Below are 57,671 nucleotides of genomic sequence, written 5' to 3' on the forward strand. Positions count from 1 at the left end.
TGCGCGATTGTCGCTCATCGTGCCTCCGGTATCCGACAGAACGGGGCGAGCACTCGCCCGAACAACTCACGCTGTATTGAACACCACCGGATCGGGCGCGACCGGCGACACACGCGCGGATCCCGCGCACTACTGTCGTCAACATGGTTGTCGGAAAGCGTGGCCCGGATTCGGTCGACGGTCCCGGGTTCGAACTGCCACTGCTGCTGTTCGCCGGCTTTCGCTCGTTGATCGACGAACTGCACGCCGAACTGGCCGAGCGGGGACATCCCGACGTCCGCCCGGCCTACGGCTTCGCCATGCAGGCAATCGGCACCCAGGGCGCGACAGCCAGTGAGATCGGCCGCAGATTGGGCGTTTCCAAACAGGCCGCGGGTAAGACCGTGGAGAAGCTGACCGCGCTGGGCTACGCCGAGCGCGTCGACGATCCCGATGACGCCCGGCGCAAGATCGTGCGCTTGACGCCGCGCGGCATCGACTCGCTCCGGCAAGCAGCCGAGATCTTCGACCGCCTGCGGCGACGCTGGGTCCGGGAGCTGGGCGCGCAACAGGTGCGAGATATGGAGTCCGCCCTGCGAAAGATGGTGGCGCCGGAGTCGTTCCGGCTCGACGTCGCCGGGTGGTTCGGCGGCTGAACTCGAGGTTCGACCGCTACCGTCGACCTTGCATCATTGGACAACCGGGTTTACTATTTAGACAACCTGGTTGTCTAATTGAAGGAATCGACCGTGCATTTCCCCGCCCATACCCTCGACTCCGCCCCCGCCGATGCCCGCCGAGCGATGGCGGCGAGCAGCGCCCGGCTCGGTTACCTTCCCGCGGCCGTGGCGAAGATGGCCACCGCGCCGCGCCTGCTCGACGGCTTCCTGAAGCTCAGCGCCCTCTTCGAAGCGAGCACGCTGGACCAACTGTCCCGAGAAGTACTGATCATGACGATGGCGACGCGCAACGAATGCCACCTGTGCGTCGCCATGCATACCGCGAAACTGACCGCGATCGGCGCGGCTCCCGAACTGATCACCGCCCTCCGCGACCGGCTTCCCCTGCCCGACCATCGCCTCGCCGCCTGCCAGGCGTTCGTCCGCACCGTCGTCGACACCGCGGGCAACGTCTCCGACGAAGACCTCGGCGCCTTCCTGAGCCACGGCTACACCACCGAGCAAGCGCTCGAGGTGGTCCTGGGCATCGGCGCCTATACCCTCTCCACCCTCGGCAATCGCCTGACCCGCGCACCCCTGGACCCCGCACTGTCGGAATTCGCCTGGTCGAACGGTGACGACAGCCGACGCGGCGAAAGCCCCGCCCCGATCGACACCGCGGCCGTCGGCGCGGCCACCACCGACTCTTGACCTCGAGTGCGGTTCAGCTCTTAGCGTGGACGCATGATCTTCTCCGCTGCCGAACGCAGGTATCTGGCCACACAGTCGCTGGGTCGGCTCGCCACCGTGACCGGCGACGGTCGCCCGCAACTGGTGCCGGTGGGGTTCCGAGTCAACGACGACGGCACCATCGACATCGGCGGTCCCACTCCCGCGGCGCAGCGTTACCGCAATGTGCGGGCCAACCCGAATGTCAGCCTCGTCGTCGACGATATGACTCCGGACGATCCGGCCGAGGTGAAGCCCGGCTGGGGTCGGGGGGTCGAGATCCGGGGCGTGGGCGAGATCCTCGACATCGACACGCCGCCCGTCGCGCCGGACTGGTTCTCGCACACCGTCATTCGGATCCATCCGCGGCGGATCCGGAGCTGGCACATCGACCCCGCGAACCCCGAGGGCGACGCCCGCGACGTCGGCTGAGCCGCCTTCTCACCCCTGGGCGTATCGCGGCCGTGACGTGCGCGTCCGAATCGGACACAGTTGCGGGGCAAGCGAGTTGAAAGGGGTTGGACGTGTCCTCGATTGCCACGCCCACGAGGTTGCGCCGGGCGTCGGCGACGGTCGCCGCAACCGTGATGATCGCGCTGGCCGGCGCGGCCGGGTCCGGCACCACGGCCGGCGCCGAGACCACCACGAACACACCGCCCGCGGCCGCGCAGGCACAGTGGTCGTATCTGCAGGTCGTTCCGGTCGAACCGTGGCCGCTCGGCTGGTACTACGGCTACTACCCGTGGCGGTTGTACTACTGGCCGGGCATGTTCGGCAGTTGCTGATTCGCGTCTCACTCCGGGCCATCCCCCACTCGGGGTGGTCCTCGAGGACGATTCACCCCTGAATCTCGTGCCAGCACCCGTGACGCCATGTCCGATTTGCGTCAGACTGCGTAGGGTGTAACCGGATTGGAAGGATTCACCGTGAGCACAAGCGAACATCGCACCAAACGCACCGTAGCGCGTATCGCCGTCGCCGGCGCCATCGTCGCCGCACCCCTTGCCGCACTTGCCGTTCCGGCCCAGGCCGACGTCGTGAGCGACCAGGTCGCCACCGAGGTTGCCCACCCGGGCCACGGGCACGGCCACGGCGGCTGGGACGGCCGTCGCGACTGGGACCGCGGCTGGGATCGTGGTTGGGACCGCGGCTGGGACCACCGCGGCGACTGCAACCCGTTCGACCGGCACGGCCACGGCTGGAACGGTTTCCGCCAGATCGTGCCGCCGGGTTGGTTCGGCAGCAGCTGATCTCGGTCGAACGAGCGGCCCGGCACCTCACGAAGGTGCCGGGCCGCTCGTCGTTACCGACCGTTTCCGACGCACGGTCGATGTGTCACTCGACTGTCGACGACAGTTCCCCACTCGGCCAACACCGCTGATTACCTTTCGCTTCGTCAACCGAGCAAACCGCCCTCCGGGGCTGTCGAAAAGGGTGAATCCGGTGGTAACCGTCCTCGTCGCGACCCGTCCGCAACTCGTCGCTCCCTACCTCCCCCGCATCGACGGCCCGGTCCACTGCCTGATTCCCGCCGGCACCGAGCATCTTTGGCGCGCCGCCGGCGTCACGGCGCCGCTGCACACCGTGGGTTCCTGGTCGGATTACACCGCATTGGCCGCGGCCGTCGCGCCGCTGCCCGTCACCCGGATCATCAGCACGGACGAAATCACCATCGCCGCCGCCGGTTTCCTCCGCACGCGGTTCGGTGTTGCCGGACAGGGATGGGAACAAGCGCTCGCCTTCACCGACAAGGCGACGATGAAGCGTCGCCTCGCCGAGGCCGGTATTTCGGTCACCGGATGGGGGGTGGCGCGCTCGTTCGACGAGGCGAGCGCCGTAGCCGACCGGCTCGGCTGGCCCGTGGTCGTCAAGCCACGCCGGGGTTTCGGCGCCCTGGGCACGACGAAAGTCGAGACCGCACAGCAGATGTCGGAGTTCGCGGCCGCCGGGCGTTTCACCCCGCAGGTGGGCGACGGTGACGATTACGCCGCAATGCTGCGCGCCTCCGGGGTCTACGACGCACTCGACGCGGCGCCGGACGGATTTCTGGTGGAGCGCTGTGTGGACGCGGCCGCGGAATACAGCTGCGATATGGTCGTGGTCGACGGCGAACGCCGGTTCGCGCTGACAACCCGTTATCCGACAACCATTTTGGATGCCGTCGGCAGCGGGCGTATCGCGGAATTCATCGGGCTCCCCGCCGATGATCCGGAAGCGGAGTCGGTGGAGGCGTTGACCACCCGCGCGATCGCCGTGCTCGGCCTGCGCACCGGACAGGTGCACTGCGAGATCTTCCGCACCCGCTCCGGTGATTACCTTCTGGGCGAGATCGCCTGCCGCGCCGGGGGCGCCGGGTTGCCGATGATGGCCCAGATCCTGTTCGGCATCAACACGATTGCCGCCGGCGTGGAGATCGCCGTGGGCCGCGACCCGGGCCGGCCCACGCCGCGCGCCTACCGGTCGCTGGTGGCGGTCGGCGTTCCGCTGGCCAACGGTCTCGTCATCGCGGTACCGACCGTCGATCAGCTGCGAGCCATACCGGGGGTGGCGCATGCCGACCTCCGGGTGCGCGTCGGTGAGACCTACGGCGGCAGCATGGGCTCGTGCGCCGCGGCGGCCTATCTGTACTTCGAACCGCAGCCCGGCGAGCTGGTCGATCTGCGGATGGACGACATCCGCGCCGCAGCGGCCGCGCTGTTCACCGTCGTGCCGGAGCATACGGCGGCGCTCGACGCTGTCGGTTGACGACGGCTACGCGTCTCGGCCCGCCGGCGGGAAACCCGACTCGGCCGCCGACACCGCTGTCGCGACGCCGTCGAGGACGAGATCGAGGCCGAAGGCGAAGTCGAGGTCCGGATCGGCGTCGGTGGGCTCAATGGTGTCGAACAGCCCGGAGGCCAGTAGCGCGGCCATATCCGGAAGCTCTTCCGGGTCCACCAGTCCGCGCAAGTGGCGACTGTAGTCGTGCAGGGCGGTCGCCGGGTCGAGATCGACTGCCGCCCTGGCCTGTTCGAGTTGCCGTGCGGTGACGAATGCTTCGCGGACATAGCCGCTGACCACCATGAGGGCGCCGACCTTCGCCGGCCAATCCAGCGCGGTCTCGCGCAGTGCGCGCAGTCCGGCGTCCATCCAGGCGACATTGTGCGGTCCGCTGGGCGGGCCGGTGATCGGAAGCTGGGTCAGCCAGGGCCGGGCGCGATGCACCTGCAGTTGCGCACGTGCCCAGTCGCGCACCATCGACCGCCATGGGCCGGCCGAAAGATGCGGTGGCGCGCCCAGCCCGGCATCGGCCATCAGACCCAGCAGCTCCTGCTTCGAGCCGATGTGCCGGTACAGCGACATCGGCGTAACGCCGAGCACCGCAGCGATTTTCGGTAACGTCGCACCGGCGAGGCCGTCGCGGTCGGCCAGCTCCACCGCTGTCGCCACCACCCGCTCGACGTCGAGCGCGGCCGGGCGGCCCAGTTTGTTGTCCACCGGCAGCCGCCACAGCCTGGCCAAGGGGCCGGGAACCTCCCGAGTCATCCAGTTCATCCCGTCGTCGACAATCACCCCTCGGAAGCTTAGTATGGCCGATATAGTTTAAGACATATATTAATGTGTTCTGCTTCGGAAGGACGAGCCGTGACCACCGAAACCCTTCGCCGCATCGCGGGAATCGCCGCGATCTGCGGCGCCACGCTGATGCTCGTCGAAATCCCCCTCTACTTCGTCTACGACGGGCCGCCGTCGGACGGGAACATCCTCGGTCGAGGCCTGATCGGATTGGTCGGACTGATCGGCCTGGTGGTGTTCATGTCCGCCTTCGGCCATCTGGTGAAGGCCGCCGACCGCAGCTGGGAATGGCTGGGCACGCTGGCCGGCACCGCCGGATTACTCTGGACCACTATCGCTTTCGTCGGCATGGGCCTCGAGATCGGCGCCGCGATCCAGGCCCCGGACCCCATCGATCCCACCATCGCCGTATCCGGAACGTATGTGCTCTACGGAACGGTCACCCGGCTGCTGACCGCCCTGTTCATGACCGCCGCCGCGATCTCGATCCGGCGGACACACATCCTGCCGCGCTGGGTGGGACGATGCGCCGCCGCACTGGCCGTGGTGAACGTGGCGTTCGCGCCGTCCCTGTTCTTCGGGAACGCTCCCGCCGACTTCTACGCGGCCAACGGATGGGGCACTACGGCAACGGTTTCCGGGCTCACCGTCATCTGGTTGCTGGCGGTCGGCATCGCCTTGGTCGCAACGTCGACTTCGCCGCGAACGGGCGTCGGCGCCGATGGACTTCGCCCGCCGACATCTCGGACGGCCTCCCGGCTGCCTCCGAGCACATCGACCGTGGCCTGACGGACCCCCGGCGGCGGATTGCTCGGTCGGCCCGCGCACATTCCCTCAGTGCCGCAAGAACTCTGCGGCCGCGGACCCTATCGTCTCCGCCACCACGGCCAGCGCCGGCACGTCCAATTTCCACTGTTGCCAATAGAGGGGCACGTCCACCCATTGTCCCGGTGCGAAGTGCCGCAGGGCGCCCGATCGCAGCAGCGGCTCGGCGTCCGTTTCGGGCACCAGCCCCCAGCCCAGCCCGGCCGCGATCGTGTCGCGGAACCCTTCCGAGGTGGGAACACAGTGCCGGAGCCGGCTCGCTCCCGAACGACCCGACGTCACCGCGCGCACGTAGCGGTCCTGTAGCTCGTCGCGGCGATCGAACACGATCACCGGGGCCTCGGGCAAGCGCTGTGGCAATGGCCCGGCAGCGAGATGGCGCTCCACGAATTCCGGACTCGCGACGGGCAGATACCGCGCCGACCCCAGCAGCCGCGCGGTGCAGCCGGTGATCGGATCGGCCAGCGACGTCACCGCGGCCATGACCCGCCCCTCCCGCAGCAACGTGGCGGTATGGGATTCGTCCTCGCGATGCAGGTCGAAGTAGACCGGCGGGTCCTGCGGCACCCGGGTGAGCGCGGGCAGGAACCAGGTGGCGAGCGAATCCGCGTTGACCGCGATGGACAGCGAGATCGGTTCGGATTCTCCGGCCATTCCCAGTTCGCGCTGCGTCGCGGCCTGCAAGGCGGCCAGCTGGCGGGCGAAACGCACGACGGCCTGTCCGGATTCGGTGGGCCGCACCGGTTTCGTGCGCATCAACAGCACCCGTCCCGTGCGCTGTTCGAGCGCCTTGATCCGTTGACTCACCGCCGACGGTGTCAGATGCAGCGCGGCCGCGGCGGCGTCGAACGTTCCTTCGTCGACGACCGCGAGCAATGTGCGGACCTGGTCAACCGGAAGCTCTGACATCACGATCGCTAATGATAGTTAAGAACCTTTAGCTGTACTGATCCCGTAGAGGTCCCTAGCGTCGGCTGCGTGAACAGCGGTATCTTCTCGGCGGCGCTCGCCGGATTCGGTGCCGGCTTGTCCCTGATCGTCGCCATCGGCGCGCAGAACGCGTTCGTCCTGCGCCAGGGCGTACGCAGGCAAGCCGTGGCGGCCGTGGTCGCCATCTGCGTCGCCTCCGACGCCATTCTGATCATGTGCGGCGTCGGCGGTCTCGGCGCGCTGGTCGGCGCCTATCCGGCGACACTGACCGTCGCCGGCCTCGCCGGCGGGTGCTTCCTGATCGCATGTGGCGGTGTCGCGGCCCGGCGCGCAGTCCGCCCCGCCACCGCGGCGCTCGCGACCACCGGCGACTCCACCGCGTCCATCCGCACCGCGGTCCTGGTCTGCCTGGCGATGACGTGGCTCAACCCGCACGTCTACCTCGACACCGTGCTACTGCTCGGCTCGGTCGCCGCCGGACACGGGTCGTTGCGCTGGGCCTTCGGCGTCGGCGCGATGGTCGCGAGCGGAGTGTGGTTCGCCGGGTTGGGATACGGGGCTCGACTGCTCGCGCCGGTGCTGTCGCTGCCCATGGCGTGGCGAGTGCTCGATGTCTTCGTGGCGGGGACGATGGTCGTGCTCGGGGTAGTGCTGTTGACGCAGGTTGCTTGAGCGTCCGCCTCGCTTCGCGGAGCGCTGCGCTACGTGCGCTCGGTACGTGAATTCCAAGGTGGAGCCGGATGAGCTCGGGCGGGTGATCGCCGGGTACGAACTCGTCCAGCTCAGCATCGGCGACAATTCCCTTCCCGGTTGGTACCAGCACATGCGGTTCCACGCGCGGGGTGCACGTGGCCACGCCCGGTAGCCATACTCAGGGCAATGGCGGGACCCGTCCGGCGGTGAGCCTGGGCTGGGCGCCGCGAGAGCCGACAGGTTACTTGTTGGTCGTCGACGGCACGCTGGGAAAGCGACCGGCTCGTCATCGCGCCCACGCGGGCGACCCTGTGCCGTGCCGCCGCACCCTGGCAGGTCTCCGCTGGGAATAGTTGCGACAACGACTGCCCGCAGGTTCCGCCCTGAGCGACATTCGAACGCGCGAGTTTCGCACAGCGCCGACCGCGGCCGGACGCCGGCCTTGTTGTGGTCACTGAAACCCACTGCAATGCAAGACTTTTCGGTCACTTGTTCAGAATGAACGTCGAAATCCACACGGGCCGAGGGGGTGCACACCCCTCCCCTTCTTGATAAAATTCGAACATGCATTCGAACAACGAGGAGTCCGGCGAGCAGGTCACGAGACCGCTGCTCGCTGCGGTTTCCGAGTTGTTCGAACGATCGCTGACGCCGCTGTCGGACGAAGAACTGATCCAGGCGATGCGAGATGTGGAGAGTTGCACGCGCCGACTGACGGCGATGCAGCATCGCCTGCTGATCGAAGCCGAGGAGCGATCCCTGCCGTCGCGCACCGGCGCGAAGACGGTGAAGCGGTTCCTGATGGAGACCCTGCGGGTATCGAGCGCCGACGCGGGAAGCCGCGTGAACGCGGCCCGCTCGGTAGGCACCTTCCACGATCTCGACGGCGAACTGCGCGACCCGCAATTGCCCTGTACCGCAGCCGCTTTGACCCACGGCGACATCTCAGCCGATCACGTGCGCGGGATCGCGCAGGTCATGAACCGCGTGCCCCGAGGCGTATCCGACGCGGATCGCGAAGCCGCGGAACACCTGCTGGCCGAATTCGCCCGATCCGGCTCGCCGGACGACATCGGCAAGGTCGGCGACCGAATCCTGGCCTACCTGGACCCCGACGGCCGCCTCACCACCGACCAGGACCGCGCCCGAATGCGTGGCATCGTCGTGGGTCGGCAACGCCCGGACGGCATGTCCCCCATCCGCGGCGACATCGACCCCGTGCTGCGCGCCCTCCTGGACCCCCTGCTGGCCAAGTACGCCCGCCCCGGCCTCTGCAACCCGGAGGACCCGAACAGCCCCGCCGTCAATGTCGACACCGCCGACCCCACGGCGCTGGCCGAGGCAGCACGAGCCGATCACCGTAGTGCCGCCCAACGCAACCACGACGCACTCACCGCGATCCTGCGCTCCGGCTTGGTCGCCGAAGACCTCGGCCACCACCGCGGCATGCCGGTGACCACCCTTCTGACCATGAAACTTGAAGACCTGGAAAAGGATTCGGGCGCCGCGACCACCGCCACCGGCGGCGTCGTCCCGATCCCCGAAGCGCTGCGCCTGGCCGAACGATCCCGCCCCTATCTGGCGATCTTCGACCACGCCGGACTCCCCCTGCATCTCGGCCGGATGAAACGCCTCGCCTCCCCGGCCCAGCGCCTGGCACTCATCGCCGCCCTCCGCGGCTGCTCCCGCCCCGGATGCGACGCCCCCGCCAGCCTCTGCGCCGCCCACCACATCCGCGACTACGCCAAAGGCGGCCCCACCGACATCACCAATCTCGTCCTGGCCTGCGACGCCTGCCACTCGCTGATCCACGACGGCCCCGGAGGCTGGAAAACGATTGCGCAAGACGAACTTTCCCCCTACCCGGGCCGCACCGCATGGATCGCCCCCGAACACATCGACCCCACCCGGACACCCCGCATCAACCACGGCCACCACCCCGACGAACTCCTGGCCGCGATACTCACGCGCATCCATGTGCGCGACGAACGCGAACGGGAGCAACGCCGCCAACGCGAACGCGAACAACACCAGCGCTGGTCGCAGTCGCGCTCCCGACCGCCCGACACCAGCGCGGCCTGACACCCGACCCACCGGCCGGGCAATCCGTCGTGCGTGAACACAGCGCTGACGCTCACAGCCGCCGGGATCGGTCCGGCCGCACCCGCCCGGCGGCCACGAGAGTCCTCATCGCCACCGCCTTCGCGGCGCACAGGGTGGGATCACATTCCACGTGCAGCTGCATATCCTCGTGCGTCTCCCCCACCGTCGGCACCGACGACCGGGCGGCATGGATCATGCGAGTACCACAGGACATCTAGGCGCACAACGACTTTCGCAGCGGGACGTGTGGTTTGTCCCGGTTTTCGATCGCCCCCGACCTCCGGCCAAGCACAGGAAACCGCGGCAACCGCCAAGGCTGCCACACCGACAACGGTCACCACCGAAGCGATCAACCCCCACATCTCAATCATCTGGCTCGGCCCGTGAATCACGCGCACCCGAGGCCGGCTCCGAAGAAATCGTGGGTCGCGCCCGCGCATAGGTAACCTCCGGTTCGACCACCTCCACGTCACATGCCGCGCAGACGATTCGGAGCCGCTCACCGAGATGCTCGACCGTCGGAACGACCACCGCCGCAGCGTTGTACCCACCGATCCGATCGAGCAGCCGCATGATCGGATCATCGATATCCCCCGCTGTCCGAAACACCACCCGCACCGGCGAATACCCCAACTTCACCGCATGCGCGAGCACCTGCTGCTCATTCGCCGGCCACCCCGGCAAGGTCCGGTCGATATAGCCGAGAGCACGAGGCGGCCCCTTCGGCAGCCCAGCCGACGCAACATAAGCGGTAGGAAGTGTCATACCGTCCTCCCCACGGTCACAATGAGATACATTTGGCTCCTTCGGTTTTCGTTGAAGGGCACCCGCCGCCGAGGATCACCGCCGGTTGTGGATGGCGCACGGATATCCGGACATCGACCCGGCGGCGGGGCCGATTCGAGCTTCACGGAGAAACGTCGCAAACCGAAGGCATGGAAGCGCACCGAAGTAATACGCTTCTGCCACTGGCCGTTGAGGGTGTCGATCGGGGGCAAGGATGATCGTCAGCACATGGACCGGCGCGGAAGTACGTGCACTTCGCACGGCCGCACTTCGACGTACCCAGGAGCAGTTGGCGGAACGGCTCGGTTTCCAACCGCCGACCATCCGCAAGTGGGAGAGAGCAACTCACGAGCGCCCGGTGCGCGGCGATTCAGCCGCGGCCTTGGATGTGGAGTTGTCCCGGCTCACCGACGAGCAACGCGAGCGGTTCAAGGCCGTCGTCGCTACCGATAAGGCGTCTAGTCGGGCTGCGCGCGACCCCAAGACTCCGACCCACACAACCGATAACCTGGGTGAGCACGATGAGCTGAGCACCTACGGAATCGAGGACGAGGTGAAGCGGCGCGAATTCGGAGTGTTCATGGGTGTCGCCGCACTGACGGCAACTGCCGACGCTCCGCGCTCCTCCCACACGGTCGGGGTAAGCGAAGCCCGCCAGTTGGCCGAACGCGTAACCGACCTCGCTCAGCGCGAGCAGACGATAGGCGGCACCCCGCTTGTGATGACCGGCCTTCGAGATCTCGCCATCGCCAAGCGACTGCTCGAAACCGGCACCTTTTCCGATCGGGCCGGATGCCTGTTCATGAGCGCCGCCGGTGAATTGGCGACGATTACGGGTTGGATGGCCTACGATGCCGACCTGCACCCACTGGCCCGCCAGGTCTACGCCGACGCGTTCGCGCTCGCCAATCAGGCTGGTGACGACGATCTGACAGTCCACGTCTGCCTGAATGCCGCACATCAGTCAATCGCACTCAGCCGGACCGGAGAAAGCAACCCACAGCGTGCACTCGGCCATCTGGAGCGCGCACGCCAACTCACACATGGCCGACCTCCCAGCCGAATTCATGCGCTGATCGCGATTCGAGAAGCACTCGCCCACGCACTCCTGCAGGACCGAGTGGCGTTCGACCGCGCAGTGGCGACAGCGTGGCGTGAACTGGATGCCGCCAACGCCCACGAACCGCTTCCCGAATGTCCCCGATGGCTGCGATTCGTGACCGCGAGCGAGATCCGCTCACAAGAAGCCCGTGGGTTGGGCGACCTCGGCCAGCCCGGGAAGGCATTGGCTCTACTGATCGCCGATGAAGACACAAAAGGGGTCGGAATCCGCAACCGTGTCAATTACCGGGCAAGTTTGGCTGCAGCACTCGGCAATACAGGCGACGTCAACAACGCCATAACTCAGGGCCTTTCGGTCCTGACAGAACTGGAGAACGCCGTATCGTCCACACGCACCCTTCGATTGCTGGCCCCGGTCCGTGCGATCGCAGACAGCATCCCGGATGACGAATTCGCCCGCCGCTACGACGGCCTCCAGCGCCAAACGATAGGTGTCTCATGAGCGCCGCCCCATCCTCGATCGACGGCCTCTCGTTCCAGCATTACACGGCCGCAGAAGCACGAGCAGTCCGAGACCGAGTCGAGCAAATCTTCCGAGATTCCTACACCGACACCATAGAATCCGGCGACGAGTTCGAAGCGCCCGAAGCATTCATGCACCGCTTCGACACCTACACCGACCCACAGCGAGGCCAAGGCTTCGAGTTGGTCATCGCCCGAATCGGCGACGAGCCGGCAGGACAAGCATGGGGCTGGCCGCTAGGACCGGATACTCGGTGGTGGTCCGGATTGGAGCTCGACGCGGGCGACCTCGCCGCCTTCACCGCCGAGAACGGCAACCGCACCTTCGCGCTCAGCGAGATCATGGTGCGCAGAAAATTCACCGGCCAAGGCTTCGCACGGGCACTGCACGACGAATTGCTCAGCGGCAGACCCGAACGCCGCGCGACCCTGCTGGTCCGACCGGACAACGACCGCGCTTACCGCACATATGTGAGGTGGGGATGGTCCCGCATCGGCACTCTCCGCCCGACATGGCCCGATGCCCCCAAATTCGATGTGCTGATCTACGAGCCAATGCAACGCAGATAGGAGCACACCCGATGTGGCAGTGCCGAGCCATGAGCCGAGACCAGTAGCGCACGAACACTTCTGGGTCGAGCTTGTGACCGAGAAGATCAACAACACGGAACCGAACATGGCACACTTCACTAGTGGATACGACCTTCGAACAGGCCCTTCGCGAGGCGATGTTCCGTCACCTCGATGAGTTGGTGCGTGAGACGGGTGTCGTCACCCGAGAACAACTGTGGGACTTCATCGTCGACGGCAAAGTCCATCGTTTGATCGATCGGAACCGGGGCATTCGGAATCCGGCGGATATGAATGCAACGCTGTCGATCCTGTCGGACCCCAAGAGCGGCTACTCGGACGAAGAGGTGGGCGAATCCCTGTTCGCGTACGCATACCGCGAAGGCAGCATCAATGGTGACAATCGCAAATTGAGGCGGGCGTATGAGCTCGACCTACCCCTGATCCTGCTACGAAAGATCGAAGATGGCCTGTTCGTTCCCATATACCCCGTCTATGTGGTCGCGGATGATCAGGAAAAACGTCAATTTCTGATCGCGCTCGACGAGAGTCTCCGTCGGCTGCCGGACCCGACCCATCCAGACGAAATAGAACGGCGCTACATCGAGCGAGTTACGAAACAGCGCCTTCATCAGCCAGAGTTCCGAGCACGTGTGCTGAATGCCTACGAGTACCAATGCACGATCTGCAACCTCAAGCTCGGTGAACTACTGGATGCGGCACACATCATCGCCGACGGGAAGCCGGACGGCACGCCGACAATCGACAATGGTTTGAGTATGTGCAAAATTCACCATGCCGCTTACGATTCCAACTTCCTAGGTATCTCGCCCGACTACGAGGTCCGAATCAATCAGAAGCTTATGAACGACGAAGACGGACCGATGCTGCGGCACGGACTACAGGAGATGAACGGCCGCAAGCTGTTTGTGCCATCACGACGAAAGCACAAACCATCTCGGGATCGACTTGCTGTGCGATACGACGAATTCAAAGCCGCTAGTTGACCAACATTCGACGGTAGGTTGACGAAACAAGAGCGACCGTCTATCGCACGGCCAGGAACCTGGTTGTTGTTGCCACCTCACCTCTGTCCGTTCGATCAGTACTCGAGTTCAGACCACGGAATGGTGATCGCGAAAGGAAAGTCGAAACGAATCCCTTCCTCGGCCGAAGTCGTCCACTCCCCCGCCAGCAGGTAGTTGGCCGATCGCAGTGGTCGTACCCCTGCGGGGAGCTTTCCGTGTTCGGTTTCCAGGGCGTAGGCGCGGACGGTCGCGATGGCGCTGTTCTCCCGGGCCAGCGTCACCTCCCAATACCAAGGAATCCCGGCTGTCGCGTATCGCCCCTTCTTCGCCTCCATATCGGACTGGGTGTTCGACGGTGACAACACCTCACCTACCAACACCGTGTCGGTGGCTCGTACATCCTGGTACGGCGATGGGAGGCAACGGTAGACAAGGAAGTCGGGGGTCAGAAAGTCTGTTTTCCCACTGGCTCCGAGGAAGACGTTGGTTTCAGACTCGACGCGCCAGCAGTCGTCAGGCTGGTCCGACATGCTCTTTCTGGCACAACGTTCGAAAGCGTTCGTCACGCGTCTGGTGAATGCCTGATGCTCGGCAGGCCCTCGCCGCACCCACACCACTCGTCCGTCCCACAGCTCGATTTGATCGGCGATCTCCTCAGGCAACTGCTCGAGTTCCTCCCACGTCATGTATTCGGGGAGGTCCGGGCGTTCGATCCGCGGCAGGGACATAGGGCCATGGTAGGCCCGACGCGCAAGGTCGAGCCGAGTTCTACGCCGGCTGCGGGCGCAGGACGACCACGCCTGGAACCGTCTGCAGATACTCCCCCAGCGGGGTATCCACCACCTTGTTGTCGGCGGTGAGGGACGACGCGTTTCGGAAGACCGGGCCGCTCGGGGTCATGGTGAGGATTCCGACATGGGTGACGTCGAGTCCGGGTTGGTCGGCGTAGGCGCCGATGTAGTCGCCGGTTCGTAGGCCGTTGATGACACCCTGATCTACCGCCGCACTGGGGATGTAGGTGATGTTGCGGTCGACCACCGGGATACCCGGTAGGTAGACATCACCGTCTCCCTTGGCGTTGAGGTGTTTGGGGACGGTGACTGCGGCTGGTGACAGATTCGCGGTGATATCGGTGGCGGCGACGTCGGCAACCTGTGCCCAGTCGGTGAAGAAGTGTTTGCGGTGGGTGTAGTCGACTTGGGCTCCCGCGTAGCGGGTGTCGATCAGGTTGGCTTCGAAGCGGTTTCGGTCGGTGGTTCGGCTCAGGGCTTCTACGTAGTCGAGGAAGGTGAAGCAGTCCACCTGACGGAAGTCGGCTACCAGCTGTTCGGGTCGGGTTGGCGAGCCGATGAGGGTGTTCGCGGCGTAGGGGGTGCCCAGGAATTGTTTGGAGAGCAGGTCGATTAGTTCGCCTTTGCTCGCTCCGATCGCGCCGGCGCGTAGTGCGACGAGTTCGTCGATGCGGTGGGAGGTGGTGTCGTCGATGGCGGTGTCGGCGCCTGCGCGTACCGGCAGCAGGAGGGCGGCCGCGAAGAGGACGAGCAGGATCGGCAGTGTGCGGGCGGTGGAGCGCAAGACACCTCCCGGTGACGGGGCGTTCGGTCGAAGTCCACCGTAGTTCAGCGGGCGGCGGTCGCGCAGAGCCGGATGGGATCGTCGGGACGCAACGCCGACGCGGAGCACCCCGCCCAGCGCAGTCCATCCAGCCAGTCAGCCAATCGGCCAGCCAGCCAGCGATCCAGCCAGTCGGCCAGTCGGCCAGTCGGCCAGTCGGCCAGTGGGCCAGTGGGCCAGTGCGAGCGTCCCCCCGGCTCCCGCCCGACGTTGCAGAGCACCCCTCTGTTTCGCCGGATTCCCCGGCCCGCACGCAGGTTCATGCGCACCACGGCAACGATCGCGAACCCGCCCAGTACCGAGTAGGCGGAGGCAGGCCCGATCTGCTGCGCCGCAGTGCCGCAAGTGACGAACTCGCGGTGAGGTCGATGGCGTCGACATCGGCAACATCGCCGTCGCCCTGCGTGGAGTTTTTGAAACGCACCAGCCGACGCCGAATCCGGATAACGGTGCCGCCGGCGCAGGTGCACTGGTAGAACTGACAGCGACCGTCGTCAGTTCAGCGGCGGGGCACACCCGCGTTACCCGCAAGAGAGGCCGGCTCCGTGGACCGCAGCTCATTCCAGAAACTCTTCGACCTCAGTGGGCGGACCGCGATCGTCACCGGCGGCACGCGGGGTATCGGGCTCGCTCTCGCCGAGGGGCTGGCGTGTGCCGGCGCGAATGTGGTTGTGGCGAGCCGGAAACCGGAGGCCTGTGAGAAAGCCACCGAGCGGTTGCGGGAACTGGGGGCCGAGGCGATCGGGGTGCCCACCCATCTCGGCGAGATCGACCAGTTGCAGGCGTTGGTGGCGAAGACGGTGGAGACGTTCGGTGGCGTCGACATCGTGGTCAACAATGCCGCCAATGCGCTGGCTCAGCCGTTGGAAAGCATGCAGAAGACAGCGGTGGACAAGTCGTTCGCGGTGAATGTGCAGGGGCCGTTGTTTCTGGTGCAGGCGGCGTTGCCTCATCTGCGTAAGAGCGAGCACGCGGCGGTATTGAACTTCGCGTCGATCGGGGCGTTCGGGTTTTCCGGCGGGCTGGCGATGTATTCGGCGGGGAAGGCGGCGTTGTTGTCGTTCACTCGCTCGATGGCCGCCGAATTCGCCGGCGACGGGATTCGGGTGAATGCGATCGCTCCGGGGGCGGTGGATACCGATATGGTCCGCAACAATCCGCAGGAAGTGGTGGACGCGATGGCCGCGGCGCCATTGCTGCGGCGGCTCGGTAAGCCGGACGAGTTGGTCGGGCCCGCACTGCTGTTGTGTTCGGACGCAGGCAGTTTCATCACCGGTCAGACATTCGTCATCGACGGCGGCACCGTCCCGCGCTGAACCGCGAAGGAGGCAAGGCATGGCGGAGGAGATCGCCGCCCATTCCCCCCTCGCGGTGTGGATGACGAAAGAGACGATGTGGCAGACGGTGGATGCCGAGTCTGCGCCACGCCCTCGACCTCGAGAACCGCACCCAGGTGATGTGCAACGCCACCGGGGAACTCGCGGAATCATTCGAGGCGTTTCGGGCGGCCGCGGATTCCGTTGGCGCCCATTGTGATCCGCCGTCACCGATCACGAACGGAGGACTCACCCGCCCCGGTCGCTCAGCGGCCCAGCCCGAAGGTGCGCGCCACGCGGCTCATCAGCTGAGCCATCTTCGAGGGGAAGGACTCCGGCTCCGGAATCGTGACCGGCCGGACTCGTCCGTTGTGCAGTGCCGTGATCGCCCAGCCTCGTTCGGTGCGCACGGTCACCAATGTCTGGCGGGACGCCCTGCGCTTGGGCAGGCGGCTGCGCCAGGGCATGAGCACCGAGGCGGTGCCGTGCAGGATCGCCACGTCGGGCGTGACGTAACGGATCGATTCGAGCTCACCGACCAGCGCCGAACCGGCGAGCACTCCGCGAAAGAGCTTGTCGTGGTTGGCCCGATGTTCGTCGCGGCCGGTCGCCCGAGTCCCGTCGTAGGAGACGTAGTCGGAGTCGGTGGTGAACAGGGCCGCGTAAGCCGTCGCGTCGTTGTCGGTCCACGTCCTCATGAGGTCGTCGAACAGGCCGCGCAGGGCCGAATCGTCGGCTCGGGTGTCGAGTTGGGTGCTCATGGTCGTACCTCTCGATGCTAGAATTCGACTATCGAACGTTACGATAACAGAAAGTTTCGAATGTCGAAAGAAGAACTGATCGGCGAGATCGCCCGGGAACTGCGACAGCTGCAGCAGAGCTTCGACGCCTTCGACGAGGCGGCCGCCGCTCATCTGGGGCTCAATCGCACCGACCTGCGCTGTCTGGATATCGTGCTGGGAGCCGGACGGCTCTCGGCAGGCGAGCTGAGCACCGCACTGCGCCTGAGCCCGGCCGCCACCACCACCGTGGTGGACCGCCTGATCCGAGCCGGAATGGTCACGCGCACAGAAGATCCCGAGAACCGCCGCCGCAAGCTCATCGAGGCCACCGCGAAGGCCGCCCGGGTCGCGGAGGAGATCTTCGAACCGGTGGGCCGCGCGGGAACGAAGGCCCTCGGGCGATTCGATATCGGGGAACTCGGCACCGCTCTCGAGTTCCTGCGCGTCGCGAAAGAAGTACAGCAGCAACAGATCACGCGGGTCGCGCAACTCGGTCGCACCAGCTGACCGCGCCGCGCGACCACCGAATCGACCGACCGCGCGGAAATCGTCCGCTACGGCACTCCCCCGTCGCGACACCGCCACCCGGCCTGGCAGTTCGGCGCCGGCCCAACCAGCAGGACTCCGAACGTTAGCCGACGGTGATACGGAAGTGGTTCGGCTCGGCGTCCTCCGGCACGGCGTCGGCCGGGGTGAAATCCTCTACCAGCGAACGCAATCCGATCAGATGACGGGCGTGGGCGTCCAGGGCGATGTCCTCGTCGGAGGCCGGAATCCACTGCCGGATCGAGCGCGCCTTGGCATCCGGATCCAAGGCGACGACCACCGCCAATCCGTGTGCCGCCAGTTCCGGTTCGCCGGAATGCGGGTCGGTGGAGGTGACGTGCACGCTGATGTGCATGCTGCGGGGTCCGGTATGAATCAACCGGGCCGTCACCTCGACGGCGTGGCCGATGACGATCGGCCGGTAGAAGCGGATGCCGCCGAAGTACGAGGTGAGCACGTGTTGGCCGGCCCACTTCGCGCCACAGACGTAAGCGGCTTCGTCGATCCACTGCATGGTGCGGCCGCCGTGCACCTTACCGCCCCAATTGATATCGGAGGGTGCGGCGAGGAAACGCAACGTCGCGCTGGGCGCCGTCCCCTCGGCGGTGTAGCGCTGGGCGGCCATCGCGGCTTCGATTTCCTTACGGACGGCGATCCGGACCTTCGCCTGCCGATGCCGTCGCAGTTCCAGAGCCGTCGTCGGATGCCATTGCGGCACTTCGACCGTGCGGCGTTCGTCGTCGACGGCGACGAAGATGGTCAGGCACTGGGCGCTCTGCACCGGCTTCACGCGGGTCGGGTCGGTCGAATACACGGTGACCAGGATGTGCATGCTGGTACGGCCCGTGTGCACCAGATTGGCGTGCAGTTCGACCAGCTCGCCGACCTCGATCGGGCGGTCCAGATGAATATTGCCGACGTACGCGGTGACGCAGTAGTGGCCGCTCCACTGGGCGGCGCCGGCGTAGGCGACCTTGTCGATCCATTCCAGGAGCTTGCCGCCGTCGACGGCACCGACGATGCCGGCGTCGGCCGGCTTGACGAGGAAGCGATGGATCACCTCCGAACGCCGGGCGGCGGCGGTCGGGACGGGCAGATCTGCGGTCGATGCACTCGGCACAGCGAGGGGTCCTTCCGAGAGTTGGTGCGGTTCGCTGACACCGTTGTCCCGAGCACCCTAGAGCGCGGCGCCGGTTACGAGCGAGTAGGCGGATACCGGTGAGACGACCGGCCGTACGTCCGGCGCGCCCTCGGCACCGGGCCACGCCTCGCTGCGCGGCCGACGCTCACCGAGCGGCGCGGCGAACGGTCAAGACCCCGCAGCCGCGGCTTGCACCCGCCCGGAGTCGATGGCGCGCAACAACTCTCGGTAGTCGGCGGCGGTGCGTTCGGCATAGGCCAGGGCGAAGCGCGTCATCGCCTTCTCGAATGCCGCTCCCCCGCCGAGATAGTCGGCGATGGCGATGCGGTCGCCGGAACGGGCGTGCGCCCGAGCGAGGGTGTGGCCACAGATTCCGGCGTAGTCGCGGAGGGCGGCCTTCGACATCTGCGTGATGTCGGCGCCACCTTTCATATCGCGCAGCTGCCGGAAGTAGTAGTTGCGGTCGTTCGGCCCGGAGACCCAGCCCAGGAAGATGTCACTGGAGGTCTGCAGCAGACGCTGGCCGTGGACGACGCGGTGGCCCTGGTGCTGGAAGCTGCTCGGCGCGAGGTACGGCTCGAGCACCGATCGTTCGGCCTCCTTCATCTGCAGGAACAGCGGGCCGCCGGTGTCGCGGTCGACCGTCAGGATCACATAGCAGCGGGTGCCGACACTGCCCACCCCGCCCACCTTGTGCGCGTAGTCGACGATGCGATAGCGCTCGGCCAGCACCCGCCGTTCCTCGGGCAGCGACCGGTGATAGGCGGTGAACACCTCCTCGACGGTTTGCGCGTCGACGTAATCGACCGGTGTCACCAACGGCGGCCGATGCCGGATACGCAGCACGCCCTGCTCGTCGGTGTAGGTGAGCTTGTTCAGCGCGTCGAGACTGGTGCGTTTGCGGGCTGCTCCGAAGGCGCGGTCCACGGACGCACGAAACTGCGGGCGGCTCACCATATTCGCCACCGTCTCCTCGTCCACCTGCTCGTACCAGATGTCCAAGGCGTCCATGCCGGCCAGGCGCCGCATACATTCCCGGTAGGCCGTGGCCGCGGTCCGGGCGGCGACGGTGGCCTCCTCCGCGGGGAAGCCCTTCTCCCCCGCCGCCACGGCCACACTCGCCACCAGCCGCTTGACGTCCCATTCGAACGGGCCGGGCAGGGTTTCGTCGAAATCGTCGAGGTCGAATACCAGTGACCGTTCCGGGGAGGCGAAGATACCGAAATTCGAAAGATGCGCATCGCCGCACAGTTGGACGGTCAACCCGGTATGCGGAAGCGTGGCGAGGTCGGCCGCCATGATCGCGGGAGCGCCGCGCAGGAACGAGAACTGCCCGGTCGCCATCCGGGCATAGCGGATCGGCACCAGATCGGGCACCCGAGTCGCGTCCTCCCGCTGCAGAATCGCGATCGGATCGCGATCGGGGGCGGGACGGAATTCGCCGAGCGACGAGCGGGGAACGGTGGCACGCACCGCACGTCCCGCGGGCGACGCTGTGCTGCTGTTCCCATCGACGAGCGCATTCGCCATGCCTTCAGTGTCCCGCGGACGGACGCGCCCAGCAATCATCTGGCGAATCTTTTCCGCATGGTCAGCCGGGCACCATCGACGCGACCAGGCCGATGGTTCCGCGGCGTAGCGTCGACCGGGCGCGAACAACGAAAAGCCCGGTGCGCCAGGAACTCCTGACACACCGGGCCTCGGTCGGTCGAAAACCTTACGCGGTTTCGGTGATCGGCCGGTCGACCCAGCTCATCAGGTCGCGCAGCTTCTTGCCGGTGACCTCGATCGGGTGCTCGGCGTTCTGCTTGCGCAGGCCCTCGAGCTCCTTGTTGCCGCCCTCGACGTTGGCGACCAGGCGCTTGACGAAGGTGCCGTCCTGGATGTCGCGAAGGATTGCGCGCATCCGTTCTTTGGTGTCGGCGTCGATGACCCGCGGGCCCGACAGGTAGCCACCGAACTCGGCGGTGTCGGAGACCGAGTAGTTCATCCGCGCGATGCCGCCCTCGTACATGAGGTCGACGATCAGCTTCAGCTCGTGCAGCACCTCGAAGTACGCCATCTCCGGCGCGTAGCCGGCCTCGACCATAACCTCGAAACCGGTCTTGACCAGCTCTTCGGTACCACCGCAGAGAACGGCCTGCTCACCGAACAGGTCGGTCTCGGTCTCCTCCTTGAAGGTGGTCTTGATGACGCCGGCGCGGGTGCCGCCGATGCCCTTGGCGTAGGACAGCGCCAGGGCCTGGCCCTCACCCTTCGGGTCCTGGTCGATGGCGATCAGGGCCGGGACGCCCTTGCCGTCGACGAACTGGCGGCGCACCAGGTGGCCGGGGCCCTTGGGGGCGACCATGCCGACGGTGACGTTGGCCGGGGCCTTGATCAGGCCGAAGTGAATGTTCAGGCCGTGGCCGAAGAACAGGGCGTCGCCGTCCTTCAGGTTCGGCTCGATGTCCTCGGTGAAGATCTTGGCCTGCGCGGTGTCGGGGGCGAGCAGCATGATCACGTCCGCCCACTCCGAGACCTCGGCGGGGGTGCCGACGGTCAGGCCGGCCTCTTCGGCCTTGGCCCGCGACTTGGAGCCTTCCTTGAGGCCGATGCGCACCTCGACGCCGGAGTCACGCAGGCTCAGCGAGTGTGCGTGGCCCTGGGAGCCGTAGCCGATCACGGCGACCTTGCGGCCCTGGATGATCGACAGATCGGCGTCGTCGTCGTAGAACATCTCGACTGCCACTGTGGTTGTGTCCCTTCCGAGTGGTTCATCCCCGCCGACGCGGGGAAACGTAATGCGCAGATGCGCGGTTTGTTCGATATGGGGGTCGGGCCCCGCGTCGCGGGGAGCACCGACACCGACTGTCGATCACAGCTAACTTAGCGGGTCGCCGTGATCGACTTGGGGCCGCGGCCAACGGCCACGACTCCCGACTGCACGATCTCACGGATGCCGTACGGTTCCAGCATCCGCAGCAGTGCCTCGAGTTTCGACCGGGTGCCGGTCGCCTCGATGGTCAGCGCATCGGGCGACACGTCGATGACCTTAGCCCGGAACAGGTTGGCCGATTCGATCACCTGGGTGCGCACGCTGGCGTCGGCGCGCACCTTCACCAGGATCAGCTCGCGGGCCACCGAGGCGTCGGCGTCCTGCTCCACGATCTTGATGACGTTCACCAGCTTGTTGAGCTGCTTGGTCACCTGTTCCAGCGGCAGGTCCTCCACGGTGACGACGATGGTCATCCGCGAGATGTCCGGAACTTCGGTGCCGCCCACGGCCAGGGATTCGATATTGAATCCACGCCGGGAGAACAGGCTCGCCACCCGGGCCAGCACGCCGGGTTTGTCCTCCACCAGCACGCTGAGGGTGTGGGTGGTGCTCACAGGTTGGTCTCCTTCTGCGAAGCCCGTTCGTGCGCCGCCAGGGTCGCCTTGTCATGGGACATGGCCTCGTGGATGACGGCGGGTTCGGCGGCCTGCTCGTCATCGTCGAACAGCGGTCGGATGCCACGGGCGGCCATGATCTCGTCGTTGGAGGTGCCGGCGGCGACCATCGGCCACACCTGCGCGTCCTTGCCGACGATGAAGTCGATCACCACGGGACGGTCGTTGATCGACTGCGCCTCACGGATCGCGGCCTCGACGTCCTCTTCCTTCTCCACCCGGATGCCGTGGCAGCCCAGCGCTTCGGCGAGCTTCACGAAATCGGGGATGCGCAGGGTGTGGGTGCCGAGATCGGTGTTGGAGTAGCGCTGCTCGTAGAACAGGGTCTGCCACTGCCGGACCATGCCCAGGTTGCCGTTGTTGATCAGCGCGACCTTGATCGGGACGCCCTCGACGGCACAGGTGGCCAGCTCCTGGTTGGTCATCTGGAAGCAGCCGTCACCGTCGACCGCCCACACCTCTTTGTCCGGCGCGCCCATCTTGGCGCCCATCGCCGCGGGCACGGCGTAGCCCATGGTGCCCAGACCACCGGAGTTCAGCCAGGTGCGCGGCTTCTCGTACTTGACGAACTGCGCGGCCCACATCTGATGCTGGCCGACACCGGCCACGTAGATGGCGTCGGGTCCGGCCAGCCGTCCCAGGGTCTCGATGACGTACTCCGGCGACAGCGAACCGTCGGAGGTGGGGCCGTAGCCGAGCGGGTACTGCTTGCGCACGCCGTCCAGGTAGGTCCACCATGCGGTCAGATCCAGCAGCGGAGCCTCGGCATTGGTGAAGGTCGGATCGGATTTCAGGGTTTCGATCAGTTCGGAGATGACCTCGCGGCAGTCACCGACGATCGGCACATCGGCGTGCCGGTTCTTACCGATCTCGGCCGGGTCGATATCGGCGTGGATGACCTTCGCATGGGGCGCGAAGGAATCCAGCTGGCCGGTGACACGGTCGTCGAACCGCGCGCCCAGGGTGATCAGCAGATCCGACTTCTGCAGCGCCGCAACGGCTCCCACGGTGCCGTGCATACCGGGCATACCCATGTTGAGGGTGTGGCTGTCCGGGAACGCACCGCGCGCCATCAGGGTGGTGACCACGGGGATGCCGGTCAGTTCGGCGAGCTCGAGCAGTTCCGCCGAGGCGTCGGCCTTGATCACGCCACCGCCGACGTACAGCACGGGCGCCTTGGATTCGGCGATCATCCGCGCGGCCTCGCGCACCTGCTTACCGTGCGGTTTGGTGACCGGGCGGTAGCCGGGCAGCCGCATCTCCGGCGGCCAGCTGAAGGTGGTCTGCGCCTGCAGCACATCCTTCGGGATGTCGACCAGCACCGCGCCCGGCCGGCCCGAAGCAGCCAGATGGAAGGCCTCGGCGATGATGCGCGGGATGTCGATCGGATCGTTGACCAGGAAGTTGTGCTTGGTCACCGGCATGGTGATGCCGGAGATGTCGGCCTCCTGGAAGGCGTCGGTGCCGATCAGGCCGCGGCCGACCTGTCCGGTGATCGCCACCAGCGGCACGGAATCCATCTGCGCGTCGGCGATCGGGGTCACCAGGTTCGTCGCGCCCGGACCGGAGGTGGCCATACACACACCGACCTTGCCGGTGGCCTGGGCGTAACCGGTCGCCGCGTGTCCGGCGCCCTGCTCGTGCCGGACCAGAACGTGACGCACCCGGGTGGAATCGAAGAGCGGGTCGTAGACGGGGAGAATCGCACCGCCCGGAATCCCGAATACCGTGTCGACGCCGAGCTCCTCGAGCGAGCGGACGACGGACTGGGCGCCGGTCACCTTCTCGGGCGGGACCTGGCGGCGCGCCGGAGCGGAGGCGGCAGCTCCGGCATCTCGGGGGGTCGGCTGGGAGGCCGAGGGCGCTGGCCTGCGAGCCGAGGGCCCGGGCCGTGCAGTTGGTGCGCTCACCGTCTTTTTCCTTACTGCTTGTCGTTCACCGCTTCGCTGTCACGCGGCGCCTGCTCGGCGCTCGAGCGAACATCGAAGCCGTGAACACAACTTGTCCGAACACAAAAAAGCCCCCGTCAGCCGATGGCTGAGCGAGGGTGGCGCGTCGCAGTTGCGAGCTGACGTAGTCGACCTCGAGTCGTCAGGCTCAGCGCTGGACGCGCCGGCCGATTACGAGAAGCTCGTTTCGATTCACGCGCTCGACGGTATGCGCGCGCGGGTCGATGAGTCAAATTACTTGACGTGCGGTGTCTCATTATGTGAGACGGGGCGGTTCGAGTGTCGCTTCACCATGATGCGAGGATGGGGGTGTGTCATCGCCGCAGCAGTCCGTGCCACCAGCCCAATCGTCCCACACCGCCGAGGGCGGAACCGATACGGGGCGTGTGATCCGTATCCCCCGGCTCGGGCATCTCGGCGTGTTCATCCTGCTGTTCTGCGTGGCCTTCCCGTTCTTCGGGTGGCCGGCCGTGCTGTGGATCCTGTTCCTGATCCCGATCGCGGCCGCGTGGTGGGTGGAACGGTCGCGCACCACGGTATCGGGCCGCGGGCTCGATCTGCGTACGACCTTCGGCTCCCGGCACATCGACTGGTCTCAGGTGCAGGGACTGCGAATTCCCAAGCGCGGCTGGGTTCGGGTACATCTGACCGACGGCTCCGAGGCGGCGCTGCCCGCGGTGAGCTACGACCGGCTGAAGGATCTGGTCGCCGCCTCGGGCGGGCGGATTCCGGATCCGTTCGCCCGGCCGGAGAAGAACGCGGCGGACCCGGCCGTGGAGAACGCCGGCCCGAGCACGGCAGGCGAGGATTCGGGTGCCACGGACTCGGCGGGGGCAGGCTCGGAACCGGAATCGGTCGACAAGCCGGAGACCGGCGCCGAAGACTGAGCACGCCGCCCGACGGACCCGCCTGCCCCGCGACCCTCGAAACGGGAAAGCGAGTGGGATGTTTCACACTCTGCCCTGCGGCTCGGGGGAACAAATCCGCGCTGTCGCGGCGCTGCCCTGACTACGTCCCCACTCGGGGCGCAGTCGCCGCGATGATCGAGTCGCGGTGCGGGTCCGCGGTCGAGACCCACCCGGTTGCCCGGCCGTTCGGACCGGTTCGACGTGCGTCGTGCCGCCGCGCCACCCCGCGGCCGCACGACCACCCGCCTCCGGTGAGCACCCTCCGGTGGCGGGAGTAACGTTGAGGCGCCGAACAGACACTCTGCTCTTGCGAACAGACACCTCTGCCGACGACACCACTCGCCGACGAGAAGCTCCGCACGGCGGCCGACCAGCCCTCGGCCCCGGCCCCGGCGACCCACCGGACGACGAGCACCCGACGAGCAGAGCCACTGAACCAGGAGAGCCGCTCCGGCCACCGCGCCGCCCGGCGACGGCCACGCCCGTCGCAGAACCGACCATCGAGGACCGTATTCATGCCACCGCTTCGCTCACGCACCACCACCGCCGGACGCAATGCCGCAGGCGCACGCGCACTCTGGCGGGCGACCGGTCTCACCGACTCCGATTTCGGTAAGCCGATCGTCGCGATCGCGAACTCCTACACCCAGTTCGTGCCCGGCCACGTGCATCTGAAGGATGTCGGCGAGATCGTCGCCGACGCGGTGCGCGCCGCCGGTGGTGCGCCGCGCGAATTCCACACCATCGCCGTCGACGACGGTATCGCCATGGGTCACGGCGGCATGCTCTACTCGCTGCCCAGCCGCGAGATCATCGCGGACTCGGTCGAATACATGGTCAACGCGCACACCGCCGACGCGCTGGTGTGCATCTCCAACTGCGACAAGATCACGCCCGGCATGCTCAATGCGGCCATGCGCCTCAACATTCCGACCGTCTTCGTCTCGGGCGGTCCGATGGAGGCCGGTAAGGCCGTGGTCGTCGGCGGTGTGGCGCAGGCGCCGACCGATCTGATCACCGCCATCGCCGCCAGCGCCTCGAACGAGGTCACCGACGAGGGACTGGCCGAGGTGGAGCGCAGCGCCTGCCCGACCTGCGGCTCCTGTTCGGGCATGTTCACCGCGAATTCGATGAACTGCCTCACCGAGGCATTGGGTCTCGCACTCCCCGGCAACGGATCCACCCTCGCCACCCATGCCGCCCGGCGCGCGCTGTTCGAGCGGGCCGGCACCACCGTCGTCGAGATCGCCAACCGGTGGTACCGCGAGGACGACGACTCCGTGCTGCCGCGAAACGTGGCCAATGCCAAGGCCTTCCGCAACGCGATGGCCCTCGACGTCGCCATGGGCGGGTCCACCAACACCGTGCTGCACACCCTCGCCGCCGCACAGGAAGGCGAGATCGACTTCGACCTCGACACCATCGACGAGATCTCCCGTCGCGTTCCGTGTCTGTCGAAGGTCGCCCCGAACTCCGACTACCACATGGAGGATGTGCACCGCGCCGGTGGTATCCCCGCCATCCTGGGCGAACTGCGCCGCGGCGGACTGCTGGAAACCGATGTCACCACCGTGCACACCGCCACCCTCGACGAGTGGCTCGACACCTGGGACATCCGCTCCGGCAAGGCATCCGACGAAGCGATCGAACTGTTCCACGCCGCGCCGGGCGGCGTGCGGACCACCGTGCCGTTCTCCACCGAGAACCGCTGGTCCTCGCTGGACACCGATGCCGAGAACGGCTGCATCCGCGATATCGCGCACGCCTACACCGTCGAGGGCGGGCTCTGTGTGCTCAAGGGCAACATCGCTCCCGACGGCGCCATCCTGAAAACGGCGGGCATCGACGAGGATCTGTTCACCTTCGAAGGGCCGGCCGTGGTGCTGGAGTCCCAGGAGGACGCCGTCTCGGCGATTCTCGGCAAGAAGATCACCCCCGGCGACGTCGTCGTCATCCGGTACGAGGGGCCCGCCGGCGGACCCGGTATGCAGGAGATGCTGCATCCCACCTCGTTCCTGAAGGGCCTCGGCCTCGGCAAGGTGTGCGCGCTCATCACCGACGGCCGCTTCTCCGGCGGCACCTCGGGCCTGTCGATCGGCCACATCTCCCCCGAGGCGGCCAGCGGTGGCGCCATCGGCCTGATCGAGGACGGCGACCGCATCCGCATCGACGTGCACACGCGCGCGCTGGAACTGCTGGTCGACGACGAGGTGCTGGCCGAGCGCCGCGCCAAGATGGAGGCGCGGGAGCGGCCGTGGCAACCGGTCAACCGCGACCGGCCGATCACCACCGCCCTGCGCGCGTACGCCGCACTGGCGACCTCCGCCGACAAGGGCGCCGTCCGGCGCGTGCCCTGAGCAGCGTGTCGAGAGTGGTCGAGGGCGGGCGGTGGCCCGCCCTCGACCGTTTCGCAGCCACTGGTCGACGGTAACGAACAGGTGCCGGGCCGGGTTCCCGGACCGGCGTGCAATGCGCAGGCCCACAAGGATTTCGGCTTCCCGTCAGCGGTGAGTCGGCCATCCGCGGCCGGACATACGATGCGCATTGTTCACGCCGCGGCACGACAGGGCCTCCCGTCCGAGGATGGCTGTCGGCTGCCTGCAGTCGCCAGAAGGAACCCACCATGACCAGATATGCACATTTCGTCGGTAGCCTGCCCGAAGCCCTGCTGACCAGCGATCGAGATGTCCTGGCGTGGTTCGCAGACCGGAGCGACGGCTGGCCCCTCACCGCGGTACCGCGCGATCTCGATGCCGGCTGGGTCGTCGCGTATCTGCGAGACCTCGAAACTCGGGACGCCTTCGAGGTCGTCCGCTCCGGCGACTACGCCGACTACAGCGATATGCGCGGCTACGGCGTGCGGCCCGGCCACATCCTCGAGCCGGAGGATGTGGCGATGCGCCGGGTCGAGCGGATCGGCGAGATCGTCTCCGAATTCGAAACGCTGCAGCGCAGCCGACCCGAGCTGGCGGATAAGCGAGTTCAGATCAGCCAGCCCAACCCGCTGGATATCGCCCTGTTCGTATTCGCCGGGTCCGCGGTCGCCCAAGGCCTGCCCGTCGGGCCCGCGGTCCGCAACCTCGGCGTGGTTCGCACCGCGCTTCGATACCTACCCGTATTCACCGAGGCCGTCCTGCGGGAGATGGCCGAGGTGACCGCGCGATACGGGGATCGTGTTGTCTGGCAGGTGGAATCACCGATTGCCACCCTCGGCATGGTCAAGGCCGAACAACTGCGGGCGCAGTGGGCACTGGGTCCGCTGCTGGCACGCCAGCTCGCCGGATTCCTGGTCCGCGCCCACGAGATCGGCGCGGCGACCACCCTGCACCTGTGCTACGGCGACCACAAGCACCAGAATCTGCTGGCCCCTCGCAGCCTCGCGCCGGCGGTGAAGCTGCTCGGCCACGTCTCCGGGCTGCTGGGCACCCGTGGGGTGCCACTGCCGACCGTCCATGTCCCGTGCGCCTACGGCGCCGATCCGGCGCCGTCCGCGCCGTCGTTCTACCGTCCGTTGGCAGGTTTGGACCCGGCCTGGCAGCTGATCGCCGGCGTGGTGTCTCCCGATGATGTCGACGGCAGCATCCGCGCGCTGACCCTGTTCGAAGAGGCGTCGCGCCGGACCGCATACGGTGTGGCCACCGCCTGTGGGCTCGGCCGGCGAACCGTCGACGACGCCCGCGCCGCGGCCGCCGCCACGATCACCGTCGCCCGGGCCGGCGTCGGTGCGCTCGCCGACCAGAGCTGACGCGGCCGCGAATCACCGGGGCAGGTGGCGGCGGGGCACCGGAGTTGTGCTTCGCCGCCCCCTGCCGGACGCTAGAAGATCCCCACGAACGGGTTGCCGCCGTGCAGGAAGATCCAGCCGGCGGCGGCCGCCGCGAGCGCCAGGATCAGGCATACGAACGAGCCCCACGACGGCCGAACCGCCCAGCCGCGATTGCGATCGAAGGACAGGCGACCGGGGCCGGTGAGAATCAACGATGCCGCGGCACCGGCGAGGATCGACTCCAATTCGACCGGCCTGTACTGGAAGTCGGGGGCCATCCCCTGCTTCCACAGCCAGGCGGTCGAAATGGAGGCCAGAACCGCACCGGCCGCGAGCGGGGTGGCCAGGCCGAGAATGATCAACGCGCCGCCGCCGACCTCGGAGACGGTGAGCATCGCGGTGGACAGCTCGATATGTTTCCAGCCGCCGTGCTCGAGCATCTGCCGGGTGCCGTCCAGGCCCGGTCCGTGAAACCAACCCGCCAGCTTCTGCAGGCCGTGGTAGAGAAACGTCAGCCCGACGGTCAACCGCAGGCCGAGCAGACCCAGTTCCGTTGTGCCACGCCGGCATTCACGCGGGCGGCGGCGCCGTTCGCCGTCGCCGTTGGTCGGCGCGGGCGGAATGCTGGCGAAGGCGTAGGTGGGCGCGTCGGCGGCCTCGCCCTCGGATACAGACGTCGGTTGCGGAGCCGGGTGGTCGGCGGCATCCGCCGCTGCGGTGGCGCCGGCCGCCGGGGTGGCGGCTGCCGGAGTGGCGGCACCTGCCGCGGGTACCTCCGGTTCCATGCCGAGATCGTCCTCGGTCCGTGGAACGTCTTTGCCCACAGCGGGTTTCACCGAGGGGAATTCGCCGGTCGGGTTGTCGTAGGGGCTGCCTGCCGACGATCCGGATGGACCGTCGGACGAGCCCGACGACTGGTGCGATTCCGGTGGTTGATTCGGCTTGTCCGTCACGGGCACAGAGTATGACGCGAAACGGGCGCGCACGTGATCCCTTCCCGGCGTGTCAGCCGCCACCGGCCCGGTCGAGGCCGGGACCGCCGAGTGCGCCGCGGTCGAGTCGCACCGGAGTCACCGGGACGCCGGTCGGAGCGCGCATGGACCCCTGCGAGCGCGCGCGGCGGGATTTCCGTAACGTTTGGGCAATGAGTGTGGTTGTCGTCGGCCGTGTCGCGTCGATCCTCGCCGTCACCGCCGGCTTGGTGGTCGGTTGTGCCCGCTTCGATGATTCCGCGTCCAAACCGTTCACTCCCGCACCCACCATCGAACCCGAGGGACAGGGTCCGACCAGCGAGCCGAAGACGCCGCCGCCCACCGGGCAGCGGCCGACAGGTCCGTGTATCGATCCGGATCCGGCGGTGGTGGTGTCGTGTCTGGACACCACGGGCGGGCTGACGGTCCTGCCCGACGGTCAGCAGGCGCTGGTCACCGAACGCACCACCGGCCGGCTCCTGAAGGTCACCGCGGTCGATCCCAGCCAGGCGCCACCGCCGCCGCTCGAGGTGGCGCGGGTCGACGTGGACGCGACCGGTGACGGCGGCCTCAGCGATGTCGCGCTGTCCCCGAGCTACGGCGAGGACGGCCTGATCTACGCCTACATCACCACCGCCTCGGACAACCGCGTGGTCCGCATCGGCGCCGGCGGTGAGCCGAAGCCGATCCTGACCGGAATCCCGAAGGGCGCGAACGGGAATCACGGCTCCCTCGCCTTCGTCACGCCGACCAGACTGGCGGTGCTGACCGGCGATGCCGGCAATCCGGGAGCCGCGAACGACCCCGGCTCGCTCGCGGGCAAACTGCTCGAGATCGACGATCCGGCGCCCGGCAATGCCAATCCGAAGGTGGTGGCGTCCGGCGTCGGCAGCGCCGGCGGGGTGTGCCCCGACCACAAGGACACCATCTGGTTCACCGACCGCACCGCCACCGAGGACCGGTTGCAGCGGCTGGGCCCCGACGGGACCGTGAGCACCGCCTGGACCTGGCCCGACAAGCCGGGTGCCGGTGGTTGTGCGGCCGCCGTGGACGGTGTGGCGATCGCGATGTCGGGCGCCAAGGCGCTGGCCTTCGCGGATGCCGATCCCAACACGCACGCCGTGACGACCGCGCCGACCATGGTCGCGCAGGACAAGTACGGATCGCTCGGCGGCGCCACGCTGGGCGGCGACGGCAACGTCTGGGTCGGCACGGTCAACAAACCGGCCGCCCCCGGGCCGCTGGACGACCGGATCGTCCGCATTCCGCCGCCGAAGGGTGGCGCCGGCGGCGGACCGGACTGATCCGATTCCGGCCGGACACCGCGAAGGCCCGGTCCTTGGGACCGGGCCTTCGCGGTTCGGGCTCGTCGTTCGGGCCGGTAGGGTTCCGACGTCAGGCGGCGCCGCAGGCGGCCAGCACCAGTTCGCGCACCCGGGCGGCGTCGGCCTGGCCGCGGGTGGCCTTCATGACGTCACCGACGATCTTGCCCGCGGCCTGGACCTTGCCGGAGCGGATCTTGTCGGCGATATCGGGGTTCGCGGCGAGAGCCTTGTCGACCTCGGCCTGCAGGGCGGAATCGTCGGAGACCATGCCGAGGCCCTTGGCTTCGACGATCTGCCCCGGATCGCCCTCACCGGCCAGGACGAAGTCGACCACCTGCCGGGCGACCTTCGAGTTGATCGTCTTGGCGTCGACCAGCGCGACCACCTCGGCGACCTGCTTCGGGGTGATCGGCAGATCCTCGAGCGCGACCTCCCGCTCCTTGGCCTGCTCGGTGAGGTAGTTGACCCACCAGGCGCGGGCGGCGTCGACCGAGGTGCCGGCATCGACGGTGGCGATGATCAGGTCCAGTGCACCGGCATTGATCAGATCGCGGAACACCTCGTCGGACAGGCCCCACTCGGCCTGGATACGGGCGCGGCGCAGCCACGGATACTCCGGGATGGTGCCGCGCAGCTCCTCGACCCACTCGGCGTCGGGGGCGATCGGCTCCAGGTCCGGCTCCGGGAAGTAGCGGTAGTCTTCCGCGGTCTCCTTGACGCGGCCCGGTGAGGTGGAGCCGTCGCCCTCGTGGAAGTGGCGGGTCTCCTGGATCACGGTGCCGCCGGAACTGAGTACCGCGCCCTGGCGGCGCATCTCGTAGCGCACCGCGACCTCGACGCTACGCAGCGAGTTGACGTTCTTGGTTTCGGTCCGGGTGCCGAATTCCGTTGCGCCCTTGGGCATCAGCGAGACATTGGCGTCGCAGCGCAGCGAACCCTGCTCCATCTTGACATCGGAGACGCCGAGCGCCTTCAACAGGTCACGCAGCGCGGTCACGTACGCACGGGCCACCTCGGGTGCGCGTTCGCCGGCCCCGGTGATCGGCTTGGTGACGATCTCGATGAGCGGCACGCCGGCCCGGTTGTAGTCCAGCAGCGAATGACTCGCGCCGTGGATGCGGCCGGTGGCGCCGCCCACGTGCAGGGACTTACCGGTGTCCTCCTCCATGTGGGCGCGTTCGATGTCGACCCGGAAGGTGGAGCCGTCGTCGAGCAGCACATCGAGGTAGCCGTCGGTGGCGATCGGCTCGTCGTACTGACTGATCTGGTAGTTCTTCGGCTGATCCGGGTAGAAGTAGTTCTTCCGCGCGAACCGGCCCCACGGCGTGATCGAGCAGTTCAGCGCCAATCCGATGCGGATCGCCGACTCCACGGCCTTCTGGTTGACCACCGGCAGCGAACCCGGCAGGCCGAGGCAGACCGGGCACACCTGGGTGTTCGGCTCGGCACCGAAGGCCGTCGGGCACCCGCAGAACATCTTGGTTTCGGTGCCCAGTTCGACGTGCACCTCCATGCCCAGCACCGGCTCGTACCGGTCGATGACATCGGCATAGTCCATCAAGTCCACCGTGGGTGCAGTCATGTCCATCAGTTTATGTAAGGGCACCGACGACGCTGCGCCGACCCGAGGCGTCCGGGCCCGCCGCCGGAGCAGCTCCACGCGCCCGGCTGCGTGGAGCTTCCCCTCCTCGCTCGATCAGTCGACAGCGATGGCCTCGACGATCGGCATGCGGGCCGCGCGCAGCGACGGCGGGATCGAGCCGAGCAGAGCCAGGACCAGCGCGGCGGCGGCGTAGACCAGCAGCAGGGGGTTCGGGCGGTAGACCACGTCGATGGTCATCGCGTGGCTCATCGCCGTGGTGGCCAGGTATTGGACGGCGGCGCCGACCGCCAAGCCGAGCAGCGCGCCGGTCACTCCGATCCCGGCGGCTTCGGTGAGGACCGTGCGCAGCAGGAATCGGCGGCTGGTGCCCATGGCACGCAGTACCCCGAGTTCGCGACGGCGTTCCAGGACCGACAGCATCAGCGTATTCAGCAGGGCCGCGGTCGACACCAACACCACGATCCACAGGATCGATCCGGCCAGCGACGTGCCCTGTCGCACCCCTTGCGATACCGCGGCCAGTGCCTGTGCACCGGTATCGACGTGCAGACCGGCCGGGACCACCGCGCGGATACCCGCGAGCACCCGATCCCGGTCGGCGCCCGGTTCGAAGCTCACGCCGAGAATCGTCTCCCCCGGCCGTTCGTACCACTGCCGCAGGACGTCGAGATCCATCAGCACGATGCCCGACAGCGCGGAGAAGTACGGGATCACCTGCAGCACCCGTACCCGATGGATACCGGTCGGGGTGGGCAATTGCAGCTGGGTACCGGTCCCCGCGCCGAGCGAGCGCGCCACATCCCGCGACAGCACGACGCCCTCGCCGGCCGTCATCCGGCGCAGCACCTCGGGTCCCAACTGTTCGAGCACGGAGGAACGAATATTGGCCTGGTAGGCCTGCAACATCACCCGGGCGCTGCCCACGGTGGCGAAGGCCATCTGCGCCGAGCCCACATCGGCCACCCCCGGCACCTGCCGCACCTTCTCCTTCAGATCAGCCGGAAGCACTGGGCCCGTAGGGAATTCGGCCAGCGAGGTGGGGCTGACGTAGGCGTCGCGCCGAGCCAGATCCGCGAACGAGTCGGTGGCCGAATCCACCAAGTTGCCCGATGCCCCGCCCATGGCAACCGTGGCGGTGACACCGATCATCACCGTCATCGCCGTCGCCCAGACGCGGCGCGGCGCCCGCTCGACGGTCGTGGCGCCGAACGCGCCCGGCGCGCCGAACAGCCGCGACACCCGGGCGGCCAACCGGACGATCGGGCCCATCGCGGCGAAACACACTCCGACCGCACCGGCGATGGACAGCGAAATCGCCGCCAGCGAGCCCCGGCCCAGATCGGCCCGTGCGATGGAGACGGCGGCGGCGACCGCTGCGAGACCACCCACGAGCGCGCCCCAGCGCAGCCACGGCCCCACCGCATCCGCCTTGGACACCCCCACCGGCGCCAGCGCCTCGACCGGCTCCACCTTGTAGACCTGACGCGCCGCGATCGCGGCCGCCGCCACACTGGCGAGCACGCACGCCCCGATGGCGAACGGAATCGCGTACCCGGGGACCAGATATTCCGTGCGGGTCTCCACCGCCGCGACCATGGCCGACGGGATGGTGTCGATCGATAGTCGCCCGGCGAAAATGCCGACGACGGAACCGATCGCCCCGCCGACGAGCCCGATGACAGCCGCTTCGACGAGCAGATCGCGCACCATCGGCCCGCGTCGCCCGCCGATCGCACGCAACATCGACAGCATCGGACGACGTTGTGCGACCGCCATACTCATGGCGTTGTAGATCAGAAATCCCGAAACGATCAGAGCCGCAGCCGAAGCCATCGTCGTCGAGAACCGCACCAATTGAACAGCCCCGCTCGCCTGTGCGGTGCGCAGGCTCGGTTCGGCCACGACGGCACGCCCGTTCACGAGCGTGGTCAATGCCGAACGCAACTGCGCCACACCGGTTCCCGGCTTCGGCACGATCTGAATCGAATCGAGCATCCCCGCCCGCCCGGCGAGTCCCTGAGCGACCGGCAGGGTGGCGATCACGACATGACCGCTGTTGAGTTTGCGCGAGGTGGCGTCGTCGAGCACCCCGGCCACGGTGACCTGCCCGGCGCCGAGCGGGAACGACTCACCCTCGTGCCGGCCCAGTCCCGCGCCGACCAGAACACCGTCGGGCACGGTGAGCAGCTTCGCCGCCTGGGCGCTCATCGCCGCATTCAGGTCGCTGCCCAATGCGGCCACCGAGGCGTCGGCTCCGATGAGCAGCGTGCGGTCGGCCGGGTTACCGATTCCGGTCCGGATCATCGGCACCGCGGCCCCGACCCCGGGCACCGCCCGCACTTGCGGCAGCAGGTCCTGCCCGAATCCGCTGTCGGTGATGCCGGAGATCTCGAGTTGGGCGTTACCGCCCAGCGCCGAGGTCAGCCGGTCCACCGAGCCGGTCACCGAGCCGGAGATGCTGAGCACCGCCACCAGCAGTCCCGCCGATACCGCCATGACCGCCATCGACATGGCGGTGCGGCCCTTATGGGTGAACAGCTCTCCGATATTGAACAGCCGCAACCGATCCCAGCCGGCCGTGATCACGCGCGCACCACCTCGTCGGCGGCGATTCGTCCGTCCCGCAGGGTGATCACGCGGTCGCAGTAGTCGACCGCGCCCTGGTCGTGAGTCACCATCACCACCGAAGTGCCCGTTGCGGAGATCTCACCGAGCAGTTCCAGGATGGCGGCGCCGGTCCTGGAGTCCAGATTGCCGGTGGGCTCGTCGGCCAGGATCAGCGGTGGATCCATGATCAGCGCGCGGGCGACGGCCACCCGCTGCATCTGGCCGCCGGACAGTTCGGCGGGGCGATGTTCGGCGCGATCGGCCAGGCCCACCCGGGCGAGCAGTTCCAGCGCCCGGGGTTTGGCCTTGCGTAATCCGGTGCCGTCCAGCAGTTTCGGGACCGCGACGTTCTCCCAGGCCGACAGCGTCGGCAGCAGATTGAAGAATTGGAAGACGAAGCCGACTCGGTGGCGGCGGAATTCGGACTGCCGGGTGTCGTCGAGGGAGCCGATCTCCGCGCCGCGGAAGGTGATGGAACCGGAGTCGGGCGAGTCCAGCGCGCCGAGCAGATGCAGCAGAGTGCTCTTGCCGGAGCCGGAGGGGCCGATGACGGCGGTGAATTCCCCTGTCTCGACACGCAGGCAGATGTGGTCGAGAGCGCGGACCCGCTGTTCACCCACCCGGTATTCCTTGACGACGTCGGTCAATTCCAACATGACGGTCGCCCCACCCCTTTCTGCTGACGGTTGCCGTGGCTCGCGAATTCCGCGGTGCCGCAACCGGTTCGAGTCGGCTACCGGGCCAGTGCCGGCTCGCGGCGCCGAGGCCGGAGCTCGTGTGCGTCGAGTACGGCACGCAGCACGGGTTGTTCGGCGGCCAGTTCCAGATAGGCCTCGGCCGGCGATTGTCCCTGCACCTGGGCTTGGTCCAGTTTCGCGTGCAGGTGGTTGTCCCACCGATACCGCAGGGCGGCAAGGACTCCGGCCGGGCCGCCGAAGAGCCGGTCGCATTCGGGCAGGTCGTAGAACAGTCCCGGGGTGGCCGGATCGACGGCCGCGCGAGCGAGGACCTCGTGCAGGATTTCGGTACGAGCGTGCTGGTCTTGCCAAGTCATCGCACCCATCTCCTCGGGCCGGGTGCCCGAACCTTCCGCCGGACACTGTGCGACTCACGCTACGGCGGCCGACCCGCGGATACGTCGTGCCGCAGACGAGACTTCGGGTCCTACCGCGGTAGGAGCGCGGGCCCTTTCCCGGAACGATGCAGCGACCACCCGTCGGCGACTAGCCTGACTGTTATGGATCTGACCAGCGCCGACGACCGTGCGGAGGTAGCGCCGCACGCGCCGCGGCGCCCGGGCCGGACCCGCTTGGCGCTGGGGCGGGTCGTGCGCCGCGTCGTCGACCTCGTGCAGGATCCGGCCGGTACCCTGCGCCGGCGGGTCGAGGAGATGTCCTACGGCTATCCCGTCTCGGTGGTGGTCACCGCGGATGTCGCGGTGGTGGTGTCGGCGGTGGCGGCCGCGGCGCTGCGTAGCCAGTACTTCTCGACCGGCGTGCCCTTCCTCGCGGTGGCGCTGTTGTTCGCCTGCTATCCGCTGCTGTTCTTCTTCGACCTGACCCCCAAGCCGGTGGTCTTCGGCCTGTCCGCGCTTACCGCCCAGGCGCTGTTCCTGTTGCAGCCGGTCTCACCCGACTGTTCGCCGTTGGTGTTGACCGTGATGGTGGGCATGATCGGCGCGATCGCGCCGAAACGGGTCAGCCTGTTCTGGATGCTCGCGGCCGTGGCCGAGATGCTGATCTTCTACGCCCTGGGCTACGGCGAACTCGTGCAGGTCTACGTGGTCGCGATCGTGCTGGGCTGGATGGTCGGGCTGATGCTGCAGTTCCAGCGGCAGTCACTCGATCAGGAGCGCGAGAACCAGGCCATCAGGTCGGCCCAGGCGGCCGACGACGAACGCCGCCGGATCGCCCGCGAAGTGCACGACGTGATCGCCCATTCGCTCAGTGTGACGTTGCTGCACCTGACCGCGGCCCGGCACGCGCTGGAAACCGATCGCGATGTGGACGAGGCGATCGACGCGCTGGGCGATGCCGAACGACTCGGCCGGCAGGCGATGGCCGATATCCGGCAGACCGTCGGCCTGCTCGATCAACGGCCCTCGGCGCTGACACCGGAACCGGGTCTGGAGGACATCGCCGATCTGGTCGCCGACTTCGTGGGCGCGGGCCTGCCGGTGCGCTACCGCCTGACCGGTGACACCGCCGCGGTCTCGGCATCGACGGGTCTGGCGCTGTATCGGATCAGCCAGGAATCGCTGTCCAATATCGCCAAGCACGCGCCGGGCGCCGACGCGACCCTGGACATCGAGGTCACACCCATGGAAGTGACGGTGCGCGTGCGCAATACGCTGCCGCAGGGCCCGGCGCCCCGCACCGGCCGCGGGATGGGGATCAGCGGTATGCGCCAGCGCACGGCCACGTTGAACGGCACCCTGACCGCCGGGCGGTCGGGCGACTGCTGGCAGGTCCGCGCCCGCATTCCGCTCGCGCCCGACGAGGTGTGCCCGGTGACCGGGCTCGACGATCCACTGGGGATGGTGCGCGACGCGATCACCGCACTCACGCGCAAACGACAGGAGGACAGGTGAATCCGGGTCAGTCCCCGCTCGCGGACAGCGAGACCGCTACCACCACGGTGCTCGTCGTCGACGATCAGGAACTCGTCCGTGGCGGACTGCGCCGGATCCTGCGCCGTCGCGACGGCTTCGCGGTGGTCGAGTGCAGCGACGGTGACGAGGTACCGGCTGCGCTGGCCGAGCATCGTCCCGACGTGGTGCTGATGGATCTGCGGATGAAGCGGGTCGGCGGGATCGATGCCACCCGCCGGCTGCGCGCCCGCGCCGACGCCCCGCCGGTGCTCGTCCTCACCACGTTCGACGACGACACTCTGCTCTCGGGGGCGTTGCGGGCGGGTGCGGCGGGCTTCATCCTGAAGGACTCCCCCGCCGAGGATCTGATCCGAGCCGTACGCACCGTGGCCGAGGGCGGGTCGTGGCTGGATCCGTCGGTCACCGGCCGCGTGCTCTCGGCCTATCGCACGGCACGCCCGGCGCCGGCCGACTCGCACGCACGGATGCGGGAGTTGACCGCCCGCGAACTCGAGGTGCTCAAACTCATCGGCCGCGGCCGGGTCAATTCCGAGATCGCGGCCGAACTCGGTATCTCCGAAGTAACGGTAAAGAGCCACGTCGGACATATTTTCGGCAAGCTCGGGTTACGGGACCGAGCAGCGGCGATCGTGTTCGCGTTTGACCACGGCGTGGTCGCACCCGGAGAATCGGCGTTCTGAGGGGCAGGCAACCCGGTGCGGCGCCGGGCAGGTTGGCCACCTTGCCCAGGAGTTGGAGGTTCACCGGTGGAAGTGCCGAGGTCACGGGTCGGCACCAGATTCGGCCCGTACGAGGTGCGCTCGCTGCTCGGTCGGGGCGGCATGGGCGAGGTGTACGAGGCGTTCGACACCGGTCGAGATCGCGTCGTGGCGTTGAAGGTGCTGCCCGAGCAGCTCACCCAGGACCCCGTCTATCAGGAACGTTTCCGCCGCGAGTCCCAGGCCGCGGCCCGGCTCGCCGAACCGCACGTCATACCCATCCACGACTGGGGTGAGGTCGACGGCGTTCTCTACCTCGACATGCGGCTGGTTCGGGGGGAGAACCTGCGCACGTTGCTGCGTCGCCAGGGAAAGCTGGACCCTGAACGCGCGCTGGCGATCGTCGAGCAGGTCGCGTCGGCGCTGGACGCCGCCCATGCCGCGGGCCTGGTGCACCGTGATGTGAAGCCGGGCAATATCCTCGTCACCCCGGCCGACGTCGCGTATCTCACCGATTTCGGGATCGCCCGCGACGAGGGCGACAGCGCGCACACCACGGGCAGTCATGCCGCCGGCTCCTACACCTATATGGCCCCCGAACGTTTCGACTCCGGCCCGGTCAGCGCGCGCGCCGACATCTATTCGCTGGCCTGTGTCTTCTACGAATGCCTCATCGGGTCGACACCGTTCCCGGCGCAGAGCGTCAGCGTTCTGATCCGTTCGCATCTGTCGGAGCCGCCACCGCTGCCGAGCCGGGAACGCGCCGGCGTGCCCGAGGCGGTCGACTCGGTCCTCGCGCGCGCGATGGCGAAGGCCCCCGCGGATCGGTTTCCCACCGCCGGACAGTTCGCGGCCGCGGCCCGGGCCGCGCTGGGTCTCGGCGGCGAACTGCCGATCGAACCGGATGCCCCTGCGCCCGCCGCGAATTCGCCGACCACGTCGATGTTCGGTCAGGAGCTGCTCGCCCGCGACTACCGCCGGCCGACGGAGCCGACGACTTTCCAGCCGTTCGGTCCGGACGGACCGACCATTCCGGCGAACTTCCAGCCCCGCGGACCACTCGCCCCGCCGCCGCCCGCGGCCGGCCCGGTCGCGGCCGTGCTGTCGGGTGCCGCGGCGGGGACTGGTCCGGCAGTGAAACCGGAAGGTCCAGCGGCCGATTCGCCCGCCTACGAGACCACCGGGTCGCTGCGGATCATCCCGCCGGCGGACCGGGACGAGCGCGATACGTCCGGCGATCTGCCGGTGATCCGTCCGGCCGACCCCACGCTGGTCCAGCCGAGCGAATTCCAGTTCACGCTGCCCGCGGACGCCGTGGCGGCGCCGGAGCTTCCGAAGCTGCCGACGCGCCGGCCGCAACCGCCGACCGAACCGGCCGACGTCGATGCCTACGACGACCGGGCCGGGCAGGACTCGGAATTCGCGGAATCCGGCCCGCGCACGCAGTTGCTCGACCCCGCGCAGTTCGCCGCCACCCCCCGAGCCGAAGCCGGGACCGGCTCCGGGGAAAAGACCGAGTTGCTCGACATCTCGCGGTTCGGGGACGGCGGTGCGACCGCCGACGGCACCGCCACGCAGTTCCTGAACATCGCGCGAGTCGACGACGGGTCGAACCGATCCCGCTACGACGACGAGCCGTACGACGACGATGCTCGCTACGACGAGGTTCATTACGACGACGAGGCGCCCTACGACGAGGACGACTACGCCGACGCCGCCTACTCCGACGCCGCATACTCCGACGCCGCGGACGACGATCCGGACGAGGCGGATGCCGAGGACGAATTCGCCTTCGCCGCAGCCGATTCCGCCGACGCGCCGCCCGCGAAGCGGTCGCGCTCGGTAGCCGTTCCGGTGGTACTCGGGGTACTGGGCCTGGCGGTGCTGGCCGGCATCGGCGTGGTCGGCTGGCAGGTCTTCGGATCGTCGGGTAACGACCGATCGAACACCGTCGCCGAATCCGCCGCACCGGCCGCCCCGGCACAGCAGCGGGCGACCAGCAGCGCCGCACCGACCACGACCGCGGCGCCGACGACCACCAGCAGCGCTCCCGTCGCGCTCCCGGTCGGCGCCACCCCGTGCGGGCAGAGTTCGGCCGCCGGGACCTCCTTCGGCAAGGCCGCCACCGGATCCTCGGTCACCTCCTGCGGTTTCGCCGAGGCGGTCCGTAAGGCCTACGCGCAGGCCGCGCAGTCGCACGGGGCCACCAGTGCCGCCAGCGCCGAGGCCAGTACCTCGATCATCGCCGTCTCCCCGGTGACCGGCAGGTCGTATCCGATGACCTGCACCAGTTCGGGCAAGGTCGTCACCTGCACGGGTGGCGACAACGCGGTGGTCTATGTCTACTGACCCGACGCCCACCGGGCGCCTGGGTCGGCGGCGGTTGTTCTTGGCAGGTATGACAGTTCTGGTTTCGGCGTGCGCGGCGCACGGTGCGGCGATCACCGCCGACCCGCCGATCTCCGGCCCGGCGACGGAGATGGTGCGGCCGGCGCCGGAGGCCGATGCGACCCGGACGCTGCCCGGCAGTCTGGCGGCCGATTTCGCGGCACTCCAGGCCCAGTTGCCCGGCCGGATGGGACTCGCCCTGATGGCCGTGGGCAGCGATCATGTGATCACGCTGGGTGACTGGACGACCGGCGTGGCGTGGTCCACCATCAAGGTCCCGCTGGCGCTGGCCGCGCTCCGGCGAGACCCGGTCGGTCTGGCCGATCTCGCGGAGTCGGCCATCACGACCTCGGACAACGATGCGGCACAGGCGCTCTGGATCGCGCTCGGTGGTGGTGAACCCGCGGCGGAGGCGGTGGAAGCCGTGCTGCGCGAGGCCGGCGACACCCACACCGATGTCGCCGACCGGCACAATCCCGACGCCCGGCAATCGATCGACGACCCCATGGTCTTCGGCGCGACCCAGTGGAGTCTGGTCGATCAGCTGCGCTTCGCGGCACGCTTGCCGTGTCTGCGCAACGCCTCCCGCGTGGTCGACCTGATGCAGCAGATCACCGACAGCCAGAGCTGGGGGCTGGGATCGTTCGTCGGCGCCGAGTACAAGGGCGGCTGGGGGCCGGACGACGACACCGGCGCCTATCTGGTCCGGCAGTTCGGCCTGATCCCCACCTGGTCCGGACAACTGGCGGTCGCCCTTGCGGCGCAGCCGGATTCGGGGAGTTACGACGACGCCGTCACGATGCTGGACCGAATGTCGGAGCTGCTGGCCGCCCACGTGCACGAACTGCGCGGCGGCGAGTGCACGCGATAACAGCGCCGTCGTCTCATCTGTGCCGTTCGCACCCAGCGCATTTGACCCACGCCGCGCTACCGCACACAATTCCTCGTCTGACGGGTGGTGCCGTGGCCGGCCGTCCGGGATCGTGGAGGTGAACGGGTGCACGCACGGGACAGGCAGCGCTGGCACGATTCAGCGGCGGCGCGGAAGGCGCGGCGAGCCAAGGCTTTTCGTTGCGTCGCCGCCTTACTCGGCGCCGGTCTGCTCCTGAGCCCGGCCGCGTGCTCGGACGCCTCGGAGACGACCCCGACGACCACGACCGAGCGCCTGCCCACGGCCGCCGCACCGGCCACGGTCTTCGCACTGCCGGGTTCGCTGGCCGCCGATTTCAACGCGCTGCGACCGCGTTTGGACGGCCACGCGGGTATGGCCATCATGGCCGTCGGCGGACAGCGGCCGGCTCTGATGGGCGACTGGCGGACCGGTCCCGCCTGGTCGACGATGAAAGTGCCACTGACGCTGGCGGTTCTGCGCACCAACGGTAATACCAGCACCTACCAGATGTCGGCGACGATCACCGAATCCGATAATTCGGCCGCCGACGGGCTGTGGCAGTCGCTGGGCACCCCCGACGCCGCGGCGCGGGCGGTGCAGGCGGTATTGCGCGAGGGCGGTGACACCACGACGGCGGTGCCCGCGACCCGCAACCGGGCGGAGTACTCGGCATTCGGGCAGGCCGACTGGTCCCTGGAGGATCAGGTGCGCTGGGCCTCGCGGCTGCCGTGCCTGCCCGACGCCGATAAGGTGACGAATTTGATGGGCAAGGTCGTCTGGGGCCAGCAATGGGGCCTCGGCCATCTGGACAACACTCGTTTCAAAGGCGGCTGGGGGCCGGATCCGGCCGGAAGCTACCTGGTCCGCCAGTTCGGCCTGCTCAGCACGCCCGAGGGCGATGTCGCGATCGCCCTTGCGGCACAGGCGACTTCGGGAACCTTCGAGGACGGGACCCGGATTCTCAACGATATGGCGGGACTGCTGACCAAACATCTCGGTGACCTTCCGGCCGGCCACTGCACCGCGGCACCGTGACCGCTGTGTGTGGTAGCCGGTTGCTGTAACCGCCGGTAGAAGGGGGCGGGGCTGCGGGCCGCGGCCGCGCGCGGCAAGATAGGCGGCATGCGCATCGGAGTCTTGACCGGAGGCGGGGACTGCCCAGGCTTGAACGCGGTCATCCGAGCTGTCGTTCGCACCGCGAACGGCCGCTACGGTGACGCGATCGTCGGCTTCCAGGACGGTTGGCGCGGCTTACTGGAGGATCGCAAGATCCACATCCACAACGACGATCGGACCGACCGCATCCTCACCAAGGGCGGCACGATCCTCGGCACCGCGCGCACCAACCCCGATGTCCTGCGGGAGGGACTGGGCCGGATCAAACGCACGCTCGACGACAACGGCATCGATGCCCTGATCCCGATCGGCGGTGAGGGCACGCTGACCGCCGCGCACTGGCTGTCCGACGAGGGGGTCCCCGTCGTCGGCGTGCCGAAGACCATCGACAACGACATCGATTGCACCGACACGACTTTCGGGCACGACACCGCCGTCTCGATCGCCACGGACGCGATCGACCGGCTGCACACCACCGCGGAATCGCATCAGCGCGTCATGCTGGTAGAGGTGATGGGCCGGCACGCGGGGTGGATCGCGATGAACTCCGGTATCGCCTCCGGTGCCCACCTCACCCTGGTCCCCGAGGTGCCGTTCGACGTCGACGAGGTGTGCACCATGATCAAGCGCCGCTTCCAGCGCGGCGATTCCCATTTCATCTGCGTGGTCGCCGAGGGCGCGAAACCGGCGGAGGGCTCGTTCCACCTGCGGGAGGGCGGCGTGGACGAATACGGGCACGAACGGTTCACCGGCGTGGCGCATCAGCTCGGCGTCGAGATCGAGCGCCGCATCGGCAAGGAGGTCCGCACCACGGTGCTCGGGCATGTGCAACGCGGGGGTAAGCCGACTCCCTACGACCGGGTGCTGGCCACCCGTTTCGGGCTGCATGCCGCCGAGGCCGTCCACGACGGACAGTTCGGGCAGATGGTGGCCTTGCACGGCACCGAGATCGGGCTGGTGTCGCTCGCCGAGGCCACCAAACAGCTCAAGCTGGTGCCGCACGCCCGGCACGCGGAGGCCGCAGCCTTCTTCGGGTGAGCCGTGCTCAGCCGGCCCGCCATTGCCCGCGGCGCGTTCGAATCCGGCAGCCGGGGTCGCGAGCAGGCTCTCCCGGCGGCGGGGAGCATCCTCGATGGCCGGTGGAGAGAAGTAGTCGGCGGCGGTAATCAGGCCCAGCCCCGCCTGGGCCAGGATCACCGGCCGCCATATTTCATTCGCGCACCGAAGACGGGTTCACCCTGGCAGCTGAGCCCTACATGGGCATGTCGTAGCACCAGTCCCTGAATTCCTGGCTGCCCTTCCCCTTCTTCAACGTCTGCCAGTATTCGTTGTGCACGACGATGAGGAATCGAGATCGGGGCTGATTCGGGAATTCGATGACCATCCAGGTTCGGTCCGGTTCCACCTGTGCGGGGGTAATCCACTGGTAGGTCGTGTAGGCGATGCCGCCGCGGCTCCAACCGGGATCTTTGTGGTTGTACGGCAATCTGGCGACCGCCTTCTGCGCGGCCGACTCCGAATCGTAGGACAACACGGCATATTGCGGCACGTCCGGTGTTGCCCAGCAGTCCCATGCCACCTTCCAGGAATCGAGTCGCATGTCGGGAGCGCCGGGTCCCGGTGTTCGCAAATTCTTGCCGTCACGCTCGCGAAAGCACGACTGACCGCCGTATCCGCCCCCGGTGCTGCCCGACCCGGTCGGCTGGACCAGCTGCGGGAAAACGGCTTTCAACGAGTCGAGGCTTTCGCCGTCTGATCGTTTGTGCTTCACCACGACGACTGCGGCAACGAGAGCGATCAGCACCACCACGGCGATGATGATCACGGCCACCACCCCACCGGAACGCTTCTGCGGTCGCGGATAGCCGGGCGGGGGTGGATATCCGGACGGTGTAGGCGGAACCGGGTACCCCATCGGGACCGCTGCTCCGGGACCGATCGGATCGCGACGCGGAGTGAGGTTTGCAGTCGGCGCCATGGCGGCCGGCGGCGCCGAAAGCTGTTGCTGACCAGGAGGAACGCCCGCCGGGATCCGAGTCGGGCCCATCTGCCCGGAAACGGCGGTCGGCACCGGTGGCGACGCGGGATACCCGCTCGGGGGGCGAACGCCGGATGCGCCGAGGAGCATCGGATTCGGCTCGCCCATCCCAACCGGGTGCCCCGCACCGGCGAGCTCACCCACCGGCGCGCTCAACGCCGCCCGCGTCGCCGCCGCGAATTCGCTACAGCTGCCGAACCTTTCGGCGGCCCGCTTCGACATCGCGCGGGCGATCACCGCGTCCATCGCCGGCGGCAGGCCGGGGCGGCGGACACTCGCGGGCGGGACCGGGAGTTGCAGATGACCGCGGATCACCTCGGTCGGATGCTCGGAATCGAACGGCCCGGTTCCGGTGAGCAGCCAGTACAGCGCGCACGCCAGGGAGTACTGGTCGGAGCGGTGGTCGAGTTCGGCGCCGGTCATCTGCTCGGGCGAGGCGTAGGCGAGGGTCGCGGTGAACATCCCCGCCTGGGTCAGGTGGGTGGAATCCTCACGCAGGCGGGCGATTCCGAAATCGGTGAGAAACACCCGCTCACCCTTGCCGCCCACCGCTCGCGCCAGCAGTATGTTGGCCGGCTTCACATCTCGGTGCAGGACACCGTTGCTGTGCGCGTAATCCAGTGCGGCGGCGACACCTTCGATGATCTGCACCGCCCGTTCGGGGGGCAACGTCAACGGGTTCACCGTCGCGGCGTCGATGCCGTCGACGTACTGCATGCAGATCCACAGCTGATCGTCCTCGACGCCGCGGTCGTAGACGGCGACGATGCCGGGGTGATCGAGCTGCGCGCACAGGTCGGCCTCGCGCTCGAACCGCGCCCGGATCTCGGCATCGGTGTAGAGCTCACGGTTGAGCAGCTTCAAGGCGGTCAGTCGCGGCAGGCGCGGATGCCGCGCCAGATAGACCGATCCCATCCCCCCCTGTCCGAGCAGTCGCTCCACGGTGAAGCCGGCGAACACGTCACCGCTGTTCAACACCTACGTTCCCCCTTCCGGCGACGTACCAGGTGGCGATCCTACCCGGATCGCTCAGCCCGGCGTGACCAGGCCGGATTCGTAGGCGATCACCACGGCCTGGGCGCGATCACGCAGATCGAGCTTGGAAAAGACCTTGGAGACATGGGTTTTCACGGTCTGCTCGGCGACGAACAGTGCCTCGGCGATCTCGGTGTTCGACATCCCCTTGGCGATCAGCTCCAGCACTTCCCGTTCCCGGGGAGTCAGCGCATTCAGCGCCGGGGCGGGTTTCGGACGGGCGCGCCGCCGAGTGACATCGGCGATCAGCCGCCGAGTCACCGTGGGCGCCAACAGCGCCTGCCCCTCGGCCACGACGCGCACTGCCCGCACCAGCTCGTCCGCGGGCGCGTCCTTGAGCAGAAATCCACTGGCCCCCAACCCCAGTGCCTCGTAGACGTAGTCGTCGATATCGAAAGTGGTGAGCATCAGCACCCGCACCGGCGGATCGAATCCGGCGGCCAGGATGGCCCGCGCCGCCTCCAGCCCGTTCATCTCGGGCATCCGCACATCCATCAGCACCACATCGGGTCGCAGCCGTTTGGCCTCGGCGACCGCGATCGCACCGTTGGCGGCATCGCCGATGACACTGATATCGGGCTGGGCGGCCAGCAGCGCCCCGAACCCCTGCCGGACCATGGCCTGGTCGTCGGCGATCAACACGGTGATGGGCATATCCGCCTCAGAGGAATCGAACGACCGACAGCAGACCCGCGACCAGGCAGTACACCGCGAACGGCAACAGGGTGCGGGTTTTGAAGAACCGCTCCAGAAAACGCACCGCCAGCCATGCCGCCACACCGGCGACGAGGGCGCCCACGAGCGCTTGCCCGTGAATGCCGGCGGCCTGCGGGCCGGCCAGCTCCGGCAGTTTCAACACGCCCGCCGCCAGAATGACCGGCGTGGCCAGCAGGAAGGCGAACTTCGCGGTGTCCTCGTGATCGAGACCGCGCAGCAGGCCGCCGACCATGGTCAGCCCGGATCGGCTGAAACCGGCGAGCAGCGCACCCGATTGCGCCAGCCCGATACCCAGCGCATCCTTCACCGACAGGGCGGCCAGCCGCTCGTCGGATTCGATCTGCACCTCGTCCTGCACCGCGACTCCGCGAGCCCGGGCCTCGGCGCGGGCCTCGTCCGCCGCGAAGCGACGACCGTATTCGGCCAGGGTCGGGGCGTTGCGGCGGCGCAGCCCCTCCCCCACGATCAGCACCACGCCGTTGAGGGTGAGGAAGACACTCGCGTAGATGGGTGTCGCGAACATGGTGCGCAGTGGGTGTTCCAGCAGCAGTCCGAGCACGCCGACCGGGATGGTCGCCAGCACGATCAGCCACGCCAGCCGCTGCGCGGAGGTCTCGACGCGCCGGGTCCGCAGGGTGGTGACGAAGCCGACGATGATGTCGCGCCAGTCCCGCCAGTAGTAGCCCAGCAGCGCGATCGCGGTCGCGACGTGCAAAGCGACCACGAAGGCGAGATACGGGGTGCCGTTCTCGGAGTCGCCCTCGGTGACGAGCTTTTCCCAGCTGCCGCCCAGCCAGGCCGGAACCAGGACGGAATGGCCGAGGCTCGAGATCGGGAACAGTTCGGTGACGCCCTGCAGCGCGCCGATCACGATGGCTTGGAAATAGGTGAGCATCGCCGCTAAGTGTTACACGATCGCGGCGCCGTCCACCGCCTCCGGTGCGGCGGTCTCCTCACGGTCGTGCAGCGGTAACCGGGCATACACCTGGAAGCCACCTTCGGAGCGCGGCCCGGCGGCCAGCATCCCACCGATGGCCTCGGCGCGCGCCCGCATGCCGGCGATCCCGCTGCTGACCCCGCTCGCCGCCGGCGCCGGGCCGGTTCCGGCGTCGTTGGCGATCAGCACCTCCACCGCCTGCTCGGTGACGGTCACCGTCGCGGTGACGGCCGCGCCCGGCGCGTGCCGCGAGACGTTCGACAGCGACTCCTGCACGATCCGGTACAGCGCCAAGCCGACGGTATCGGGCACCGCTGCGAGCGAACCCTCGATGGTCCAGTCGATCCGGACCCCGGCGCGGCGCACGCCGTCGAGGACCGACACCACATCCGCGGCGACCGGCTGGGGCGCGTGCTCGGGCAGCTGCCCGTCGCTGCGCAGCACACCGAGCATGCTCCGGATCTCGTTGAGCGCCTCGCGTGCCGAAGCGCCGATCGATTCGAACTCCGCCCGCGCCGCCGGGGATACGTCGGTGACGCGATACGGCGCGGTCTGCGCCTGCACCACCACCATGGACATGTGGTGGGCCACCACATCGTGCAGATCACGCGCGATACGCGCCTTCTCCTCGAGGATCGCGCGACGGGCTCGTTCCAGCTCGTTCTGTTCCTCCTGCCGCACCAGCGCCTGCCGCGACAGCACCAGCCAGCGCACCAGCAAACCGAATCCGACCAGCCCGGTCATCGCCAGCGGCCAGCCGAAACCGGCCTCGGCGAACGAGCTCGTTCCGGCCATGGTGGTGGCGAACAGCAGGGACGAGGCGATCCAGGCGACCAGCACGATCTGGATCGGCGCCCGCACCGCGACCGCGAACAGCAACGCGAACAACACCAGAATGTGGACCACCTGGAACGGCAGATCGTTACCCGGCTGATGCGGGATCGCCAGCGCGATCAGCAATGCCGCGCCGGCGGAGATCGCCCAGCCCAGCGCCGCGTTGGCCCGGATCAGCGCCAGCGGGAACACCGCCAGCGCGGCGATGAACGGCTGCGCGCCGGCCGGCACCTGATGGGTGATGTGCAGGGTCGGCCACCCCACGGCGAACAGAATTCCGACGACCACCACCGTCGCGACATCGGACCACAGCCGGAGTCGGCCGGGGGTCCGCGCCGAGGCGCGCAGCCGTCGCGCCGTTCGTATCACCCGTGTCATACCAACGAGCCTAGGAATCGCGCGGCGATTCGTCCTCACCCCGAAGGGCGACTTCGCACCCCCTACCCCGGTATGAGGAAACGGCGGGCGCGCACCTCGGTAGCGGTGCCGAAATCGATCCGCAGCGGGAGGTCCGGCGCGGTCCCGGATTCCTACCTTCGCCATCATGAGCGAAGCAGTGGATTCGGGTCGAAACCCGATCGGGTGGCGGCACGGCGTCGTCGCCGCAGTCGTGGCGGTGGTGGTGCTGACGATACTGTCGGCGTGGCCGCCGGCCGCTCGGGCGGCTGCCGCCGGGCAGCGGCCGGAGGACGCGGCTGCGCGCGCGGCGGTGCTGGCGCTCACCGGTGACCGTCCGGACCGTGCGGCCGTTCCGGCGGATTTCGCTGCGACACAGGGTTATCGGCCCGTCCAGCTCGACGGCACGGCGGTCGATCCCGGGGGTGAATGTTCGTCGCCGATTCGTCTGCCCGCCGAATTCGACACCGCCTGCAAGGCGCACGACCTCGGCTACGACCTCCTGCGCTACGCCGAATCGCACGGCCGGCCGCTCGGCCCGTGGGCGCGCCGGGCCATCGACAACGCGCTCGAAACCCGGATGTTCGACGCCTGTGCCGCGCGCACGGACGTCGTCGCCCGCCTGCGCTGCACCACGATGGCGACCGTGGCCACCGCCGCCGTCGATCTGAACTCGCGGCGCCAGAACTATGCCGCGCCGATGCCCGAATACCTGTTCGGCCGCAGGCTTTCCGGAACCGACATCGGCCCACAGCTGGTGCACGTGCCGGCCGCGCTCGCGATGGTGCTGTTGCTGACGGCCGCCTTGTTCGCCGTGGTGCGTCGGCTCATCCGACCGGGACGCCGGCCGGCTGCGTCGATCGCGGCGAAATACCGTGCCCCACTCGGCAATTCGCCGGATGCGGTGGGATCGACTGTGCGTTCTGCCGACACCGGAGCCCGGCACGCACGGTTCGGCAGGAAGCGTCCACGTCCCACCGCAGACACGGCGCCCGGTCAGCGAATTATCTTGTCGAACACGACCTTTCGTGGACTCGTGCATCGCCCGTTCACGACTTCGCGTCGTATCGGCGCCACCGTCACCGCGACCGTGGCGGGCCTGCGCGCTGCGGCCGTGCGGCATATCGACAACTTCTCCGCGTGGTTCGGCACACCGGCTGTAGCGGTAGCCGGCAGCAGCGGGAATCCCTGGCGCACCGGGCCGGCGGTCGGCGCCTTGCGCACGGGGCAGCCGGACCGTGGCTCGGCCCGACGGCGTGCCTCGGCACGGACAACCTCGGCACGGACAACACCGACGGGTGCCGCCGGACCCGAGCCGGCCCCGGCGATCTACGCAGTGTGCCGGAACGTCCTGCGCGCCTTGGCCCGCCGTGCCGCGCGGACGCCGCGCGTCGGCACGGTCCTCGCGGTCGGCTGCGGAGTTGCCGCTTCGCTGGCACCGGGTCTGCTTCCCCGCACGTCGATCGCACAGGCACTCCTCACCGCACTCCTGGTGCTCATCGCCCTCGCGCTGGCCGGTGTGGGGCGGAAAGTCTTGCGCCCCTTCGGAATCGATACCGAGCAGCGGCTGTCGCGGTATCGCCGGCCGATCGCCGCGATATCGGCCGTCGGCACAACGGCTGCTGTGGGTCACGCCTGGTTCTGGCAGAACCGCCTGCGCGCGGCGATGGATTTTCCGGCGGTAGGCCCCGGATACTGGCTGCGCTGGGCGGTGGGCGTGGTATCGGTGGTCGTCCCGGTCCTGCTCCTCGCACGCGGTCTACGCCAGGTCGCGGGACATGCCGGCCGAATCCGCGCCGCCGCGCTGGTGACGGCGACGGTGCTGGCGTGCCAGTTCGCCGTACTCCCGACGCTCGTGACCTGGCAGCGGGCGTCGTTCGCCGCCGCCGATGCCGCGGTGGATCCGAGTCTGGTTCAACCGGTTTCATACACTCGGTCGGGAAGTCCGGATTCGGTGGTGAGCTGGTCCTCGCTCGGCGCCGAGGGCCGCAAATTCGTCGCCGAACGCGGACGATCGGTGCGGATCTACATCGGCCTGGCATCCGCGCCCGACCTGGATTCCCGGGTGGCTCTGGCACTTCGGGAGCTCGAACGCTCCGGCGGCTTCGAGCGCGGCCATCTGGTGATGATGGTGCCCACCGGTTCCGGCTGGCTCGACGCGAAGGCGGCGCGCGGCCTGGACGAACGATTCGACGGTGATGCCACCCTGATCGGCATGCAGTACTCGCAGGCGCCGAGCTGGGCGACCTTCCTGTTCGCCCGCGCCGAGGCCGAACGCTCGGCGCGGGCCCTGTTCACCGCGATCGAACGCCGACTGGCCACCGTGCCCCATCCGCCGAAGCTGTACATCTACGGACAAAGCCTGGGCGCGACCGCGGGCAGTGCGGTGTTCGCCGACGATGACGACGAACGCAGCCGTGTCTGCGCGGCACTGTGGGCCGGCCCGCCGGTGGCGACCGCGCACCGCGGTAGTGCGACCATCCTCGCCAACTCCTCCGATCCGGTGGTGCAGTGGTCGCCCCGATTGCTCTGGCGTGCACCGGATTCGACCGGCACCCACCCCGACGCCCCGCGCCCGCCCTGGCTGCCGGTGCTCAGCTGGGTGCAGACCACCGCGGACATGCTCTCGGCCCTGGCGCCGGGACCGGGCCACGGCCATCGCTACGGGACGGATCAGGGCACCGCGCTCGGATCCTGCTGACCAGCACCGCGCCCCTCGCGCCGCCGATCCGTGTGCTATACCGGTTCTCGCAGGTCAGAACTGTAAATCGGCGGAAGGACGGCATGGACAAGCCCACGAATCTGGTGGAATTCGAGACCATGCTGCTCGGCCGCTACACCATTCACCCGCGCTACCGCCGCGACGGCACCCGGCTCGACCGCAGTGCCTACCTGCTGCTCAGCCGGCTCGCGATCGAAGGCCCGATGTCGATCGGTCAGCTCAGCGAGGCCTTCGGCCTCGACACCTCCACGTTGAACCGGCAGACCGCGGCGCTGCTGCGGGCCGGTCATGTGGAGCGGATTCCGGACCCGGACGGCGGGATGGCGCGAAAGTTCCGCGTCACCCCCGCCGGCGAGCGGAGTCTGGATGCCGAGCGCAATGCCAATATCGAGGGTCTCGGGCGGGTCATGGCCGACTGGTCGCCCGACGATGTCGCCCGATTCGCGGAGTACCTGCAGCGCTTCAACACCGATATCGAGCGCCTCGACGGGCGGCCCTGGCCGCGACCCTGATCGGGCCGCGGCCGGGCCCACGCGGGACCCGATCAGGCGATCGGGCCGCGCGCCGCCTCGTAGGCCGCGCCCACGCGATACAGCCGATCGTCGGCCAGCGCCGGCGCCATGATCTGCAGTCCCACCGGCAGTCCGTCGTCGGCGGACAGCCCGGACGGCACCGACATCGCGCAGTGGCCGGCCAGGTTGGTCGGCAGTGTGCACAGGTCCGACAGGTACATCGCGAGCGGATCGTTCACCTTCTCGCCCAGCTTCCACGGCGTGAACGGACTGGTCGGCGAGACGAGCACATCCACGCTCTCGTAGGCCTTGTCGAAGTCCTGCGCGATCAGGGTGCGCACCTTCAACGCCTGGCCGTAATAGGCGTCGTAGTAGCCCGCCGACAGGGCGTAGGTGCCGATCATGATGCGGCGCTTGACTTCCGGACCGAACCCGGCCTCCCGGGTCAGCGACATGACCTGCTCGGCGGAGTGGGTGCCGTCGTCGCCGACGCGCAGGCCGTAGCGCATCGCGTCGAAGCGCGCGAGGTTGGACGACACCTCGCTCGGCAGGATCAGGTAGTAGGAGGCCAGCGCGTATTCGAAGTGCGGGCACGAGACCTCGATCACCTCGGCGCCCAGATCCTTCAACTGGGCCACGGCGGCATCGAAGGAGGCGAGTACACCCGGCTGGTAGCTGTCGGAGTGCAGTTCCTTGACCACACCGACCTTCACACCCGCCAGATCGCCTCGGGCGCCCGCGCGCGCGGCCGCCACCACGGCCGGCACCGCGACGTCGCGGGAGGTCGAATCCTTCGGGTCGTAGCCCGCGATGACCTCGTGCAGCAGTGCCGTGTCGAGCACGGTGCGACCGCACGGACCACCCTGGTCCAGCGAGGAGGCACAGGCGACGAGGCCGTAGCGCGAGACCGTGCCGTAGGTGGGTTTGGTGCCGACGGTCGCGGTCACCGCGGCCGGCTGGCGGATCGAACCACCGGTGTCGGTGCCGATCGCGAGCGGCGCCTGATACGAGGCCAGCGCCGCCGCGGAACCACCGCCGGAGCCGCCGGGGATGCGGGTGGTGTCCCACGGATTGCGGGTCGGGCCGTAGGCGGAGTTCTCGGTGGACGAACCCATCGCGAATTCGTCCATATTGGTCTTGCCGAGGATCGGGATGCCGGCGGCGCGCAGTTTGGCGGTCACCGTGGCGTCGTAGGGCGAGACCCAGCCCTCGAGAATCTTCGACGCACAGGTGGTCGGCATGTCGGTGGTGGTGAAAACGTCCTTGAGCGCCAACGGAACTCCCGCCAGCGGCGAGGCCACGGTACCCGCGGCGACGGCGGCGTCGACCTCGGCCGCGGTCGCCAGGGCCTGCTCCCGGGCGACGTGCAGGAAGGCGTGGAGTTCACCGTCGACCGCGGCGATGCGCTGCAGATGCGCCTCGGTGACCTCGACCGAGGAGACCTCCCGGGCGTGGATCTTGTCCGCCAGCTCGGCCGCGGTGAGTTTCGTCAGATCGCCACTCACTTATTCGCCCTCTCCCAGGATCTGCGGAACCATGAAGCGCTGTTCGTCGACCGCGGGCGCGCCGGACAGCGCCGCGTCCGGCGTGAGTCCGGGGACGACGACGTCGGGCCGCGTGACGTTGGTGGTCGGATTCGGCGACGCGGTGGCCGGTACGTCGGCGGCGACCTCGGTGATGACCTGCACGTGACTCAGGATCGAATCCAGCTGACCGGCATACAGATCGAGCTCTTCGTCGGTGAGGGCGAGCCGGGACAACCGGGCGAGGTGTGCGACCTCGTCGCGGGAGATGGCGGGCACCGCGAAACCCCTTTCGGCAGGTTGAAGCGTGTCGGTGGCGCAGGGCGCTGCGCGTACCCAGCCTAATGGGGTCAAGGCCCGGAGGCGGCAGCGGATGCGTCACCACGCAGGGCCTCCCCATTAGGCACAGAAAACACAGCCTAATGGGGTCAAGGCCCGGAGGCGGCAGCGGATGCGTCACCACGCAGGGCCTCCCCATTAGGCACAGAAAGCACAGCCTAATGGGGTCAAGGCCCGGAGGCGGCAGCGAGGGGCCGGTACGTGGCGGACACAAGGTTGACACCACAACGTCACCACCGAGGCACTGGCACGTTGCCCGCTGTTCGGCCGACAATAGGGCTGTGGCATACCTCACTGCTCCTGCGCCGGCTCGTCCGCACGAGGCAGTGGGTGTAAGGATTGCGAGACTCGGGTATACGTCCGAAAGTCTCGGTCGCACAGGAAAGGAAGGCAAGCACGTGTCATTTCTGCTTCGCGTGCAGCTTCCGGATCGCCCAGGAAGTCTCGGTTCACTCGCTGTCGCGCTGGGCTCGGTGGGCGCCGACATCCTCTCGCTGGACGTCGTCGAACGCGGCGCCGGCTACGCGATCGACGATTTGGTGGTGGAGGTCCCGTCGGGTGCGCTGCCCGACACGCTGATCACGGCGGCGGAATCCCTGGCCGATGTCCGGGTGGATTCGTTGCGGCCGTATTCCGGCATCCTCGACACCCACCGGGAACTGGAGTTGATCGACCAGGTGGCCACGGCCCGGGACGACCGGCTGCAGGTACTGGTCGACGGGGTGCCGCGCGTGCTGCAGGTCGGGTGGAGCACCGTGATGGACATGGGTCCGCACGGCGGTCAACGCCTGGTCGGCAGCGCGAGCGCGCCCGAAACGCAGGCCGGCAGCGTGCCGTGGATGCCGCTCGAGAAGCCGACCGCGCTCGATCCGGAGGCCGACTGGGTCCCGCAGATCTGGCGCGATATGGACACCAAGCTCGCCGCCGCCCCGTTGGGCAACACCGGCAAGGCGCTGCTGCTGGGCCGGCCCGGCGGACCGGAGTTCCGGCCCTCGGAGATCGCCCGGCTGGGCTATCTGGCCGGCATCGTCGCCACCGTGCTGGGCTGAGTCAGCCGGCCCGGCGCATGACCGTCAGTGGAATACCGTTGTCGGTGAACCAATCCCGTTCGGGTACGTGCTCGAAGCCGAGCCGCTGATAGATCCGCCGAGCGGCCGCCATCGCCGGCATCGTCGTCAGCACGACCGCCGGAAACCCTTCGGCCGCAGCGGTATCGATGACGGTCCGCACCAGCGCGGTGCCGACCCCGGCGCCGCGGGCCTGTTCCGAGACGGCCAGCATCCGGAACTCCAGCTCGCCCGGCCGGGCGATATCCGCATAGGGCGTTCCCGGGCGAGCGATGGTCAGCGAACCGACGACCTGTGAGTCCCGCACGGCGACAAGCACTTCCGCGGCGGCGGCCCGGGTCGCGGTATCCGCGAGTTCGGACACGTACGGACTGTCCGGGTGGACGTGCCCCTCACCGACGTAGGTGCCGACCGTCAGGTCCGCGATGGCGTCGAAGTCGTCCGGGTCCGCCGGGCGGATCCGGACCCGGGCATCCAACTGTTCCATAACTTCCTAACCCGATTCTTCGCCGTCGGTCGCCGGCTCCGGTCGCACCGCATCGGGTCCCTGGTCGAGCAGTGTCCGGAAACCCGCCTCGTCGAGAATCGGCACCCCGAGTTCCTCCGCCTTGGCGGCCTTAGACCCCGGCGAATCACCGATGACGACGAAAGCGGTCTTCTTCGAGACGGATCCGGCCGCCTTGCCGCCGCGAACCAGAATCGCTTCCTTGGCCTCGTCGCGCGAAAACCCTTGCAGCGAGCCGGTGACCACGATCGACAGGCCCTCGAGATTGCGTTCGATGGATTCGTCGCGCTCGTCCTCCATGCGCACCCCGGCCGCGCGCCACTTGTCGACGATGGCGCGATGCCAGTCCACGGTGAACCACTCCTTCACCGCGGCGGCGATGGTCGGGCCGACTCCGTCGACGGCGGCCAGCGATTCGGCCGAGGCCGCCTCGATCGCCGCCATACTGCCCAGTTCGGCGGCGAGCGCCCGGGCTGCGGTGGGGCCGACGTGGCGGATGGACAGCGCGACCAGCACCCGCCACAGCGGACGGTCCTTGGCCGCGTCCAGATTCTGCAGCAGGCGTTTGCCGTTGGCCGACAGCGTTCCGCTCTTGTTGACGAACAGCGTTGTGCCGAGCAGCTTTTCCTCGGTGAGATCGAACAGATCGCCCTCGTCCGAGATCGCACCGGACTTCAGCAGATCGATGGCCGCCTCGTAGCCGAGGGCCTCGATGTCGAAGGCGCCGCGCCCGGCCATGTGGAAGACCCGCTCCCGCAACTGGGCGGGGCAGTGCTGCTGGTTCGGGCACCGGATGTCGGCATCGCCCTCCTTCTCGGGGGCCAGCGGCGTACCGCATTCCGGGCAGTGGGTCGGCATCACGAACCGCCGTTCGCTGCCGTCGCGGACGTCGACCACCGGGCCGAGAACCTCGGGGATGACATCGCCGGCCTTGCGGATGGTGACGGTATCGCCGATCAGTACCCCCTTGCGCTCCACCTCCGAGGCGTTGTGCAGGGTGGCCATCGCGACCGTGGACCCGGCGACGGTGACCGGCTCCATCACCGCGAACGGGGTGACCCGCCCGGTGCGGCCGACATTGACCTGGATGTCGAGCAGGCGGGTGGTCGCCTCCTCGGGCGGATATTTGTAGGCGATGGCCCAGCGCGGCGCGCGCGACGTGCTGCCCAGGCGACGCTGCAGCGAGAATTCGTCGACCTTGATCACCTGGCCGTCGATTTCGTGCTCGATGTCGTGCCGGTGCTCGCCCCAGTAGCGGATGCGTTCCAGCACCGCCTCGGCGCCCTGCACGCGCACGGTATGCGCGGACACCGGGAGCCCCCAGGCCGCCAGGGCGCGGTAGGCCTCGTACTGGGAGGTGGGGCTGAAGCCGGCCATCCGGCCGAAGCCGTGGCAGATCATCCGCAACCGGCGCCGTGCGGTCACCGCCGGATCCTTCTGCCGCAGCGAGCCCGCGGCGGTGTTGCGCGGATTCGCGTACGGGGGTTTGCCTTCCGCCACGATCGCGGCATTGAGATTCTCGAAATCCTCGAGCCGGAAATACACCTCACCGCGCACCTCGAGCAGCTCCGGAATCGGGAATTCCGCTGTGGCGGTGAGTTGTTCGGGGATGTCCTCGATGGTGCGGGCGTTCAGCGTGACGTCCTCACCGGTGCGCCCGTCGCCGCGGGTGGCGCCGCGGACCAGGCGGCCGTTCTCGTAGACGAGGTTGAGCGCCACCCCGTCGATCTTCACCTCGCAGACGAAATGGATGTCGGGCCCGGTCTCGGCCTCCACCCGGCTGATCCAGGTGCGCATCTCGTCCTCGTCGAAGACGTTGTCCAACGAGAGCATTCGCTCGAGATGGTCGACCGCGGTGAATTCGGTGGCGAATCCGCCGCCGACCAGCTGGGTGGGCGAATCGGGGGTGCGCAGATCGGGGTGCGCCTCCTCGAGCGCCA

The 57,671-nt window shown here is 68.2% G+C and carries 52 protein-coding genes and 1 pseudogene (1 of these 53 running past the window's edge); 28 read left to right on the plus strand and 25 right to left on the minus strand.

What is annotated here, in order from left to right; translation table 11 throughout:
• Nucleotides 1-143 precede the first annotated feature (143 nt).
• The 6 genes from ON37_RS17095 (at nucleotide 144) to ON37_RS17115 (ending at nucleotide 4,112) form a co-directional block, all read left to right on the plus strand.
• Entirely contained in the window at nucleotides 144-635 is a 492-nt protein-coding gene (locus ON37_RS17095; RefSeq protein WP_040720598.1) for a MarR family winged helix-turn-helix transcriptional regulator, read from the plus strand.
• Between the two features lie 93 nt (nucleotides 636-728).
• Nucleotides 729-1,349 (plus strand): carboxymuconolactone decarboxylase family protein, encoded by a 621-nt coding sequence (locus ON37_RS17100; RefSeq protein WP_210741074.1) that lies wholly within the window; start codon nucleotides 729-731, stop codon nucleotides 1,347-1,349.
• Nucleotides 1,350-1,382: 33 nt separating this feature from the next.
• On the plus strand, nucleotides 1,383-1,799 hold the full coding sequence (locus ON37_RS17105) for a PPOX class F420-dependent oxidoreductase (protein ID WP_040720599.1): 417 nt from the start codon (nucleotides 1,383-1,385) through the stop codon (nucleotides 1,797-1,799).
• Between the two features lie 92 nt (nucleotides 1,800-1,891).
• The gene (locus ON37_RS17110; RefSeq protein WP_157171474.1) at nucleotides 1,892-2,152 is read left to right on the plus strand and encodes a hypothetical protein; all 261 of its coding nucleotides are present in this window, start codon (nucleotides 1,892-1,894) and stop codon (nucleotides 2,150-2,152) included.
• A gap of 141 nt (nucleotides 2,153-2,293) precedes the next feature.
• Nucleotides 2,294-2,617 carry a hypothetical protein gene (locus ON37_RS31025; protein ID WP_157171475.1) on the plus strand — a complete coding sequence of 108 codons (324 nt, stop codon included), beginning with the start codon at nucleotides 2,294-2,296 and terminating at the stop codon, nucleotides 2,615-2,617.
• Nucleotides 2,618-2,810: 193 nt separating this feature from the next.
• Nucleotides 2,811-4,112: an ATP-grasp domain-containing protein gene (locus ON37_RS17115; protein WP_157171476.1), complete on the plus strand. Its 1,302-nt coding sequence runs from the start codon at nucleotides 2,811-2,813 to the stop codon at nucleotides 4,110-4,112.
• A gap of 6 nt (nucleotides 4,113-4,118) precedes the next feature.
• Here the strand turns inward: ON37_RS17115 and ON37_RS17120 are convergent, their stop codons facing one another.
• Nucleotides 4,119-4,919 (minus strand): TetR/AcrR family transcriptional regulator, encoded by an 801-nt coding sequence (locus ON37_RS17120; protein ID WP_245553239.1) that lies wholly within the window; start codon nucleotides 4,917-4,919, stop codon nucleotides 4,119-4,121.
• A 72-nt stretch (nucleotides 4,920-4,991) separates the two neighbouring features.
• On the opposite strand from ON37_RS17120, the gene ON37_RS17125 reads away from it, so the two are divergent.
• On the plus strand, nucleotides 4,992-5,711 hold the full coding sequence (locus ON37_RS17125) for a hypothetical protein (protein ID WP_174362113.1): 720 nt from the start codon (nucleotides 4,992-4,994) through the stop codon (nucleotides 5,709-5,711).
• Between the two features lie 45 nt (nucleotides 5,712-5,756).
• Here the strand turns inward: ON37_RS17125 and ON37_RS17130 are convergent, their stop codons facing one another.
• Nucleotides 5,757-6,656, minus strand: a complete 900-nt coding sequence (locus tag ON37_RS17130) for a LysR family transcriptional regulator ArgP (protein ID WP_040720602.1) — start codon at nucleotides 6,654-6,656, stop codon at nucleotides 5,757-5,759.
• A 69-nt stretch (nucleotides 6,657-6,725) separates the two neighbouring features.
• On the opposite strand from ON37_RS17130, the gene ON37_RS17135 reads away from it, so the two are divergent.
• Together ON37_RS17135 and ON37_RS17140 are read left to right on the plus strand one after the other, a co-directional pair.
• Nucleotides 6,726-7,349, plus strand: coding sequence for a LysE/ArgO family amino acid transporter (locus ON37_RS17135; protein ID WP_040720603.1), 624 nt, complete (start codon nucleotides 6,726-6,728; stop codon nucleotides 7,347-7,349).
• A gap of 585 nt (nucleotides 7,350-7,934) precedes the next feature.
• Nucleotides 7,935-9,452, plus strand: a complete 1,518-nt coding sequence (locus ON37_RS17140; protein WP_040720605.1) for an HNH endonuclease signature motif containing protein — start codon at nucleotides 7,935-7,937, stop codon at nucleotides 9,450-9,452.
• A 52-nt stretch (nucleotides 9,453-9,504) separates the two neighbouring features.
• Here ON37_RS17140 and ON37_RS32975 read toward each other — a convergent pair whose 3' ends face one another.
• Both ON37_RS32975 and ON37_RS17145 read right to left on the minus strand, forming a co-directional pair.
• Nucleotides 9,505-9,669, minus strand: coding sequence for a hypothetical protein (locus ON37_RS32975; RefSeq protein WP_157171477.1), 165 nt, complete (start codon nucleotides 9,667-9,669; stop codon nucleotides 9,505-9,507).
• A gap of 167 nt (nucleotides 9,670-9,836) precedes the next feature.
• A complete protein-coding gene (locus ON37_RS17145; protein WP_157171478.1) occupies nucleotides 9,837-10,238 on the minus strand; it encodes a hypothetical protein in 402 nt (133 codons plus the stop codon).
• Between the two features lie 235 nt (nucleotides 10,239-10,473).
• Between ON37_RS17145 and ON37_RS17150 the strand changes: the two genes are divergently transcribed.
• From ON37_RS17150 to ON37_RS17160, 3 genes are all read left to right on the plus strand, one after another.
• On the plus strand, nucleotides 10,474-11,823 hold the full coding sequence (locus tag ON37_RS17150) for a helix-turn-helix domain-containing protein (protein WP_040720607.1): 1,350 nt from the start codon (nucleotides 10,474-10,476) through the stop codon (nucleotides 11,821-11,823).
• Nucleotides 11,820-12,413 carry a GNAT family N-acetyltransferase gene (locus ON37_RS17155; RefSeq protein WP_040720608.1) on the plus strand — a complete coding sequence of 198 codons (594 nt, stop codon included), beginning with the start codon at nucleotides 11,820-11,822 and terminating at the stop codon, nucleotides 12,411-12,413. Before ON37_RS17150 ends, ON37_RS17155 begins: the two co-directional genes overlap by 4 nt.
• Before the next feature lie 122 nt (nucleotides 12,414-12,535).
• Entirely contained in the window at nucleotides 12,536-13,420 is an 885-nt protein-coding gene (locus ON37_RS17160; protein WP_040720609.1) for an HNH endonuclease, read from the plus strand.
• Nucleotides 13,421-13,515: 95 nt separating this feature from the next.
• On the opposite strand, the gene ON37_RS17165 is transcribed toward ON37_RS17160, so the two are convergent.
• Entirely contained in the window at nucleotides 13,516-14,169 is a 654-nt protein-coding gene (locus tag ON37_RS17165) for a Uma2 family endonuclease (protein WP_040720610.1), read from the minus strand.
• 40 nt (nucleotides 14,170-14,209) lie between these two features.
• Complete coding sequence (locus ON37_RS17170; protein ID WP_040720611.1) at nucleotides 14,210-15,016, minus strand: DUF1460 domain-containing protein; 807 nt, start codon at nucleotides 15,014-15,016, stop codon at nucleotides 14,210-14,212.
• 584 nt (nucleotides 15,017-15,600) lie between these two features.
• On the opposite strand from ON37_RS17170, the gene ON37_RS17175 reads away from it, so the two are divergent.
• Together ON37_RS17175 and ON37_RS31850 are read left to right on the plus strand one after the other, a co-directional pair.
• Complete coding sequence (locus tag ON37_RS17175; protein ID WP_040720612.1) at nucleotides 15,601-16,371, plus strand: SDR family NAD(P)-dependent oxidoreductase; 771 nt, start codon at nucleotides 15,601-15,603, stop codon at nucleotides 16,369-16,371.
• A 22-nt stretch (nucleotides 16,372-16,393) separates the two neighbouring features.
• Nucleotides 16,394-16,559: pseudogene (locus ON37_RS31850) on the plus strand (enoyl-CoA hydratase/isomerase family protein); the annotation flags it as partial.
• A 78-nt stretch (nucleotides 16,560-16,637) separates the two neighbouring features.
• Here the strand turns inward: ON37_RS31850 and ON37_RS17180 are convergent.
• Nucleotides 16,638-17,132 (minus strand): SgcJ/EcaC family oxidoreductase, encoded by a 495-nt coding sequence (locus ON37_RS17180; RefSeq protein WP_040720613.1) that lies wholly within the window; start codon nucleotides 17,130-17,132, stop codon nucleotides 16,638-16,640.
• A gap of 60 nt (nucleotides 17,133-17,192) precedes the next feature.
• On the opposite strand from ON37_RS17180, the gene ON37_RS17185 reads away from it, so the two are divergent.
• Entirely contained in the window at nucleotides 17,193-17,660 is a 468-nt protein-coding gene (locus ON37_RS17185) for a MarR family winged helix-turn-helix transcriptional regulator (protein ID WP_040720615.1), read from the plus strand.
• Between the two features lie 124 nt (nucleotides 17,661-17,784).
• On the opposite strand, the gene ON37_RS17190 is transcribed toward ON37_RS17185, so the two are convergent.
• The 5 genes from ON37_RS17190 to ON37_RS17210 form a co-directional block, all read right to left on the minus strand.
• Nucleotides 17,785-18,795 (minus strand): acyl-CoA thioesterase, encoded by a 1,011-nt coding sequence (locus ON37_RS17190; protein WP_210741114.1) that lies wholly within the window; start codon nucleotides 18,793-18,795, stop codon nucleotides 17,785-17,787.
• Nucleotides 18,796-19,008: 213 nt separating this feature from the next.
• Nucleotides 19,009-20,370, minus strand: a complete 1,362-nt coding sequence (locus tag ON37_RS17195) for a DUF2252 domain-containing protein (protein WP_040720617.1) — start codon at nucleotides 20,368-20,370, stop codon at nucleotides 19,009-19,011.
• 187 nt (nucleotides 20,371-20,557) lie between these two features.
• Nucleotides 20,558-21,559 (minus strand): ketol-acid reductoisomerase, encoded by a 1,002-nt coding sequence (gene ilvC / locus ON37_RS17200; RefSeq protein ID WP_174362114.1) that lies wholly within the window; start codon nucleotides 21,557-21,559, stop codon nucleotides 20,558-20,560.
• Nucleotides 21,560-21,708: 149 nt separating this feature from the next.
• Nucleotides 21,709-22,212: an acetolactate synthase small subunit gene (gene ilvN / locus ON37_RS17205; RefSeq protein ID WP_040720620.1), complete on the minus strand. Its 504-nt coding sequence runs from the start codon at nucleotides 22,210-22,212 to the stop codon at nucleotides 21,709-21,711.
• Entirely contained in the window at nucleotides 22,209-24,182 is a 1,974-nt protein-coding gene (locus ON37_RS17210) for an acetolactate synthase large subunit (RefSeq protein WP_040720622.1), read from the minus strand. Before ON37_RS17210 ends, ilvN begins: the two co-directional genes overlap by 4 nt.
• A gap of 425 nt (nucleotides 24,183-24,607) precedes the next feature.
• On the opposite strand from ON37_RS17210, the gene ON37_RS17215 reads away from it, so the two are divergent.
• The 3 genes from ON37_RS17215 to ON37_RS17225 all read left to right on the plus strand — a co-directional run bounded on the left by ON37_RS17215 (nucleotide 24,608) and on the right by ON37_RS17225 (nucleotide 28,874).
• Nucleotides 24,608-25,108 (plus strand): PH domain-containing protein, encoded by a 501-nt coding sequence (locus ON37_RS17215; RefSeq protein ID WP_085997322.1) that lies wholly within the window; start codon nucleotides 24,608-24,610, stop codon nucleotides 25,106-25,108.
• 536 nt (nucleotides 25,109-25,644) lie between these two features.
• On the plus strand, nucleotides 25,645-27,486 hold the full coding sequence (gene ilvD, locus ON37_RS17220; RefSeq protein WP_040720623.1) for a dihydroxy-acid dehydratase: 1,842 nt from the start codon (nucleotides 25,645-25,647) through the stop codon (nucleotides 27,484-27,486).
• A 266-nt stretch (nucleotides 27,487-27,752) separates the two neighbouring features.
• Nucleotides 27,753-28,874, plus strand: a complete 1,122-nt coding sequence (locus tag ON37_RS17225) for a hypothetical protein (protein WP_040720624.1) — start codon at nucleotides 27,753-27,755, stop codon at nucleotides 28,872-28,874.
• Between the two features lie 71 nt (nucleotides 28,875-28,945).
• Here ON37_RS17225 and ON37_RS17230 read toward each other — a convergent pair whose 3' ends face one another.
• On the minus strand, nucleotides 28,946-29,848 hold the full coding sequence (locus ON37_RS17230; RefSeq protein WP_040720625.1) for a DoxX family protein: 903 nt from the start codon (nucleotides 29,846-29,848) through the stop codon (nucleotides 28,946-28,948).
• A gap of 191 nt (nucleotides 29,849-30,039) precedes the next feature.
• Between ON37_RS17230 and ON37_RS17235 the strand changes: the two genes are divergently transcribed.
• Nucleotides 30,040-31,170, plus strand: a complete 1,131-nt coding sequence (locus ON37_RS17235; protein ID WP_040720626.1) for a PQQ-dependent sugar dehydrogenase — start codon at nucleotides 30,040-30,042, stop codon at nucleotides 31,168-31,170.
• A 91-nt stretch (nucleotides 31,171-31,261) separates the two neighbouring features.
• Here ON37_RS17235 and gatB read toward each other — a convergent pair whose 3' ends face one another.
• The 4 genes from gatB to ON37_RS17255 form a co-directional block, all read right to left on the minus strand.
• Nucleotides 31,262-32,773, minus strand: a complete 1,512-nt coding sequence (gene gatB, locus ON37_RS17240) for an Asp-tRNA(Asn)/Glu-tRNA(Gln) amidotransferase subunit GatB (RefSeq protein ID WP_040720710.1) — start codon at nucleotides 32,771-32,773, stop codon at nucleotides 31,262-31,264.
• A gap of 114 nt (nucleotides 32,774-32,887) precedes the next feature.
• The gene (locus tag ON37_RS17245) at nucleotides 32,888-35,380 is read right to left on the minus strand and encodes an ABC transporter permease (RefSeq protein WP_040720628.1); all 2,493 of its coding nucleotides are present in this window, start codon (nucleotides 35,378-35,380) and stop codon (nucleotides 32,888-32,890) included.
• A complete protein-coding gene (locus tag ON37_RS17250) occupies nucleotides 35,377-36,057 on the minus strand; it encodes an ABC transporter ATP-binding protein (RefSeq protein WP_040720630.1) in 681 nt (226 codons plus the stop codon). The genes ON37_RS17245 and ON37_RS17250 overlap by 4 nt, the downstream gene beginning before the upstream one ends.
• A gap of 77 nt (nucleotides 36,058-36,134) precedes the next feature.
• Nucleotides 36,135-36,455, minus strand: coding sequence for a hypothetical protein (locus ON37_RS17255; RefSeq protein ID WP_051031716.1), 321 nt, complete (start codon nucleotides 36,453-36,455; stop codon nucleotides 36,135-36,137).
• Between the two features lie 183 nt (nucleotides 36,456-36,638).
• Here ON37_RS17255 and ON37_RS17260 point away from each other — a divergent pair, with 183 nt between their 5' ends.
• From ON37_RS17260 to ON37_RS17285, 6 genes are all read left to right on the plus strand, one after another.
• The gene (locus tag ON37_RS17260; protein WP_051031697.1) at nucleotides 36,639-37,991 is read left to right on the plus strand and encodes a sensor histidine kinase; all 1,353 of its coding nucleotides are present in this window, start codon (nucleotides 36,639-36,641) and stop codon (nucleotides 37,989-37,991) included.
• Nucleotides 37,992-38,038: 47 nt separating this feature from the next.
• A complete protein-coding gene (locus tag ON37_RS17265; RefSeq protein WP_040720712.1) occupies nucleotides 38,039-38,692 on the plus strand; it encodes a response regulator transcription factor in 654 nt (217 codons plus the stop codon).
• 66 nt (nucleotides 38,693-38,758) lie between these two features.
• The gene (locus ON37_RS34580; protein WP_373282042.1) at nucleotides 38,759-41,059 is read left to right on the plus strand and encodes a serine/threonine-protein kinase; all 2,301 of its coding nucleotides are present in this window, start codon (nucleotides 38,759-38,761) and stop codon (nucleotides 41,057-41,059) included.
• A gap of 49 nt (nucleotides 41,060-41,108) precedes the next feature.
• Entirely contained in the window at nucleotides 41,109-41,969 is an 861-nt protein-coding gene (locus tag ON37_RS17275; RefSeq protein WP_040720633.1) for a serine hydrolase, read from the plus strand.
• A 126-nt stretch (nucleotides 41,970-42,095) separates the two neighbouring features.
• Nucleotides 42,096-43,025: a serine hydrolase gene (locus tag ON37_RS17280; RefSeq protein WP_245553240.1), complete on the plus strand. Its 930-nt coding sequence runs from the start codon at nucleotides 42,096-42,098 to the stop codon at nucleotides 43,023-43,025.
• A gap of 87 nt (nucleotides 43,026-43,112) precedes the next feature.
• Nucleotides 43,113-44,144, plus strand: coding sequence for an ATP-dependent 6-phosphofructokinase (locus ON37_RS17285; protein WP_040720634.1), 1,032 nt, complete (start codon nucleotides 43,113-43,115; stop codon nucleotides 44,142-44,144).
• Between the two features lie 214 nt (nucleotides 44,145-44,358).
• On the opposite strand, the gene ON37_RS17290 is transcribed toward ON37_RS17285, so the two are convergent.
• Genes ON37_RS17290 through ON37_RS17305 form a run of 4 tightly spaced genes read right to left on the minus strand, consistent with a single transcriptional unit; the run spans nucleotide 44,359 to nucleotide 49,045 of the window.
• Nucleotides 44,359-46,122 (minus strand): serine/threonine-protein kinase, encoded by a 1,764-nt coding sequence (locus ON37_RS17290; protein ID WP_051031701.1) that lies wholly within the window; start codon nucleotides 46,120-46,122, stop codon nucleotides 44,359-44,361.
• A 51-nt stretch (nucleotides 46,123-46,173) separates the two neighbouring features.
• Nucleotides 46,174-46,833 (minus strand): response regulator, encoded by a 660-nt coding sequence (locus ON37_RS17295; protein ID WP_036503935.1) that lies wholly within the window; start codon nucleotides 46,831-46,833, stop codon nucleotides 46,174-46,176.
• A gap of 7 nt (nucleotides 46,834-46,840) precedes the next feature.
• Nucleotides 46,841-47,791 carry an undecaprenyl-diphosphate phosphatase gene (locus ON37_RS17300; protein WP_040720635.1) on the minus strand — a complete coding sequence of 317 codons (951 nt, stop codon included), beginning with the start codon at nucleotides 47,789-47,791 and terminating at the stop codon, nucleotides 46,841-46,843.
• A gap of 12 nt (nucleotides 47,792-47,803) precedes the next feature.
• Nucleotides 47,804-49,045 carry a sensor histidine kinase gene (locus ON37_RS17305; protein ID WP_051031702.1) on the minus strand — a complete coding sequence of 414 codons (1,242 nt, stop codon included), beginning with the start codon at nucleotides 49,043-49,045 and terminating at the stop codon, nucleotides 47,804-47,806.
• A 166-nt stretch (nucleotides 49,046-49,211) separates the two neighbouring features.
• Between ON37_RS17305 and ON37_RS17310 the strand changes: the two genes are divergently transcribed.
• Together ON37_RS17310 and ON37_RS17315 are read left to right on the plus strand one after the other, a co-directional pair.
• Nucleotides 49,212-51,764 carry an alpha/beta-hydrolase family protein gene (locus ON37_RS17310; protein ID WP_245553241.1) on the plus strand — a complete coding sequence of 851 codons (2,553 nt, stop codon included), beginning with the start codon at nucleotides 49,212-49,214 and terminating at the stop codon, nucleotides 51,762-51,764.
• A gap of 83 nt (nucleotides 51,765-51,847) precedes the next feature.
• Complete coding sequence (locus tag ON37_RS17315; RefSeq protein WP_040720636.1) at nucleotides 51,848-52,297, plus strand: MarR family winged helix-turn-helix transcriptional regulator; 450 nt, start codon at nucleotides 51,848-51,850, stop codon at nucleotides 52,295-52,297.
• 32 nt (nucleotides 52,298-52,329) lie between these two features.
• Here ON37_RS17315 and gatA read toward each other — a convergent pair whose 3' ends face one another.
• Nucleotides 52,330-53,802: an Asp-tRNA(Asn)/Glu-tRNA(Gln) amidotransferase subunit GatA gene (gatA, locus tag ON37_RS17320; RefSeq protein ID WP_040720637.1), complete on the minus strand. Its 1,473-nt coding sequence runs from the start codon at nucleotides 53,800-53,802 to the stop codon at nucleotides 52,330-52,332.
• Nucleotides 53,803-54,099 (minus strand): Asp-tRNA(Asn)/Glu-tRNA(Gln) amidotransferase subunit GatC, encoded by a 297-nt coding sequence (gene gatC / locus ON37_RS17325; protein WP_040720639.1) that lies wholly within the window; start codon nucleotides 54,097-54,099, stop codon nucleotides 53,803-53,805.
• Nucleotides 54,100-54,557: 458 nt separating this feature from the next.
• Between gatC and ON37_RS17330 the strand changes: the two genes are divergently transcribed.
• Entirely contained in the window at nucleotides 54,558-55,208 is a 651-nt protein-coding gene (locus ON37_RS17330) for an ACT domain-containing protein (RefSeq protein ID WP_040720640.1), read from the plus strand.
• A 1-nt stretch (nucleotide 55,209) separates the two neighbouring features.
• On the opposite strand, the gene ON37_RS17335 is transcribed toward ON37_RS17330, so the two are convergent.
• Both ON37_RS17335 and ligA read right to left on the minus strand, forming a co-directional pair.
• The gene (locus ON37_RS17335; RefSeq protein ID WP_040720641.1) at nucleotides 55,210-55,713 is read right to left on the minus strand and encodes a GNAT family N-acetyltransferase; all 504 of its coding nucleotides are present in this window, start codon (nucleotides 55,711-55,713) and stop codon (nucleotides 55,210-55,212) included.
• Between the two features lie 6 nt (nucleotides 55,714-55,719).
• A protein-coding gene (ligA, locus tag ON37_RS17340) for an NAD-dependent DNA ligase LigA (RefSeq protein WP_040720720.1) crosses the window boundary here: on the minus strand, nucleotides 55,720-57,671 show its 3' portion. 175 nt of this gene lie beyond the right edge of the window; the window shows 1,952 of its 2,127 coding nt (coding positions 176-2,127); its start codon lies off the right edge, out of view; it ends in the stop codon at nucleotides 55,720-55,722.

Origin of the sequence: Nocardia veterana NBRC 100344, assembly GCF_000308855.1 — a bacterium.
GTDB lineage: Bacteria > Actinomycetota > Actinomycetes > Mycobacteriales > Mycobacteriaceae > Nocardia > Nocardia veterana.

Bases quoted from the DNA above. Each gene is read 5' to 3' on its own strand.
- ON37_RS17155 (WP_040720608.1), top strand. From the start codon at position 11,820: ATGAGCGCCGCCCCATCCTCGATCGACGGCCTCTCGTTCCAGCATTAC.
- ON37_RS17275 (WP_040720633.1), top strand. From the start codon at position 41,109: ATGACAGTTCTGGTTTCGGCGTGCGCGGCGCACGGTGCGGCGATCACC.
- ON37_RS17195 (WP_040720617.1), bottom strand. From the start codon at position 20,370: ATGGCGAATGCGCTCGTCGATGGGAACAGCAGCACAGCGTCGCCCGCG.
- ON37_RS17260 (WP_051031697.1), top strand. From the start codon at position 36,639: ATGGATCTGACCAGCGCCGACGACCGTGCGGAGGTAGCGCCGCACGCG.
- ON37_RS17295 (WP_036503935.1), bottom strand. From the start codon at position 46,833: ATGCCCATCACCGTGTTGATCGCCGACGACCAGGCCATGGTCCGGCAG.
- ON37_RS17225 (WP_040720624.1), top strand. From the start codon at position 27,753: ATGACCAGATATGCACATTTCGTCGGTAGCCTGCCCGAAGCCCTGCTG.
- ON37_RS17140 (WP_040720605.1), top strand. From the start codon at position 7,935: ATGCATTCGAACAACGAGGAGTCCGGCGAGCAGGTCACGAGACCGCTG.
- ON37_RS17095 (WP_040720598.1), top strand. From the start codon at position 144: ATGGTTGTCGGAAAGCGTGGCCCGGATTCGGTCGACGGTCCCGGGTTC.
- ON37_RS17130 (WP_040720602.1), bottom strand. From the start codon at position 6,656: ATGTCAGAGCTTCCGGTTGACCAGGTCCGCACATTGCTCGCGGTCGTC.
- ON37_RS17145 (WP_157171478.1), bottom strand. From the start codon at position 10,238: ATGACACTTCCTACCGCTTATGTTGCGTCGGCTGGGCTGCCGAAGGGG.
- ilvC (WP_174362114.1), bottom strand. From the start codon at position 21,559: ATGTTCTACGACGACGACGCCGATCTGTCGATCATCCAGGGCCGCAAG.
- ON37_RS17235 (WP_040720626.1), top strand. From the start codon at position 30,040: ATGAGTGTGGTTGTCGTCGGCCGTGTCGCGTCGATCCTCGCCGTCACC.
- ON37_RS17335 (WP_040720641.1), bottom strand. From the start codon at position 55,713: ATGGAACAGTTGGATGCCCGGGTCCGGATCCGCCCGGCGGACCCGGAC.
- ON37_RS17105 (WP_040720599.1), top strand. From the start codon at position 1,383: ATGATCTTCTCCGCTGCCGAACGCAGGTATCTGGCCACACAGTCGCTG.
- ON37_RS17165 (WP_040720610.1), bottom strand. From the start codon at position 14,169: ATGTCCCTGCCGCGGATCGAACGCCCGGACCTCCCCGAATACATGACG.
- ON37_RS17305 (WP_051031702.1), bottom strand. From the start codon at position 49,045: ATGACACGGGTGATACGAACGGCGCGACGGCTGCGCGCCTCGGCGCGG.
- ON37_RS17150 (WP_040720607.1), top strand. From the start codon at position 10,474: ATGATCGTCAGCACATGGACCGGCGCGGAAGTACGTGCACTTCGCACG.
- gatB (WP_040720710.1), bottom strand. From the start codon at position 32,773: ATGACTGCACCCACGGTGGACTTGATGGACTATGCCGATGTCATCGAC.
- ilvD (WP_040720623.1), top strand. From the start codon at position 25,645: ATGCCACCGCTTCGCTCACGCACCACCACCGCCGGACGCAATGCCGCA.
- ON37_RS17315 (WP_040720636.1), top strand. From the start codon at position 51,848: ATGGACAAGCCCACGAATCTGGTGGAATTCGAGACCATGCTGCTCGGC.
- ON37_RS17310 (WP_245553241.1), top strand. From the start codon at position 49,212: ATGAGCGAAGCAGTGGATTCGGGTCGAAACCCGATCGGGTGGCGGCAC.
- ON37_RS17255 (WP_051031716.1), bottom strand. From the start codon at position 36,455: ATGACTTGGCAAGACCAGCACGCTCGTACCGAAATCCTGCACGAGGTC.
- ON37_RS17185 (WP_040720615.1), top strand. From the start codon at position 17,193: ATGTCGAAAGAAGAACTGATCGGCGAGATCGCCCGGGAACTGCGACAG.
- ON37_RS32975 (WP_157171477.1), bottom strand. From the start codon at position 9,669: ATGATCCATGCCGCCCGGTCGTCGGTGCCGACGGTGGGGGAGACGCAC.
- ON37_RS17285 (WP_040720634.1), top strand. From the start codon at position 43,113: ATGCGCATCGGAGTCTTGACCGGAGGCGGGGACTGCCCAGGCTTGAAC.
- ON37_RS17180 (WP_040720613.1), bottom strand. From the start codon at position 17,132: ATGAGCACCCAACTCGACACCCGAGCCGACGATTCGGCCCTGCGCGGC.
- ON37_RS17300 (WP_040720635.1), bottom strand. From the start codon at position 47,791: ATGCTCACCTATTTCCAAGCCATCGTGATCGGCGCGCTGCAGGGCGTC.
- ON37_RS17250 (WP_040720630.1), bottom strand. From the start codon at position 36,057: ATGTTGGAATTGACCGACGTCGTCAAGGAATACCGGGTGGGTGAACAG.